Raw genomic sequence first — 57,671 nt, 5'->3', positions numbered from 1 at the left:
TAAAGCGGTAGCTCTCCCACTGCTCCGGCAGGACAGGGGCAAAACTCAGCTCCCCCTGAGCCAGCCGCATGCCCCCAAAACCATTCACAATCGACATCCAGGACCCGGCCATCGCTGCCATATGCAGCCCGTCCTTGGCATTGTGGTTGATATCGTCCAGATCCATCCGCACCGTGCGGCCGAAATAACGGTATGCCCCGGCCAAATCTCCGATCTCCGCAGACATAATACTGTGGATACAAGGAGACAGCGAGGAGTCATGCGTCGTTAACGGCTCATAATAATGATAGTTGCGGAGCTTATCCGCCAGGCTGAACTTATCCCCGAGCAGGAACAGCGCCATAATCAGGTCGGCCTGCTTCAGCACCTGATGCCGGTAGATTACAAGTGGATGATAGTGGAGCAACAGCGGATATTTATCCGCAGGCGTATGCTCGAAATCCCATTTTTGCTTACTCAGGAAGGTGTCATCCTGGGCATAAATGCCGAGCCCCTCGTCAAAAGGAATGAACATGCCTGCGGCGGCATCCCTCCAGCCCTCTGCCTCTTCCACGGATAGCCCTATCGCCTGCCGCAGCCGTTCGTAATCCGCCGGATAATCCCGCTGAAGCAGCAAAGCTGTCTCATAGGCATACTGGAGCTGATCCTGCACCATGAGATTGGTATAAGCATTGTTATTCACAATCGCTGTATATTCATCCGGCCCTGTTACTGCATCGATGCAGAAGGCCCCTCCTCGCGCGGGGTTATAGTGGCCCAGATCGGCCCAGAACCTTGAGGTCTCGAACAGTATCTCCGCACCCCGGCTAACCAGAAAATCTATATCACCGGTCGCCTGGACATATTGCTTCAGGCCGTAGGCAATGTCGGCGTTAATATGCGCTTGGGCAGTGCCTGCGGGGAAGTAGGCAGAGTTCTCCTCGCCGTCAATGGTCCGCCACGGGTACAGCGCCCCCTTCTGCGACATGACTGCTGCCCGTTCCCGCGCCTTACCGAGCGTTGCATACCGGAAGTCCAGCAGCGCCCGTGCGATCCCCGGCTGCGTGAAGGTGAAGAACGGCAGCATGTACATCTCCGTGTCCCAGAAATAATGCCCCTCATAGCCTTCGCCGGTTAAGCCCTTGGCTCCGATATTCGTTGCTCCGTCCCGGCCCACGGATTGCAGCAGCTGATAAGCATTGAAGCGGATGCCCTGCTGGAGTGCAGGATCACCGCTAATCTCCACATCAGTCTGAGCCCAGAATCTGTCCAGATACGCCTGCTGCTCCCCGGCCAGACCGGTGAAGCCCAGCTCCTTGGCCAGCGCCAAGGCTGCAGCACTCCGGCCGGGCAGCTCCTCCTCCCCATAGTCCCTGGAGGTGTGATACGTTATATATTTGGTAAGCGTCACAGTCTCTCCGCTGCGCACAGCAGCGGCATAACAGACGGAGATGCGCTGAGCGGTCAGCTGGTGGCCCATCCCGCGCCCGGACTTCGCCTGCAGCGCATGGCTGACAGCGGTCAGCAGCGCGAAGCGTGTATGCCGGGTCCGCTGCTTCATCCACAGGTCCCCGGATACTTCGTCATAACCGGTGTCCTCCAGCAGCAGGCTGGGTAAAGCGCTGCCCGCTCCCAGCCTAGGATCATCCGTTGCCTCCGGCCGCCGGATCTCGCCGTCCACCACAGAATCGAACTTCAGTGTCCCGGAGAAGTTCAACGCCGTCACGGCATAGTCGATAGCGGCCAGATGCTTGTGCGTCAAGGCAACCATCCGGCGGATCACCAACAGCACCCGGTGCCCGGCGGGAGATTCCCACTCCAGCTCGCGGTGCAGCATGCCGCTCCGCATATCCAGCCGGCGCTTATACCGGTGTAGCTTCCCCTGATCCAGCCGGAATTCATGGCCTTCGATGCTGAGCCGGATGATACGGGCATCGCTCACATTCAGCATCGCCTGGTTGCGGGAGGGATACCCGAAGGCTCCCTCAGGATAGACAACCGGCTCAGAATCAAAGAAGCCGTTCAGATAGTTTCCGGCTACCGAAGTCCCCGCGTTGCCGTGATAGCCTTCCTCGAAATTCCCGCGCATGCCGATATAACCGTTGCCGAGTGCGAAGACACTCTCGCTCCGCTGATTGTATTCATCCTCGTAGTGTTCCTCTTCAATACTCCACTCCCTGTAAGGATATAAGGCGGCAGGATGCTCACAGGACTTCATCTTTATTTTCGTCCCCGTGCGTATATCCGTGCCTATCTCCGTACTTTTCTCCGTTCTTGTCTCCGGTCTCATCTTCGTATTCTCCTCCCGATTGCCGACTTCTCTTGTCCCAGCCGCAGATCAGCCCTTGACTGAGCCGCCCATCAGCCCCCGGACGAAATACTTTTGCAGCAGGAAGAAGATCGCCAGCGGCATCAGCATCGAGATAAAGGCGGCTGAGGTCAGCAGATGCCAGTCATTGCCGCGGGAGCCGACCAGATCGGCGATCTTCATCGACATGACCTGCACCGACGGCTGGTTGCCGATGAAGATCAGCGACACCAGATAATCATTCCATACCCAGAGGAACTGGAAGATCCCGATGGAAGCGAGTGCAGGTACGGAGAGCGGCAGAATCAGTCTGCTGAAAATAGTAAAGTGGCTCGCGCCGTCAATAAAAGCTGATTCAAACAGATCCTTCGGCAGCTGGCTGATGAAGTTATACATAAAGTACGTAACCAGCGGCAGTCCGAAGGCCGTATGTGCCAGCCAGATTCCAAGATAACTGCCGTTCAGCCCAAGCGCCGTGTAATCCTTGAGTACCGGAATTAGTGCAACCTGAATCGGAATGACCAGCATCGCAATAATGATGACGAACAGTGTCTTCCGTCCCGGAAAGCGCAGCCAGGCGAAGGCATATGCGGCAAAAGAGGCGATCAGCACCGGAATCACCGTCGCCGGAACAGCAATCGTCAGTGTATTCCAGAACGCCTGCGACAATCCGCTCCCCTTCTGTACCGTTTCACTGCCGTCTGCTTCCTTGAGTGTGTACTCCTTGCCGGATAGCACATTCTTGTAGTTGTCGAGCGTGAGGTCAGGCAATGCCTGCCAGCCCTGCTCCTGCATATTAACCGTGCGTGCCCGGCGGTTCTCCCACATCAGCCGGCTGCCATCCGCCTTCACACCTGCCTTGAGCTGTTCATCCGTATAGGTCTTGCCGTTCACCTCAATCGGCCCCCGCAGATCCACCTCCTTGGAGAGCTGCACCGTCCCGCCCGCTTTCCATTCCTGATGGGGGAACACCTTCCACCAGCCCGTCTGCAAAATATCCGCTGCGGGACGGAAGGAGGAGGCGAAGAGTCCGAATGTCGGCAGAATCCAGAGGAAGCAGATGACGCCCAGAATCAGATTGACGGCTGTTTTGCTGCCCTTTTTTTTCTTGGTGCCAACCATTAGAATCCCCCCTGCTTGCGGAATTGCCGCAGATTAATAAGGATAACAGGCAATACCGCGATCAGGAGCACGATAGCCAGCGTAGAGCCGTAGCCGAAGTTGCGGTACATGAAGAACTGCCGGTAGAACTGCGTCGCTACAACTTCTGTATCGTATTGACCTCCTGTCATCACCATGACAACGTCAAATATTTTCAGCGTAAAGACAATAATCGTGGTGGTTACCGTCAGAATTGTTGTGGAGATGTAAGGAATCATGATGCCAAAAAAGATCTTCACCTCACCCGCCCCATCCACCCGTGCAGCCTCCAGAATATCTTCTGGCACTCCTTTGATGGCCGCTGAGAAAATAACCATCGCAAACCCCGTCTGCATCCAGATCAGAATGATAATAAGGAAGAAATTATTCCACGGCTGCAGCATACTCGTCCAGGCCTGCGGTTCACCGCCGAAATAGGTCACAATCGCATTCAATAGTCCAATCTGCTCATCGCCCGGCTGATAATAATAGACGAACTTCCAGATGACCCCGGCGGCAACAAAGGAAATAGCCATCGGCATGAAAATAATAGATTTGGCGATCCGCTCATAGCTGCTCCGGTCGGCAAGAATGGCAATCAGCAGCCCGAAGCAGACACAGGCCAGCGTGCCCACGAATACCCAGAGCAGGTTGTTGCGAAGTGCCGTAGCCATCAGACGGTCGCTGAAAATCGCGGCGTAATTGCTGAGTCCGACGAACTTCTCGGAGGACGCGTTGAAGAAGCTTAAGTACAGCGTCCGCAGGGCAGGCAGAATCAGCAGCCACCCGAGAATAAGGACTGCCGGTCCGACAAAAACATAAGGCAGCACCTTCCTGCGGACATGGTCCGGGTACTGCTCCACTGCCCAAGTCAAGGTATAATAGATCAGATATACGCCCAGCACGCCCCACAACACTGCAAGCACCGCAGTCAGCAGCGGATGAAGCGTTGAATCGCGGAAAAACAGGAAAATCAGCCCGTTGACCACAATATTCGCAAGCAAGACGCCAAGCGACAGCAGCACTGCCCTGCCGCTGATTCTCTGACTGGCCTGCGCTCCGGCGGCACCCGGCTCCGGCCTTATTTGTGCATCCATATCGGTTCCTCCTATAGGCTCTGTTGGAGCAGAGCCTTCTTCATAAGCACCCGTTAACACCAGTTAAGGGGCAGGCCTGATTGTTCAAGACCGCCCCTTCAACCTCTTGGCGTCTAATTCCGCGCTTGGCTGGTCCTTAGTTCTTCCAGCCTGACTGAATCTGCTCCAGGGCCTGATCCAGCGTAGCAGTTCCGCTCACATAGTCAGTCATGCCTTTCCAGAAGGTACCTGCACCCACCTTACCCGGCATCAGGTCCGAGCCATCGAAGCGCAGAGTCGAGGCATCCTGTACCAGCTTCGCCATCCGGCGGTCGGATTCGGACTGGTACCAGTCCAGAGAAGCATCATTCATTGGGGCAATGACGCCGCCGGATTGCACCCAGCTTTTGATCGATTCGCCAGTGGTGAAGAATTCCATTACCGCGCGTACCTCCGGTCGGTCATTGAACATGGCGTAGATGTCGCCTGCCACCAGAACCGGCTTGCCGTACTGCTCATCAATCGGCGGGAGATAGAACCAGTCATAGTCTGTATCCACCTTGGCCGTTTCCGGGAAGAAGCTGGTAATGAAGTTCCCCATCAGGTTAAACCAGGCTTTGGGCGGGTTCTCGAACATCGGCTTCGGAGCATCACCGAAGGCAGTAGTGACAATGGATTTAGCACCGCCGTAGACATAATCCTTGTTCAGCCAGATCTTGGACATTACTTCCACCGCGTTCTTCACTTCAGGCGAAGTGAACGGCAGCTCCCCGCTTACCCACTTGTCATAATTCTCAGGCGTCGTAGTCCGCAGCATGATGTTCTCTACCCAGTCGGTTGCCGCCCAGCCAGTTGCCGCGCCGCTCTCGATACCGATTGCCCAGGCCGGATCACCGTCTTTGGCGATTTGCTCCGTCAGAGCCATCATTTCATCCCAAGTCTGCGGAACCGTATATCCCGCTTCGTCAAATTGCTTCTTCGGATACCAGACCAGGCTCTTCACATTGCTGCGGTTCCAGATCCCGGCCATAATCTTGCCATCCTTGCCGTCCATGGTGGACATATCCAGCCAGCTCTTATTGTAATTGGCCGTCAGCTTCGCCTGATCCAGCACCCCGGTCAGATCGATAACCTTGCCGGTCTTAGCAATAGAGGCCAGCAGGCCCGGCTGCGGGAAGTCCGCGATATCCGGCGCATTGCCGCCATCGACCCGGATATTAATCGTGGCTTCGAATTCCTTGGAGCCTTCGTATTGAATATCAATGCCGGTTTTCTCTTCGAATTCCTTAATACTGCTCTCGAACTTCACCTGGTCCGCATCGACAAACGGTCCGAACATCGTGACCTTCGTGCCTTTGTATTCACCCTTCATCGCCAAGTCCAACGGGCTGCCTGCCGCAGCGGGATCTGGGCTATCTGTTGATGCTGCGTTGTTATCTGCCGAAGGTGCTGCTGTCGGCGCTTCTGTAGCCGCCGGGGCCTGCGTTGGTGCAGCGTTATTGTTGCCGCCGCAGCCGCTGAGCATCATGGTGAAGGATAGACACAGCACCATCGCAAGTGACAGTTTACGTGCTGGAGCTTTCTTCATTGTTTCATACATCCCCTTTAATTGTTTTTAGAGACTGCATCAAGCCAGCTTCATTACCGGAACCCCTTCCGGCAGCGCAGCAACTCACCCCCTTATCGAAATTCACGGACACCAGGCACCCACACTCATTAACACCGCTAATTCAAACGTACATTCTCCATATCCCACTACAATGTATGCGCTTCCAATATTGCGTTAGTACCTTCTGCTGCGGGTTCGTTTCCTGAAACAATTCCTGAACCAGCTCCGAAACGATTCGCTCGCATTCCTGTAACCCGCCACTCTGAAAAGCTTTTCAGAATGGCCCAAAGAAACCGTGCTGCCCTATCCCAGGCAGCCGCGCTTCAGCCCGCCGGAACTATCTTTCACTTCTCGCGCGAGGATTCTCTTACGATTAGCTTATGTTCCATCTTCTCTTTCATGACAGCCACCTTGCCCGTGGTCAACAATTCATGCAGCTTCTCGGCCGCCCGGTATCCCAGCTGATAGATAGGCTGTGCAATTGTTGTCAGCTTCGGAATGAACATCCCCGACATCCGCAGATTATCGAAGCCGATGACCGACACCTGACCGGGAACCAGAATATTGCGGTCCTTTAAGTAAGAGATCGTTCCCATAGCGAACTCGTCCGCTACACAGAATACTGCGGTTAGCTCCGGATATTCAGTGAACAGCTCGTGCGTTGCCTGATAAGCCTGCTCAAAGCGGTGGTTGGCGTACTTGATTTTCCCGATATTACGCTCCAGCCCCGATTCGCTCAAGGCTCTCACGAACCCCGCCATCCGCGGTGGCCCAGACACCGAATTATCATGATTGAAGCCGATCATCCCGATCTCCCGGTGCCCCAGCTCAATCAGGAATTTCACAGCATCATACGCCGCCTTCTCATCATCCACCTCCACCGACGCTACCTCGTACTCATCGGAATGGGAGGAGACCAGCACGAATGGAATTCTGCAGTCCACCAGCTTCTCATAATACTCAGGGTGTAGAATATCACTGGCGAACACAACACCATCCACCTGCTTCTCATGAAAAGTATCCATATAGGACAGTGTCCGCTCCTTGTCACGGTCTGTATTGCAGATCATCAGACTGTATCCGAGCTTAATGCAGGCATCTTGCATTCCCCGGATCACCCCTGCGAAATACAGGTTCTCAATATCGGGAATGAGCAGCCCGAGGGTGAATGACTTCCTGTAAATTAGCCCCCGTGCAAATGCATTAGGCTGATACTTGAGCGCTTCTATCGCTTCAATGACCCGGCTTCGCTTGCTCTCCACTACCGTATCCGGCGCATTCATTACACGGGACACGGTGCTGATGGATACTCCGGCCATCTTGGCGACATCTCTGATTGTTGGCTTCATCATCTGACTTCCTTCTTATTCTTTTAACCCGAAACGTATGCCCTCCTTATCAGGATTGGCCTGGCCGCTTAAGTTAGAAAAGCTTTTCAAAGCGATTATAGCAAGGCTTCCTAAAATTGGCAAGCAAATTGTTATGCGCTTACATCTTGTACTTTGCTCCTCTCATAATCCCTTCATAGTCCCCTCATAATCCCCGCTCCGCCATGCCGCTTACTTAAAGTGTGTAAATTATATTATTTCATGTTATAATTGGCGGGTATATTGATTCATGGCTGCAAATAAGGCTACTGATGCTGTAGGCATCTACTATAGGAGGGATTCATGTGAAGCAATTGCACGACATACCATTCTCCGTACTGGATTTAGCCCCTATCCGGGAGGGCGGAACGGCGGCGGATTCTTTTCATAACACCCTTGATTTGGCCCGTCATGCTGAGAAATGGGGGTATAACCGTTACTGGCTGGCAGAGCATCATAATATGACCGGCATTGCCAGCTCCGCTACCTCCGTTGTTATCGGACATGTGGCGGCCGGAACTAATACCATCCGCGTAGGTTCAGGAGGCATCATGCTCTCCAACCATGCACCACTGGTGATTGCCGAGCAATTCGGCACACTGGAGTCCCTGTATCCGGGACGGATTGATCTGGGTCTGGGCAGAGCCCCCGGCTCCGACCAGGCAGCCGCCAGAGCACTGCGCCGCAGCCTCGGCAGCGATGGCAGTGAATTCCCTGAGCAGCTAAGTGAGCTGCGGGCTTATTTCGACCCCGAAGGATCAGGCTCCCGGCCAGCCGGTGTCCGCGCCGTGCCCGGTGAAGGACTGAACATCCCGATCTGGCTGCTGGGCTCCAGCGGCTTCAGCGCCCAGCTTGCGGGCCAGCTGGGTCTGCCTTTTTCTTTTGCCAGCCACTTTGCACCGGATTATCTGCTGCCGGCCCTGCATCTGTACCGCACCAGCTTCAAGCCTTCAGCTGTACTCGACAAGCCTTATGTTATGGTGGGCTTGGGAATTACGGCTGCGGATACGGTAGAGGAAGCGCGCAGACTTGCCACTTCCCAGCAGCAGCAATTCCTTAACATTATCCGTGGCCGCACCGGCAAGCTCCAGCCGCCTGTAGACAGTCTGGACGGAATCTGGACCTCCCAGGAGAAGGCGCTGCTTATGAGCAAACAGCAATACTCCATTGCGGGCGACCAGGCCCTGATTAAGGAACGACTGCTGCAGATTCAGGAAGAGACGGATGCGGATGAGTGGATTATCGCCTCACAGATCTATGACCACTCTGCACGCTTGCACTCATATGAGCTTGTGGCCGACTTGTTGAAGAAGTAATAAGGCTGTAGTAACTCATCCGAGTTTAAAGTGTGGATAAGCTTGTAAAACTCAGGGGTTCGTGTAATGAAACCCTATCATCCCAAAAAATCTAACGGACCGAAGAGACCCTATTCCCACGAGAATGCCACCTTTTGCAGCGTAACGGACTCAGGCGACCTTATCGTCTTTCTGCGAGACATTTGGAGCTGAATTGCAGGGGATAAGGTCCTCGCAGTCCGTTAATCGCCCAAGTGACGACTTTCTCCCCGGATAAGAGCACCTCAGTCCGTTACGCTAAGCCAAACGCCCCTAAAGAACAACCCCCGCTTGGAAAAGATGTAATTGATGGGGAATTGCTTCTGCTCCACTATTTTAAATCTGATGGGGTAGTGAACTCATTCGATTTTAAAGTGTGAGAATTACTTCAACTAATGGCTTGCTGAGTTTCATTCTGATGGCCTACTAATCTGATTACTGGCCAGTCTTTATATTTAGCCCATTTAACTACCTGTGGAGTACTCCATTGGGGTAGCTAAGTGGGCTATTTTAGTATGCAGCAAAAAACAAAAGTGTTCGGTGCGGAAATTACTGAGCCGAACCCTCCCAGCCTTAATCGTTCTTTATAAAATACAAAAATAATTAATATACGTAGAAATAACGAGTTAAATGCAGTAAACGTTAAATAATCGTCGTTAATTTATAGTAAACAGCCGAATTTATTTACTTACAGGATCTTTTCCTGTTTTTCTTTATGCCCATTTAAGATTATACTGTAATCAGTATTCGTTATAACGAACAATAATGCATTCTTACCATTCAGGCTCGTTCACGCCCGTTCAGGTCCACTCAGACCCGTTCAAGTTCGTTCTAACTTTATACTATCGCCATGATATTTAGTAGTTCTTCAAGAAACCACTTTATTCGACAAACTATGATTTAGAAGCGCGAACCGGGGCGGATTGTGGCTGGTGGCTGCCGGAGGTCCGCACAGGAAGGGGCGGGGAGAGTGAAGAAGAGACATACATCCATAATCGGCGCGTATATTTTGGCTGTTCTGGCAGGTGTGATCTGGCATGCCGGAGGGGTCAGCGCTGAGGATACGATCAAGCTCACCGTCAACTCGCATACGACCAGTACGGCAACCATGAACAACATGCAGCCGGGAGATACGATGGCTTCGGATTATAAGATTATCAATGACGGAAATGCCCCGTTCGATTATGCAGTTGCCTTCCAGTTCCGCTCCGGTGACGCAGATCTGTACAATATCCTGCAAATGACTCTGCAAAAAGAGGGAGTAATCCTCTATTCAGGGGTAATGAGCGAGGCCCCGGGTGTGGTGACCATCGGCTCGCTTGCCGGAGGGGAAGAGGAAGCTATCGAAATGAAGGTGTTGTTCCCGCCGGAGGCAGGCAACGAGTTCCAGGAGAAGACGGTGAGCGTCGCCTTTGAATTCACAGCTACAGCGGATCCTGCGCCTACAACCGTGCCAACCTCCTCACCGCAACCGACGGCTGAGCCAGCGGCTTCAGCTACACCTTTACCCGGGTCAACACCGGACACCACGGTCAGTCCCGGCAGTACGCCAGCAGCAACAAGTGCCCCTACGGATTCAACAGCAGGCACAGTCTCTCCTAGCGTTACACCATCGCCATCACCAGCAGCGACAGCAACACCGTCTGCGGGTGGAGTAACTGTAAGTGAAGAGCCTGTTCCGCTAGGCGGAGGGGAAGAGGATGGCGGCAACCGCCCGTCCGCAACCCCGGATTCCGGAGCCGCTGCACTTGGCAGCACACCTGCCCCTTCACCAGGGAAAGAGGTCAACCTCACAGACGACACGCTTCCGCTGGGAGGGCCGGAGGAAGACGGCAGACTGCCGGACACAGCCAGCCCTTGGTACAATCTGATTGCGGCCAGCCTGGTTGTCGCCATGATCAGTGTGCTTGTGCTCCGCAGGCTGGGCCAGAAGAAGTAACTGTATGTAGATGTAAGGAGGAGAGAGAGCATGAAGATGCGCAGCGGATTCACTTTAGCCGTCAAGCTGATCTTCCTGCTCTCCTTGTGCGTTATGGTGTATTCCGCCTTCCAGATCCTCAAAGCGCCCGCCGAAGCCCGCGAAGCCCTGAGAATCTGGGACAAAAAGAGGGAGGAAGCCCAGCTTCCCGTAACTTCCGAAGAAGAAATGCCGCTTCCTGAAGGTATGGTTAGCAGCGCAGAATCACCAAAAGGCGACAAACCTGCTTATATAGCGGGCGAAGTAATTGGAGAGATCTATTTCCCTAAGCTGGATAAGCGGGTTGCGATTCTGGAGGGAACCGGCCGGGCGGAGCTGAAGCGGGGCGCCGGACATGATGAAGCAAGCGCCGCCCCCGGTGCCTCCGGGAACAGCGTGCTGGCCGGACACCGTGACACCGTCTTCCGCAGCCTCGGCGAGCTGGAGACTGGAGACACGCTTGAGCTTGCTACAGCGGATGGAACTTTTACCTATGAAGTAACCGGCAGCCGGATTGTTGACAGAAATACACGGGGAGCAATTAAGCCCAGCAGAGCTCCCATACTCACCTTGATTACCTGTTACCCGTTCTCTTATGTAGGCTCAGCGCCTGACCGCTACCTGCTTTCGGCCAAGCTTGTCTCCAACCAGTCTCCAGTGCAGCAGCCATAACCTGCGTTCCCGCTCCTTCCCTCTCTTCCGCTTTCCCGCTGCCTTCCTCACTCCAACTTGCCCCTCGCCTCCCGCCAGCCTCCATCCCCCTTCACTCCACACCATCCGCCTAAAGTATGAGACCCGGGCCGTATCGTGATAATATAGACATACGAAGCTGAAGAGGAGATGACCTGCATTGAAGGAAGAGTTAATTAGACGTTTTGTATCGTATGCTGAAATGGATACCCAATCCAGCGAGGACAGCGAGACCTGCCCGTCCACTCCAGGCCAAATGGTACTGGCGCATAAGCTGGCAGAGGAGCTGCAGGAGCTGGGACTGACGGAGATTACGGTGGACGAGCATGCATATGTCATGGCCTCGCTGCCCGCTAACACAGATAAAGAGGTTCCGGTGATCGGCTTCCTGGCCCATCTGGATACCGCCACGGATTTTACCGGTACGAATGTGAAGCCGCAGATTGTAGAGAATTATGACGGGCAGGATCTGGTGCTGAATCAAGCCCAGAATATTATCCTGTCCACGAAGAGCTTCCCGGAGCTGAGCGGCTACAAGGGGCATACGCTGATTACAACCGACGGCACCACCCTGCTGGGGGCGGACAACAAGGCGGGCATCGCTGAGATCATGACGGCTATGGCCCATCTGCTGGCGCATCCGGAGATTAAGCATGGCAAAATCCGGGTCGCTTTTACCCCCGATGAAGAAATCGGACGCGGCCCGCATAAGTTCGACGTTGCCGCCTTCGGCGCTTCCTATGCCTACACCGTGGACGGAGGCCCGCTCGGGGAGCTGGAATATGAGAGCTTTAATGCCGCCGCGGCCAAAATCAGCTTCCACGGAGTCAACGTCCATCCCGGTACAGCCAAGGGCAAGATGATCCATTCGTCCAAAATCGCCATGGCTTTCCATCTCCGTCTGCCCGCCGGTGAAGCTCCTGAATTCACAGACGGCTACGAGGGATTCTACCACCTGATCTCCATGCAAGGCAGTGCCGAGCACAGCAAGCTTCATTACATCATCCGTGACTTTGACCGCGACAGCTTCGAGAACCGCAAATCGAATATCGCTGCAATTGTGGAGGAATTCAAATCTACATACGGGGCGGACAACATCGTGCTGGAGATGAATGACCAATACTATAATATGCGCGAGAAAATCGAGCCCGTCCGGCATATCGTCGATATCGCCCGGGAAGCGATGGAGGGCCTCGGCATCACGCCGGTTATCCGTCCAATCCGCGGAGGGACTGACGGTTCACAGCTCTCTTATATGGGGCTGCCTACACCGAATATTTTCACCGGAGGCGAGAATTTCCACGGCAAATTTGAGTACGCCTCTGTAGACGTCATGCTGCAGGCTGTACAGGTGATCGTTGAGATTGCCCGGCTGGCGGAGCAGAAAGCGTAAGCAAGGTTATAGGATGCAGCACAAAAATCCCCGGTCAAGCGTACTCCGCTCAATCGGGGATTTTCGTGCTGCGCGGGGCTTCGTCCCCGCTTTCCTTGCTGTCCTGTCCGTCCTCAGCCAGGGCTCCATCATCACCTCTTGCGAGTACCTCCCGGTATCCCTCACCCCAATGCTTGATGCTGAGAATCGCGGTCTCCAGTCCCTGCGCCCATTCGGTCAAGGAGTACTCTACCTTCTGCGGCACCTGAGGGTACACCTTCCGGTGGACCAGACCGTCACGCTCCAGATCCCGCAGCTGCATCACCAGCATCCGCTGTGTAATGCCGGGGCATAGTCTGCGCAGCTCGTTGAACCGCTTCGGCCCGCTGATCAGATGATAGAGCAGAACACCCTTCCACTTCCCGCCAATAACTTCAAGGGTCCGCTGCATTGAGCTGTTCTCCGCCCCGTAATCCACGCCCTCTGCCTCATCGGAGCCTCCGTCTCTTCCTTGTACGTTCATCTCTGCCGCACCCCATTTCCGGTCGTCCCTGATTTAGTACAATTGTATCATAGATGCTGATACGGCAAAAACCCCGTGCCGCCCTGGAACAACAGGCGTACGGGGTTCTTAACATGCTATGGTCACAGACCGTTATCCGTCTGTTTATTTCTTCACCGGCAGCCAGCCCGGCGTATGGATCAGCGCTCTCCAGAGCGGGTCCGGAATCACAAGCTCTGCTTGGGCATTCGGATCAAGCTCAGTCTTAATCTCATCGGCCCGGCCCCCGGCCAGCTTCTGCACCCAGTCCGGTTCAATCAGCAGCGGACGGCCCAGGGCCACCAGGCTGATGCCGCTGTCCAGACTCTTCAGGGCGTCGGCGGCAGAGTAGAGCGAGCCTACGCCAATTACCGGAGCCTTGCCCCCTGCACGTTCCACAATCTGTTCGATCCGCGGACGGCTGTCTTCTGTCCCCCGGCGCGGCAGCGACCACAGCTCCATGAGGGACGCATGCAGGTAATCCAGCCCCTCCGCTGTCAGCGCATCGATTAGGGCAAACGTGTCAGCCATCGTAATCCCCGGTGTCTCCGGCTCTTCAGGCGAGAAGCGGTAGCCTACAAGGAATGCACCCTGTGCATGCTGCTTCACCGCAGCCTTGACACTGCGCAGAACGGCCAGCGGGAAGGTGAGCCGCTTCTGCAGATCTCCGCCCCAGCGGTCTTCGCGTCTGTTGGAGTGCGGCGAGAAGAATTGCTGCAGCAGATACCCGTTCGCACCGTGAATCTCAACGCCATCGAAGCCGGCCTCAATCGCCCGGCGTGTCGCTTCTCCGAAATCGGCGATAATACCGGTAATCTCTTCGTCTGTCAGCGGGCGCGGAACTGTACCCTGTCCGCCGCCCGGCAGCTCAGCCGGCACATCGCTTGCACTGACAGGCTGCCCGTCAACCAGCTGCTCCGGCGGGCATTGGCGTCCGCCGTGGAAGATCTGGAGCACAGCCTTCGCTCCTTCGCCCTTGATGGCCTCGGCCAGCTCACGCAGGCTCGGAATCAGGCCGTCATGGTCAGCTCCGAATTCGCCAGGGAAGCCCTTCCCGCCGCGCGACACATAGACACAGGCAGTAATGACCATCCCCGCTCCGCCCGAACGGCGGATATAATAGTCCAGCTCCGGCCGGGAGACGGTTCCATCCTCATTCGAGGAGAAGTTAGTCATCGGCGCCATGACCACACGGTTCTTCAGTTCAGTCCCGCTCTTGAATTTGAACGTCTCCAGCAGCGGGCTATATTCTGTCTTTAGCATAACTACCATTCCCTCCAATAAATCAAATATACACATACAATAGTGTACAACTTAATTTTACACAATACAAATGGTAAATCTGCATTTACAGAACCTATCTATCAGAGGGAGTTCCATCTTTCCAGATTACCTTCTCCCCGTAATTCTTGCCCCAGTCATACATCATACGCAGCACCGGCATCAGCGTGTGTCCATACTCTGTCAGGGAGTATTCGACGCGCGGAGGAACCTCCGCATATACCTGTCTGAATACCAGCTGATCTTCCTCCAGCTCACGGAGCTGGTTGGTCAGCATTTTCTGGGTAATATGGGGAATCAGCTTCTTCAATTCACTGAAGCGTTTGGTCCCTTCCAGACCCAGGTGCCACAGTATAATCAGCTTCCACTTGCCGCCGATCACAGCGAGTGTGAGCTCCTTCTCGCAGTTGATCTCCTTCAGATTGATGCGGTCTTTAATTTCAGTCGCCAATATTCAGCCCCCTTCCGGCTATAAACATATTACAAATCCATCAGCCACTCCGCATAGGCAACAAAGGATGCCCTCCCGTCAAGGAAAGCATCCGTGTGATAGCTTTATTGTACTCCAAGCTCTATTCTATTCCAAATCGTATACTATTCCAAATTGGCATGCTTGCCGAACATCCGGCCGGAGGTCTGCCCCGTCTGCTCCATGATCCGCAGAATGACTGCATCATAGAATACAAGCAGCGTCTGTTCAAACAAGGAGGCCATCGGCTGCAGCGTCGTATAGCTGCCGTCCGGCCGTTCCTTGGGAGCGCCGGGCAGCTTGACTGTATGATCTGCGAGACGTCCGAGCGCCGAGTCCGGCTGAATGGTTACGAGGACTACAGCTGCTCCGATTGCCTTGGCTTTCTCAGCCATGGAGACCAGTCCCTTCGTCTCGCCTGAGCCGGAACCCAGTACAAGCACATCGCCGGGGCTGATGCCCGGCGTTACTGTCTCTCCGACCACATAAGCTGTCCGCCCGGCCTGCATCAGCCGCATGGCGAAGGCCCGGCCCATCAGGCCGGAACGCCCGGCACCGGCCACGAAGACCTGACCTGCGCGCAGCAGCAGCTCCGTCAGCACCTCGCCCTCTCCGGCATCCAGCCCGGAGACGGTGCCTTCCAGCTCCTTCACAATTTCATGTGCGTAATACTGCGTGTCCATGGCTGCTTAAGCCTGGCTTACAAGGCGCTTCATTTCCGCCGCAGTTGCTTTCATGTCAGCTTCGCCGGTAATGCCGCCGCCCACGATTACCAGATCGGGCTGCGCAGCAATCACTTCAGGCAGCGTACTCAGCTTGATGCCGCCGGCAATTGCCGTTTTGGCCCGGGTCACCACGCTCTTAATATCTCTCAGATCCGCGAAGGAATTCTTACCTTCAGCCTGATGGTCATAGCCGGAATGCACGCAGACATAATCCACACCCAGCGCATCCACTTCAGCGGCTCTGGCCTTGAGATCCTTCACGTTAATCAGATCGACCAGGATTTCAGCACCCGTCTTCTTCGCTTCCTCCACCGCGCCGCGGATCGTTGAATCATCGGATACACCCAGCACAGTCACGATACCCGCGCCCGCTTCCACTGCCTTCATTACCTCGTATCCGCCGGCATCCATAATTTTGAGATCGGCCAGCACCGTAAGCGCCGGGAAAGCTTCCTTGATCGCTTTTACCGCATGCAGCCCCTCATTGATAACGACAGGTGTTCCAATCTCAACGATATCTATAGATTCGGCAACCTCTGCAACTACCGCCTTGGCTCCAGCAATATCCACCAGATCGAGTGCTAACTGTAATTTCATATGTGTAAGTTCTCCTTATCCGTAATGTATTTTTGGAAGTGCTGTTTCTCAGTTTAGGGATATACTGCCGATAAGGGAAGTAGGCACTTTTTTGTGAGGTAGTCACCTGGAGGATACTATTGGGCGAAGCCGGAGGATTTTATGGCAACATGCCCGAAAATCCTACTGCATTTTCACAACAGCTGTGCTACCATACATTTGATTCGAAGATTCACAGCCGCAAGGAATCCTAATAAGAAGGTGTATGATGGAAACAAGCAAGCCCAAGACATTCAACCTAATGAAGCTGACCTGGCCGATCTTCCTGGAGCTGTTCCTGTTCATGCTTATGGGCAGTATGGATACCTTCATGATCAGCTCTGTGTCTGATGATGCGGTCTCCGGTGTCGGAGCGGCCAATCAGATTATTGCCATAGCTATTCTGGCGCTCAGTGTCATCGGGAACGGCGCGGCGATCGTCGTGTCGCAATACCTCGGCTCCAAGCAGCCCAAGGAAGCCGCCAGAGTGATCGGTAACGCAGTTACCCTGAATCTTGCGGTAGGGATCGTACTTAGTACAGTGATGCTGCTATTCGGAGGTCATCTGCTGCAAGCACTGAACGTGAAGGGCGACATTCTCGCCTACGCCCGCTCGTATATCAACATTGTCGGAGGCGCGATCTTCCTGCAGGCCCTTATCAACGCGCTGGCTGCAACTATCCGCACCCACGGCTTCACCAAGCAGACGATGGCGGTATCGCTGCTTATGAACGTCATTCATGTTGGCGGTAACTATCTGCTGATCTTCGGTCATTTCGGACTGCCTGCGCTCGGTGTAGAGGGGGCTGCCGTATCAACCGTAATCAGCCGCTCCATCGCTCTCCTGATTTTCTTCCTGCTGCTTTACCGCATTATGGAGATACGTGTGAAATGGAGCTATTACGTTCACCTCTCCAAGAAATATGTGCTGCAGATTCTCAAAATCGGTATTCCATCCGCCTTCGAATCCGTAATGTACCAGTGCTGCCAGCTCGTCTTCACCCTATACATCACCTATTTGGGGGCCGAGGCCATGGCTACCCGCCAGTATGCGGTCAATATCTCGAACTACATCTTCCTGTTCAGCGTAGCGGTGGCCATGGGGACCTCAATTATTGTGGGCCATCTTGTAGGTGCAAAACGGACGCAGGAGGCTTACTCACGGGTGTTCACCAGTGTGAAGTGGGCACTTCTGGTCACAGTCATCATGGACCTGATCGTCATTCTGTTCCGCAAGCCGCTGCTGGGACTGTTCACGGATAATGAGCTGATTATCACCATGGGCGCCCAGGTTATCCTGCTCAGCTTCTTCCTGGAGACCGGGCGGACCTGCAATCTGGTTATTATCAACTCGCTGCGCGCGTCGGGCGATGCCAAGTTCCCAGTCTACATGGGCATGATTTCTATGGTGTGCATGAGTCTGCCGCTGGGCTACTTCCTGGTATTCACGCTTGATCTGGGTCTGGCCGGGGTATGGCTGGCCACAGCGTTCGACGAATGGGTACGGGCCGTCATTATGTACTTCCGCTGGAAAAGCAGAGCCTGGGAGAAGCATGGCCTGATCCAGCATGAACCGCCGGAAGCCGCTCCGGCAGCCCCGGCGCACTAATTCTGCGGCAGCGCCTCACACAAGCGGAAACGGCCTTGCCGTCCTTCAATAGGACGGCATTCGTTTCAGCGAGAAATAGAAGGATAAATAAGGGATGCTAATCAGCCACCGGAAATACGGCTGATTAGCATCCCTTTGTCGTAAGCTCGTCCCATACTCAGTTCCCTTTGGCTACTGCAATTTTATGTCTGGCTGCGAACTGCTCCGGCGTGACCGCTTTGCCGAACAGCGCCTGGATCATATCCAGATGGACCTGGGCAGCATTCGGCTTCATCTGCACATCCGCGAACAAGGTAATACTGCTGGCATTGTTCAGTTCATTCAACAGATCCACGTATAGCTGCGGCAGCTTCTCATTCGTGGTATCGACCTTAGTCGCCGGAATCACTCCCGCACTCGTCACTGAAGCCTCGCCCCATTTGAAGACGAAATATTCGACAAAAGCCTTAGCCTCCTCCTTCACCCTGGACGATTCCGCTACGAAAAGTCCGACACCCGGACCGCCTACCCAGTCGCCCGAACTCCCCTTCCCGCCTTCCACCGTAGGGAATTTGAAAAAGCCGACCTTATCCTTGAAGGCCTGCGGAGTCTCCGGGTTGGTCGTGAAGTTGGGCAGCTCCCAGGTACCGGTCAGGTACATGGCCGCCTTTTCCTCCATAAATTCCGATTTGCCCTCATCATATGACAAGCCGTTGAAGCCGTTGTTGAAGGCGTTCATATCGACGAGGTTCTGTACTTCCGCCGCAGCCTGCACCAGTCCGGGATCATCGAAATAACCCGTCCCCTTCGTCGCCCGCTTCAGCGTCTCACTTCCGGCCAAGCGGTCCGCCAGATACATATACCACAGCGAGCCTGTCCACCGGTCCTTATTACCCAGCGCCACCGGAGGCACACCATGACCGGAGAGCACTCTCACAACTGCCTTGAACTCCTCATACGTTGAAGGCACCTGAAGATTATATTGGGCGAAGATTTCTTTATTATAAAAGATCGGTGAGATGTTCATCTCCAGAGGGAGCGCATAGGTCTTGTTATCAACAGCATAAGACTCTGTAGTGCTCTTCACGAATTTATCCTTAAGCTGCCCGCCGTTCAGGATGTCATCCAGCGGAGCGAATAATCCGCCTTTTACATAAGGCTCCATGAAGCCTGCCGCCCAGGTTATGCCCACATCGGGAAGGTCATTGGAGGCGGAGAGCACCTTGAGCTTGCTTTTATACTGCTCATTCTCCAGCACATCCTGCCTGATGAGGATACCCGGATGCTCCTTCTCGTATTGTGCGATAATCTGGCTGACCAGCTTATACTGCTGCGCAGAGAGTCCGGCGGGCCAGATGTGCATCATATGAATGGTTATTTTGGGGGAAGAGGCGCCGTTAGCTGCCAGCGTACTATTATTGTCTCCCGCAGAGCCGCAACCCGTCAGAACAAGCACCCAGATACAGGCCAGGAGCAGCCCCTTGGTCATGTGATTCCTTCGCATTGCATTGCCTCCCCATCTTACATTGCAAAAGGCCGAACTCACCCATGTAATCGCTATCATTAAAATTCTAGCATCGTACCCTAAGGCAGATAAGGGCACACTTATTGGCTAAAATACCACATTTATTGGATCTCCTGAGCTCCGCCCTTCATCTGCTGACGGTAACGGCTAGGGCTTATGGCCTCCAAGGACTTGAATACCTTAATGAAATATTTATCCGTCCGGTACCCTACACGCTCTCCGATCTCCCCGACGGGCAGTGCGGTCTGGAGTAGTAACTCCTTCGCCCGCTGAATCCGCAGACGGGACAGATATTCAGTGAAGGACACCCCGGCCTGCTCCTTGAACAGCACACTGAAATAGCTGGCATTCAGGTGAATCAGCCCCGCTACCTCAGCCATCGTCAGCTGTTCGTGCAGATGCTGCTCCACGTAGGCAATTGCCTCCTTAACTGGCTGCCCCATCCCAGCCTGCTCCGGGTCAATCTCCAGCAGCTTGTGATCCACCAGCTTCTCCAGCTTCACATGGCGCTGCTGCTCCTCCTCCCGCTTCAGCGCATCCTCAACCACTGTCAGCAGCTCTGACTTGTCCAGCGGCTTCAGCAGATAATTGACCGCCCCCAGCCGCATTGCCTGCTGCACATAATCGAACTCGGCATAGCCGGAGATGACAATGATCACCGGCTTCCGGGGAGATTCCTGCAGCGAATGGATCAGATCCAGCCCGCTCACCTCCGGCATGCGCACATCTGTAATCAGCAGGTGGACCCGCTCCTGCCGCAGCCGCTCGCGCGCTTCCACCCCATTGTCGCAGGTCTCCACGATATACCGGCCTGCCGCCCATAATTCCAGCGTCTGCTTAATCCCCTGACGCGTTCTTGGTTCATCATCTACGATTAGAATCGTCTTATTGCCCAGACTCATAGGTATCTCCTCCATTGCTTGGAATCTCAAACCTTATTACGGTCCCCTCAGACCGCCGGCTCTCCACGATCAGGCCTTCCGTCTGCATGTCCGCTTCCGCGTAGTACAGCTTCAGCCGCCGCTGCACATTCACCAGCCCCACTCCGCTGCCCTTGGCAGAGACCGGAGGCCCGCCATCCAGCGCATCGCGCAGCGCCAGCAGCGTAGCCTCATCCATACCCGGCCCGTTGTCAGACACTTCAACGGAGGTCCACCCCTTGCGGGAGGAGGGGCTGATTATGACTGCAATCACGCCCTTGCCGACGCGGCTCTCCACTCCATGGAGAATCGCGTTCTCAACAATCGGTTGAATCAGCAGCTTGGGCACCGGCACAGCAGCCTCATGCGGATCAAGCCTGATATCCCAGGACAGGCGCTCCCCCATCCGCATCTCCATAATCCGCAAATACCGCCTGATCTGTTCCACCTCATCGCTCAGTGTTACCCATTCATCCTTGTTATGAGGGCTGCCCATAATGTAGCGGAACAGCCTGGACATCATGACCACTAATCCGGCCAGCTCCTCCTCCCCCTTCTCCTCCAGGGACCAGTTGAAGGCCTCCAGTGTATTGAACAGGAAATGGGGATTGATCTGCGCCTGCAAGGCTTTGAGCTCAGTCCGGCTCTGCAGGACCTCCTTCTCATAGACCACCCTGATCAAATCATTAATATTAGCCACCATACCGTTATAGGTATTATTCAGCTCCCGCAGCTCCATGGTAGATACCTTCTGCGAATTGGGAGTCAGCACCCCCATGCGGGATTTGCGCATCGCCCGGATCAGGTGAATGATCGGACGGGTAATCATTGTCGACAGCAGGAAGGATATAATCAGGAACAGCAGGGTTCCGATTCCGCCTGACACCAGCAGCACCGTCCGCAGCACAGACAGCCCCTTGGTCACATAGCTGACAGGCGTCAGCACCAGCAGCGTCCAGGAGGTCTTGTCCGAGCGCAGCTTGACCTGCACATACTCCTTGCCCCGGAAGCTGACCGTCTGATCGACGCTCTCCAGCAGCGGCAGCAGATCCTCCTGCGGTGTTCCGCTGCTCCCGAGGAGCTGGCCTTCATCATTCACAAGCAGCACAGACTCCCCGCTGTCGCTGCCGGAGAACGGATCGTCGAGCTGGAAGTAGCTGCGCTGGATGCGGGCCATCAGGTAGCCTCCCCGCGAGAACCAGCGGTCCATCAGGCTGACCTGGCGGATCGCCAGCAGGCTCTGGTCATCATGCGGATCAACGCCGATCCAGACCAGCCGCCCCTTTTGCGCATTAGCCTCACTGATATGCTGCTCGTTAATTCTGCTCTCCAGGCTGCCTTCCTTAATCGGGAACAGCAGCCTGTAATCAGCGGTATATAGCTCCAGCGAGCCCACGCTCGGCATGTACGCCTGATAGCTGGAGACAATCTGCAGCAGCGACTGGCGCTGATTGAAGGACACCTCATTGCCGTCCAGCTCCTCCAGCAGCAGCTGCTGAACGGTAGGATGATTGGCCACCTGCTCCATCAGACCGTCAATCTGACCGGTCAGCGCGTCCAGCCTTCCGTTAGCCTGAACCGCCGTCTGCTGGATATGCCGCTCGGCATTATTTTTGAGCAGAATAGAGACACGGTCATACACAAATATCCCGGACACCAGAATAATAATGAGCATCACCAGCAAAAAACCGATGAATATCTGATTGCGCAGTGTATTGAGCTCTCTGAACCTCTGAAGCATCAGAATTCCCTCTTTCGTTGGCAGCGTTTCCAACTCTATTCTCCAAACCCCGGGGGTTTTGTCAAGATAAATCAATGCCCACAGGCGACATACGGCGTTAACCATGAGTAGCACAGCTACCCTTTCTTCAATTGTGTTCGGTTTTTTGCATACATTCAGCCTTTGACCGGTATACCAACAACAAATAACCCTTAGTACAGTTCTCCCGCTTCAAGGAGCTGCCCTAAGGGCTTACACACAAGACTACTTAGATGAACATCAACGGAGTAATCCATTCGAAATGCAGGGCAGCCCACAGCAGAGCCAGCAATACCGCGCCGATGCAGTAACTCATGACTTTGCGGCGGGTCGGCTCCAGATATATATCAAACGGAATCAAGATCAGAATCATACCAATCGCAATGATGTTAAGCAGAGGCTTATGATAGAAAATCCCCACTGCATTCAGGGCCACCGCAAGGAGCGTCAGAAGCAAAAAATATTTTCTCATAGCTCCATCATCCCTGTATTTTCCATCATTGTCAAACAAAAAAAATAGCCCATTACGGGCAAGGAACAGACAGCCAGGTAAGGGGCTATCCTCTTATTCAGTATGCAACCTAGCGGATAGTCACACTCTTCTTGATAGCCTTCGCATCCAAATTCTTATTAACGAGCGTAGGCAGCATCTTCATGCTCCGGGTCATAGGCGAATTGCATTGCCAGCAGGTCGGCACATGTTGGAAGGCAAAGTTGTCGCGTATCCATCCGGTGCATTCTTCCTTGGTGCAGGACCAGATGGCCGTCTCTTCCTGTGGAAGATCTACTACCGCTTTTTTACGAAAATACATAATTACCCCTCCTAATAGCTTGGTTAGTGTCCTACGGACTGTCATGGCAGAACGGAAGCTACTCCTCTACTACCTGGTCACAAATACCTGGTCATAAAAAAAACTACCCTCAACTGATGTTAAGGGCAGCTTATTTGTGATATTACAGTTTTACAACGTTTTCAGCCTGTGGTCCACGAGCGCCTTGAGTTACGTTGAACTCAACGCGTTGGCCTTCGTCCAAAGACTTGAAGCCTTCGCCAGTGATTGCGGAGAAGTGTACGAATACGTCGCTTCCGCCTTCAACCTCGATAAAACCGAAACCTTTGTCTGCGTTGAACCATTTTACTGTACCTGTTTGCATGATATTACCTCCAAAGTTTATTTAACACATGTCCTTTTATTCCTACGTATTGTACGAACAAATAAAAATTCACACATTGGAAAAGGATTCATACACAAATGATAACCTTTTACAATATGTGAATTAAGGGTTAAATTTATGATTAACTTCATTGTAGCACACTAATTTCCCAAATGCAAAGCATTATTGCCAAATATCCAAAATAAATTTTAAATTTTAGAGAAGCCTTGCCGGGCGCACGGGTTCTTGGCATCAGCCATGCGCCTCCGGCTACAGGATTCAGTCGATATATCCGGCCAGTCCCTTGTCCATCAGGTAATCCATTTCCGCATCCAGAATGGTCTCCACCGTTAGCTCGTCCAGCTTCACATCGCGCTGCGCAGTCACATAGTCGACCAGATCATCATTATCGATATCAATTTCGCCTTTGGCGTTGGCCTTAGCCTTATTGATGAACGTCTGCTCATGCTTCAGCACCAGCCGGATGACGGCCGGGTCCACCTTCGTTTGTGCAGATAATACCTCCACCAGTTCCTGCTCGTTCACTTCATTACTCATCTTCGTTCGTCAACTCCTTGGGTTCTATGAACCCTGATTGTACCACAAGTCCCCTTCGGGCACGCAGCCTCATCTCCACCAGGGAACACCCGGATATCCGGCAGCCCCTGCGGTTACAGTCTCCCCGATTCTCGGCGTGGCCAGCCGTACCCCTCTCAGTGCCGCAGCAGCCGAGATCCGTTCTGCCGGATCGGTCCAGTCATGCATCGACAGGGTGAATGCACCCCAATGGATGGGGATCAGCAGACCTCCCTGCACATCGATGTGCGCCTCGACCGTCTGCTCCGGCAGCATATGGATATCCGCCCAGCGCGGATCGTATTGGCCGCATTCCATCAGCGTGAGATCGAAGGGGCCATGGGTGCGCCCGATCTCGGCAAAATGCGGACCATACCCGCTGTCTCCGCTGAAGAAGACCTTGGTCTTCTCTCCTTGAATAATCCAGGAACACCATAGTGTGGTGTTGCGGTCCAGCAGACTCCGCCCCGAGAAATGCCGCGCCGGAGCGCAGGTGAAGGTGATCCCTTCATAGGTAAGCGTATCGCCCCAGTCCTGCTCGCGGATCTTCTCTGCGGCCACCCCCCAGCGGCGCAGATGGGCGCCAACGCCCAGCGGTACAATGAACAGGCCTACCTTATCCTTCAGCTGGCGGATGGTTCCATAATCCAGATGATCATAATGATCATGGGAGAGCAGAACCACATCCAGCTGCGGCAGAAGAGCCGCCGCCAGCGGAAGCTGCTTGCTGTAGCGGCGGCCGCCGATGAACGGAAACGGTGATGGTGCATGGCCCAGCATAGGGTCAAGGAACAGGGTCAGGCTATCCATCTCCAGCAGCACCGCTGAATGCCCGAACCAGGTAACCCGGGTGTCGCGGCCCTGCCCAATAGAGGACGGCAACAGCGGCTGCGGCTGAAGAGGCCCAGCGGGTCTGGAGTTAGGGTTGCCCTTAATGAAGTCCCTCAGAATGGAGAATCCGCTGCCTCCGGCCTTCTCGCCGCTCAGGCCTGCAGTCTGCGGATAAGCAAATTTACCCTTGCTGTATTGGGCGGAACGGAGGTTACGGGCCTTCTCCTGCGTCCCGGCCCTCCGCCCGAACGCCGGATAGACGGTCATGATAAGGTACGCAGCGGCAACAACAGCAAGCAGAATGGAGCCAATAATAATCAGGGTCATGCGGTAATCCTTCTTTCTGCGGGTTCGTGCCAAATCTCCTATTTCGCCTGTCCCAGCTTGCGGGCAACGATGAGAATAAGCAGCAGCGAGACTGCAATAATAATGGCATTGAAGCCCCAGCGGCCCTGAAGCCACCAGCTTGTGCCGGGCGGATCTGCTGCTCTTACCGGTACCGGGGTCTCTGCACCCAGCGCGGCCTGCACAAGCTTCTCTCCGCTGATCCGGTCTTTGAAATTAATAATATCATACTGCGGAGCAGTTGCCAGCATGTTGCCATAGAGCAGGGAATACGGCGTCTTCTCCCCGCCCGCGAATACAAGCCGGTCTACCAGATATTCGATCTTAAGATCCGTGATGGAGATGGGGGCATCGTCCAGATTGTAGATGACCACGCGCAGGGAATCAGAAGAGGCCGGAACCACCGGCTGAATCTCCGTCCGGGAGATCCGGGTATCCTTGAAGTCCAGCCGGTACAGCTCTCCGCTTCCGGTGACCGGTATCTTAATCCCGGCACTGTCATACAGCTCATAGCGCCGCAGGAAATTCCCGGTGCTGCCGAGCATCACCTTCCCAATCTTCAGCCGGTCCGTGTTGCTTATCATGATCTCGGTACGGTTCTCCACCTGCTTAATCTCTGTCTGCGGCGTCTTCTGCCGCATGAATGCAGCCGTACTCCACTCCCGGCTGCTGTCTACCAGGGTCAATCCGGGGAACTCCAGCCCTTCCGGGTTGTTCTTCACTACAAGCCGGTAATAGCCGAACTTGTAGCTGCGCTCCAGCGTAATGCTGTCCGCACTTAACCCGCTTGTGGCATACAGATCCCCTGTGCCGAGCTGCTCCCAGGCCTGCCCGTCATAGCCTCCCCATACCTCCACATGCTTCAGGAAGGATTCTGCGGGCAACTCGAACACCAGGCGGTTCCCCTGAATATCGACATCCTCGGCAAGCGGCTTAATCTGATAATCCAGCAGGGTATCCGTTCCTTTCACTGCCTTGTGAATCAATTCTGAGGTATAGACCGCGCTATGCTCCTCCACCGTCTCCGCTCCGCTCTCCATATAATAGGGAACCGGAGCGCCGGTGCTGTCCTGTATACGCAGATCACGCAAGTCCTCTGCCGCCGAACGGTACACCGCTTCATCAAGATACAATTCATAGTACGGAGCCGCCTCCGGCACGGAGATTTCGCGAGAGAACTTCCATTGCCCGCCGTCCGTCTTCTCCGCTCCGCCGGATGCCGCTGCCGCACTGTGCGCCGGGAAGGTGCCGGAACCCAGCACGAGTCCGCCCAATACAGCGAGCAGCACAGCCGCCCTAGCTCTCCTGCCTGTCTTGCTCAGCAAGCGCATAAGCTTCCTCCATTCTGACTGTTATCCGCTGATAGAGGTAGGATATCCCCAGCAGGCAGAGTCCGAAGCTGAAATACGCGATGATCTTGCTGCCGGTATTCAGCAGAGTCAAGTCATAGAGCAACAGCTTGCCGGTTGCCAGCAGGGACAGCGCCAGTCCGAAGCGGCGGATATACAGATATCTTTTCCAGAAGCCGTACATAATGAACAGCACGGCCAGCAGCAGATAGAGTAGACTGAAGGCCAGCCCGCCGTCACGTACCTGCATCTGCACTCCCAGGAACGCCGTAACCATCACCAGCAGATAGATACCCATCGCTACCGGATACAGCTCTATATTCTTATAATCGCGCAGCAGCGTTGTCCGCAGCAGCCTTGCACTGCTGAACCATACGAACACATTGAACAGAATAAGCAGACCCAGCGCCGCTACATCGGCAGCAGTGCTGCCCGACCACCCTTCCGGAAGACTGGGCAGACCCAGCGTAATGCCGATACAGACCGCATAGGCAATCCCGTGCAGCACCAGAACTATGATGCCGACCACCTTGTCATACAGAACGTTCACCTTCGGCAGCGCATAAGCCAGTCCAGAGGTAAGCAGACCTGCCAGCAGCAGCTTGTAAAAGGCATTGTGCGCCATATCCTCCGGCACCATCCAGTCGTACAGGCGTAACGCTTCATACACCACATACCCGTAGAAATTGACGATAGCCGCATATTTGAACCAGACGGTAGCCTGCACCTCCGCAGGCGTACTGCGAAGCAGCGTCTCCTGATTCGAATAACGGATGGCATATAATAAGGCTACAATCACCATTCCCGCCGTAATGAATGTATACTTCAGATCGAAATAGGAGTTCGTGTAGTAGATGACCGCATTATAATCCGAGAGCTGCAGCAGAACGTCGAATCCGAAGAAGGTCAGCAGACAGAGGGAAAGGATGCCCCAGCCTGCGCGTTCCACCATTTTGAAGCGGTACAGATGTCCGTAGACCGTGAGCGCCACACCTTCCACCAGCCAGCCGATCGACCACCACGCCGCTCCCAGCTGGAACGGAATCATCAGGATGGCGAAGGTCAGTGAGGTAACATAGAAGAGCAGACGGCTCTCGCGTTCCTGCGGCATCTGCTTCTCCAGCAGCACGCCAAGCCCCAGATACATGAGGCAGAAGGCCAGCGCCAGCGCGCCTTTGAATTCATCCAGCCCGGCATTCAGGAACAGAAGATACAGCGTTATGCAGCTAACGAGCGTGTTACAGCCCAGCAGGCCGAAGTCCAGCCAGTTAAGCTTCGTCTTGAACCTGAACGGATACCACAGTGTAATCCCCAGATACATGGCGAAGGTCAACACAACGCAGAGAATGCCCACAGTGTAGCTGTCTGCCAGATAAATCAGCACCAGGATAGACGGTGCATTGAACAGGAAGCTGATGTAATTGACGACCACCCAGCGCTTGCGCAGAGAGATCAGCAGAATCAGCAGGTTCAGCACGAACAGATAACCTATCGCCGCATACACTGCACTGCCCTCCAGCCCGAAGGCTCCCATATAAGAGAAGAGCGGCAGATAGCCCCCCACAAGCCCCATGGAACAGATCGTCCGTGACTCATAGCGCAGCGACAGCAGCACAGCGGACAGCGTGACCAGCACCGACAGGCCGATCCCGGCCCATAACCCGATAATCTCCAGCAGAAAATAACTGTAAAATATCGAGCCGTACAGCACCGATATCCCGCCGCCAATCAGCCCCAGAGCGAAGGCTCCCCGCCCCTTGCGGAACAGCCACTCCCCGCCCGCCAGCATGACTGCGCCCAGCAGGAAGAAGGCGCTGCCCTTCATATAATCATTGAACCAGGTGGAGTAGGTGTATCTGAACCCGGCGCCCACTGCCAGGATCAGCAGCAGAATCCCCAGGCGGTTGATCCAGTTCAGGCCGATCTTCATTTCGATCCGGTTCTGCTTGCGGCGGCGCAGCAGGGTCTCCTCGTCAACCCCTTCAGCAGCCAAATCATCCAGTCCGCTGTCCATTGTCCCCCTGAGCGAACGCTCTGCTTCCTGCTGCCATTGTCTGCGCAGCAGAATACTCTCATTCAGCTTCGCCTGCACCTCATCCAATATATAAGTGATCTGGGTCTTCTCCTGGCCCAGCTCGCGGGCCCCGATATTGTACATCTCCTCTATACGCCGCTTGGCGTCCTGCTCGAAGGATGTCAGCCGGTCAAGATACGCATGATCCCGTGAGGCAAAATAAGTCTGCAGCTTCTGCCGCGATACCCGGAGAATACCCAGCTTCTCATCCAGAATCTGCTCCGCCAGCGCAGTCCGCAGCTCCGAGTTGTCGCGCTCAAGCCCCGCAGCCTGAGCCTTCAGCTCCGCCAGGCTCTGCCTGTTCGCCCCATTTTCCCGTCTTAATACTTCGTTCTCGCGGACAAGATCACTGCTCTCATATTCTTCAATTAAAGACTGGTATTCCTTCAAAAGCCCGTCCTGCTGCTGCTGCACAGCCCTCATCCGATCTCTGAAATCCTCCATAGCTTCCCCCCAGTATCTGCTAATCGGCAAATTGTTAATCTATTGATATTACTATATTTCTAATTACCACCACAGACCTTACAGAAATCACACCGCTTAGTTAAGATCCTGTCACATTTTTGTCTTGGCAGACGTTATAGGTTTATTATTGTTGTATATTCGGGAGATGGGGAGAATCGGACATTGAAGCTAAACCTGCACAAACCGCAAACACGTTATATCCTCATCCTGCTGCTGCTGGTGGTGGTCTTCCTGCCTGTGCCTTTTAGACATAAAGCCCTGACCAAGCTTAGCATTACCGGCCTTGACGGAGTCGAATTCAAGACAGATGCCTATGCACTGACCGCAGACCATAAGCTGATGATGGATAAAGACCTCGCTGAACGGATTCTTAATGCGCGTATCGGCTGGGAGAAGGAGGCTCCGCTTCCCAAGGGTGTGTACTACAAGGATCATGTGGCGGTACTCATGTATCACCATCTGGCGGAAACGCCGTTAACGCTCTATCCAGGCGTATTACCCGCCGCACAGTTTGATGAGCAGATGCAGCTCCTGAAGCAGGAGGGCTTCCAGGTCATTACGATGAAGCAGTACCGGGAATTCATGCTGGACCGCGCGCCGGTTCCCGATAATGCGGTTCTATTGACCTTCGATGACGGCTATGAGAGCTTTTATAAGCTGGCGTTCCCCATTCTGCAAAAGTACGGCTACACCGCAGTGAACTTTGTCATTGTCTCCGATGTCGATCACCCCGGTAAGCACCAGGTGCCCAAGCTGACCTGGGAGCAGATGCGGGAGATGAAGCGCGCTGGAATGGACTTTTATAATCATACGTATAACTTGCATTATTATGCAGTTGTTGATGCAGAGGGCGGCACCCGCCCGGCGGCGAGCTCCTTGCTGTACATTCATGACGAGAACCGGAATGAGCTGAATGAAGAATACTACAGAAGAGTAACCGGGGACCTGGCTCATGCTGAGCGCAGGCTGAAAGAAGAATTGGGCAATACGGATTCGGCTATCGCTTTCCCTTACGGCTCCTATAACGAAAAGCTGCTGGAAATCTGCGATTCCCTCGGCATCCATCTGAAATTCAATATCGGGCTGGGCCTCGGCTCCAGAACCACGCTGAACGCTCCACGAATCAACGAAGGGAACCGGACACTCACCCCAGAGCTGTCCATCCAGCAGCTGAAGCAATTCGAGCCGCCGATGATTCTGACCGTGAACGGGAGGAAGGTTCTCCTTACCGGAACTCCGCCGGTGCTGCGGCACGGGAAAGTTATGATCCCGCTGGATGCGCTATGCTCCGAGCTGGGCGTAGCGATTCATTACGACCGCAGCAGCGCGGTCCTGAAGCTGACGCCTACCCCTTAGCCGCCTGACGTACCATAGGCTCGCGGCCTAAGGTTACCCGGTTCTTCCCCATGGCCTTGGACAGGTAGAGCGCCTCGTCCGCCTCGCGGTACAGATCCTCGAAGGTCACATCTGTGCGATCCGTAAAAGCAATGCCGATGCTCACCGTGAGCTGGATGTGATGCCCTCCATCCAGCTCAACGATGTGCTCGCCCATTGCGGTGCGGAAGCTCTCCGCCTCCAGCAAGGCCGCAGCTTCGCTGCCGGCGAAGAAACAGACGGCGAACTCTTCGCCGCCTACCCGCCCGGCAATCCCTTGGTTATGGTATACCTGCATAATCTTGCCCGACAAATCCACCAGCGCCTGGTCACCGGCCATATGCCCATATGTATCATTGATTAATTTGAAATCATCGATGTCGAACAGCAGCAAGGCCATTCCTGCACCGATCTCCGCGGAATAATTCTGCACCAGCCTCATGAAGTGCCTGCGGTTGTACAGCCCGGTGAGATCATCCACCGTGGCCTGATGCAGCAGCTCCCGCTCATACCTTTTCTTCTCGCTAAGATCACTGAAGACCAGCAGCATCCCCGCGCCCTTCCCCCGGACCTGCTGCTCCGTAGCAATGAGCGCCACTCCATAACAAGACCCGCTCCGGCCGGGAGGCTCGATTTCAAACTGCCCCTCCCGCCGCTCCGCATAGCAGGCTGACAGCTGCCCGTGCTGCCTGAGCAGCGGCTGAATGCTAGTACCCATCCAGGTCTCCGGTTTCTCCTCCAGCAGCTCGGAGAGCATGGCGTCCGCCGCCTCATTCACATCCATGATGTAATCGTAGCGGTCCGTCAGGACGATGCCGTCCTTCATATTCTCGAAGATTTTATTCTTAGCCAGCGGATATAAGGACAATCTGGGATCGCGGAACAAGGTGAGGTAAGCGGCCACGATGGGCGGCAGGTAGGTGAAGGCTGTGAAGCCTGTAATCGTAATCTGCAGCAGCGGCAGCAGGAACACCGACAGGACCGGCACCAGCAGACTGAATAACAGCAGCGCATTATGGCGGAAATAATACTTAGGCCCGTTAAGCAGGGAGATGGCTAGCAGATATACAGCATACAGTCCGAATAACTGATCGTACGCGATGAGGATCATGCTGAGTACCGTGGGCTCCACTACAATTCCGGTAACCCCCGCCACCGTAGCCAGTCCGACCCCGCTGCGCATCAGATGATGGTAGGAGTCAGTGAAGATCAGCAGTACATCAACCGCCACCGGGATACAAAAGTAAATAAGCCTCTTGGACAAACCCTCAGAGGAACGGGATACATACTCTTTAATCACCGCATAGGTGAAGATCGCACTCAAAAAAAGCGGGCCCTGCTGCACATTCTTCCACCATAGCTTCGCTTCGAAGGAACCGGATAGAATCTCTCCGGCCGTAGCTGCGAAGATCATGCTGACCAGCAGCATCAATATCCATAAATAGCATCTTCCTGGTGTATGGCGGTGCTTGTAAGAACCGATGCCCATGTAGAGACTTAGAACGCTGCCCATTACCAAGTAAAACGGATAACCCTGCATCCACGGCATGTCATATTTCTCCTATTTTTGAGATTGCTTTGCCTTATTATATCCTACTCTTTCGCACAAATGAATCATTCTGACAAAAGTAAGCAAAACAAAGAGGATACTCCTTCACCATCTGCATGGATGCGGGAATATCCTCTATAGGAATACCATTATTTCTTCTGAGCGAGACGTTGTTTGAACTTGTCAACGCGGCCGCCAGTTTCAGTATCTCTTTGTTTACCTGTGTAGAACGGGTGGGATGCAGAGCTGGAGTCTACACGGATCACCGGGTAAGAGTTGCCGTCTTCCCATTCCATAGTTTCACCGGATGATTTGGTGGATGAGCTAAGGAATTTGTAGCCTACGCTAGCATCGAAGAAAATAACCTGGTTGAACTTAGGGTGTATGCCTTGTTTCATTGTAGTAACCTCCTTTCCGTACTAATACAACTAATGAAGAAGTATTAAAGCCATCTCTTGGTCTATTTAAAAAATCCGGTTAGACAAAGGGAGATGCGTAAATCTTCCGATTTTTACACGCCATACTATCATACGTGAAATGAGCCGCTGAGTCAAGAGCCTGTCCTAGAGCGATTTCACCATTCCGCCGTCGATCAGCAGGGACTGTCCGGTAATATACGTATTGGCAAAAGAACCGAGGAATACTGCCGCCTTGCCGAACTCCTCCGGCGTGCCGGTTCTTCCCAGCGGAATCGCCTTCAGCGCTTCCTCCTGAATCTGTGCAAGCGGGATGCCCTGCGCGTCCGCCCGCTTGCCGTCAAGCTGGAGGATCCGGTCTGTGCCGATCCGTCCGGGGGCCAGGCTGTTGATCAGGATGCCCTCCGGGGCAAGCTCTGTAGCCAGGCTCTTGTTCAGCGCGCTCACGCCTGCGCGGAACACATTCGAGAGAATCAGCCCCGCGATGGGCTGCTTGATCGAGACCGAGCTGATGCTGACGATCCGCCCTCCCCCTGCGCTGCGCATATACGGCAGCGCCTCGCGGATCAGGCGGACCGCGCTCATCAGCGTAAGCTCGAAGCCGCCGCTCCAGTCAGCGTCGGCCATATCCCCGAAGCTGCCGCCCGGAGGCCCGCCGGCGTTCGTGACCAGCACCTCCAGGCCGCCGCCGAATTCGGCGGCTATCCGCACCGCCCGGACAATCTCCTCCGGGCGGGTCACATCCAGCTCGGCTACGGCGATCCTCTGCCCCGTAGCCTCACGGATCGCCTGCCGCGCCTTCTCCAGCTGCGGCAGGCTCCGGCTCGCAATCGTCACCCGCGCCCCTTCACGGGCATACTCCAGGGCGGTCGCCAGACCCAGCCCCTTGCTTGCAGCCGCAACGAGCACCGATTTCCCCTCAAGACCCAAATCCATCGTCCAGTCCTCCTGTCAGATTGGTTACAGGATTTCCTGCTCCCACTCATTATACATCGTATTCCAGTTCCTTTTTGGCCTGGACAATGAAATCCAGCGGATTCTCGATGGTGTCCGCCGCATATTCCACTGCACCGATCTTCAGCCCCAGGGTAACCTTGTACTTGCCGGAGAACTCCGAGTCATTTAATTCCTGCAGCCGCTGTTTAATCCGCTCAATGACAATCTTGGCCCCTTCCAGGTCCGTGAAGAGCAAGAGGCCCCAGGTTGCATCCTCCTTGTCCAGCAGATACAGCGCGTCATTGGTACGGATGCTCGACTGGCTGAGCTGGGAGACATCGTAGATCGCCTCAGACAGCTGCTCCTCCGGGATCAGGCGGCGGATCTCATTCCAGTACTTCACCTTCACCACAAGCAGCGTCAGCGGGATTTTATAACGGACTGAGATTCCAGTGAACAGGCTGGCATCCTTCTGAAAAGAAATGCTGTTGCGCAGATCCGTATTCTCGTCCACCGCAGCCAGATTATTCGTGCGCTTCAGCAGCCGTTCATTCTCCGCCTGCAGCTCACGGGTGCTTGAGGTGAAGACCCACAGCACCACCGTAAGCAACGGAGTCATAATCAGCCAGAAATACGTCTCTACACCGATCGATGCGCCTTGGGAGACCGTCTGATAGACCACGAAGAAGCCGTAGCCGAAGACAAACGCCAGATTCAGCGTCAGGCCCGCCGTGACCGTGGTGAAATACGTGACCAGCGCCAGGATGAACGATACATTTAGAATAATAATGTTCTGAACGTAGTTATCCGGTGAGCCCGCAATATATACGATGCAGGCGAAGATCAGGACCAGAAAGGCCAGGAAGCCTAAGTCCGAGGTTAGACTGCTGCGGTTACGTCTCACGCTTGATCACCACGTTTCTTCTTATGTTTGCGCAGCATCAGAATCAGCGCCACGACCACCAGCGTCACGATCATCACCGCTGCGGTCACGAAGTCCAGCACATCACTGCGCTCCATCACCCGCGAGACCAGAGAGTCCGGCGCAGCGCCGGAGACTGTCTTGAAGCGGTAGGCATTTACTGTGCCGTCCTTATCCGCTACAACGCCGTCACCGTACACCCTCCACCTGTCCTTCTCGCTCCCGATCAGCTTGGAGACTACGAAGTAGCTCTCGGAGCTGACCGCAGTCACCGCAAGCAGGCCCCGTCCGCTCTCGTAAGGGGATTCCAGGAGCTGGAGCGTGCCGATGGCGGCTCCGTACTGCTCATCCAGGGCCATTTTCTCATTGGAGAGGAAGGCCAGACCCTCTTTGTTATACTTGAAGAAGAGCTTGCCGTTGTTGTCACGGATTACCTTATTATTCTTATAGCTCCCGATCGCAATAATATTGTTGTCCTTCAGGTTATCCGCTGCGGCATTATCGCTGTAAAAGTGGACATCACCGGTATTTCCTCCGGCAAACTGCCCAAGCATATTGAAGACATTCCCGAGGCTCCGGTAGGTGTAATCATCCTTCTCCTTCGGCAGCACCACCGCCACACGGTTGAAGATGCCGTCCCGCAGGAACGGATAAGGGTAATTGCTCAGCAAAAGGTCAGTGCGGTCCTTCGTGTTCAGGCGCATCAGTGATTCCTTGCTGATATAGGCCCAAGGCATCTCCTCTTTATTCGGTGTACAGAGCATGCTCGCAAGCTCCAGATCGAAGGCCACCGTCACAGTGAAATTGCCGGAGATATTCAGGCTCTGGGGCACACTCAGATTCAGCACATCGCCGTTCGCCAGCTCCTTCGTCAGCTTCTTGCTGCCGATGGGCGTATTATTGATGCTCACCGTCACCAGGGAACGGTTGAAGTCCAGATTCGCCGCATACCGGAAATCCAGGCTGATTCTGCCGTCATCCGCAATGGAGCGGTTGGACGGGAGAGAGACGAAATATGTCTGCTCCTGATGATTCGGCCCGGTGAGCTTGTCCCCCGTCTCCGTGAACGTAATGTTCGAGCTGATGGCCGGCGCAGGGTTGACTACATCGGTAGCATTAGTAACAACCTTCTGATCCTTGCGGAGCTGGCTCATCAGCTCCCGGCTTGCCATCAGCCGTCCGGCCTTGATCAGCAGGCTCTCGTCCTTGGAGGTCACGACCAGCGTAGGCAGGGAATCCTTATTGACCAGCTGAATGACCGCATGGGTGCCGAGATCGTCCGCCGTACTTACCAGCTTCTTCACTCGTTCCGGCAGATGATCATATGTAGCTACCAGCACTACTGCACTCTTGTCCTTGACGGTATCCTCGCGGTAAGGCAGCAGCGGAATGGTTCTGTCGTTCAATGTGTTGCCTTTGGCGAATCCCGAGAGGGCGTAGGCAGCGCTCTCCAGCTCTGCCCCGCTGGCGTTCTGCGGCACGGCGAGCAGGCTTTGCTCATTTTTCACCGTATCCATTCCTGAGAATCTGGCACTGAAATCCTGAATGCCTCCAGTAATGGGCTTCGGCGTATAATTCACAGCAATGTTCGAGGTGTTGAACAGATGCAGCCAGCTGTCCTGCATATCATCGATATTACACAGCTCATAGCCGCCCGTCGTGGTTCTTAAGCTCCCCTGTATCCGCAGCGTATTGCTGCCCTTCGTCAGGAACCCTTTGGGCGCTTCCACGCTAAGGCTCTGCTGCCCGTTATTGTCCAGGGACGGCCGGAAGGAATAGAACGGAATACCGTTCAGCGACAGTGTTACGCTCGACAGCTTATCCTCACTGATCTGTGAGGTCTGGAATTGCAGATTGATCATCACCTTATCTACATTCCAGTAATCCATGACTGTGAAGAACTGCTGCTGGGAGCTTGAGCCCCTCAGCGAGACATCGCTGGTGAACAGCGTCTCATACGTTGCTCCGGCTTCACCGGGAAGCACCGCCGCCTGCGCCGCAGGGATTTGAACCAGGAAGAGGGAGAGGCAGAGCAGCACTGTTAGGATCTGTTTTTTCATCATGTTCCGTATCTCCTGTATATCTTATTTCTGGACCTCCGGCGCACTAGTAACGCTCGGTTTTGTACCACTTGGCTTCCCGTTTGAAAATAACGTCTTTGAAATAGTTGTACAGCCCGTAAGCGGCCACTACCATCCAGAGCTGGCAATACGAGACGTACATCAGCAGAATGATCCACAGGTTCGACAGGCTCATCTCGCCCTTCTCTGTGGTCAGGGTAACGAAGATCCCCACCACGAAGAGCACAATGGCGAGCAGCCACAGGAAGCTGCTGAGTCCGGCGATAGTCGTATGTACATACCCCATGGCATGCAGCACAAGCAGAATATCCGAGGTGACCAGCGAGATCAGCAGCAGGAAGTAGATGGAGACATAATACAGAATATCGAAGCGGATCTTCGCCGCCTTCCGGTCGATGAGGAGCGGAAGGTTCTTCACAATGACATAGATGTTACCCTTCGCCCAGCGTGTCCGCTGCTTGAACCATACCTTCACCGTCTGCGGCTCCTGCTCCCAGGTGACCGACTTCGGCTGGAATTTGATCCGGTAGCCCATCATATAGATGCGGAAGCTGATCTCCGTATCCTCGGCAATCGCCTTCACATCCCAGCCGCCGATGCTCTCGACAATGCTCCGGCGCATAATGAAGTTCGTTCCCGGAATCGTGCAGAGCTTGAACAGCTTCCAGCGCCCCGCCTGCGCCATCCACTGGAAGGACAGCGTCTCAATATTAATGAACCGGGTCAGCAGGCTGGCATCCCGGTTGCGGGTTCTGAACTTGCCGATGACCGCCCCCAGGGAGGCATCATTCATAATCTCTGCCACCAGATATTTCAGCGCCGTGCGCTCCGGCGTATTGTCGGCATCATAGATCGCGATCAGCTCCCCGCTGCTGCGGGTGAAGCCGATGTTCAGCGCATTGGATTTCCCTTTGCCGCCTGTGACGGCGTCCGTATTGATAATGATCAGCTTGCGCTGCGGATTCCGCTCCTGGATAGCGGCCAGCAGCTCGGCGCTGTTGTCTGACGAATTATCGTTGATGACGATAATCTCATAGCGGTCATGCGGGTAATCCAGTGCCAGCAGGGATTCCACGGTTTTACTGATGACAACCCCCTCATTGTGAGCAGGAACCATAATCGTCACCATGGGATGCTCCCCGGTAATCTCCGGCACCGGTTCGTTTTCCGTTTGAATGTAGTACAGATAGCCCGCTATAATCAGCATCACATTCACCAGCAGCAGGGACCAGATACAGATGACCGCGATCACCATCAATACGTCTGAGATCGTCATAGTATTCTCCTAAACTCGCTATATTTTTCCGGGATTACTTGTTCAAATATTTCCTGCGGTACAGCCTGTAGCCGATAGTGAGCAGGCCGCCGAACAAGAGCAGTGCAGCCAGGATCACGATGATGAAGAATTGATTCTGCACGCTGAACAGCCGGTTGAAGCTCGTCGCCTGCTTCTCCTTGTACTGGAAATCAACGGCGACCTTCTGCGGGGTATAATCGACATCCAGTATGTTGCCATCCATGCGGATCACCCCGTCAGCAGACTCAAGGCTGTGCTTATCGGTGCGGACCGTATGGGCCTCCTGCTTATAGTCTGCGAAGGTATACCATTCCGCATTCATATTCTGCAGAAGTTCCTCCAGTCCGTGCTCATCCTCCGGCAGATCCAGCGTTACCGCCGTATTCAGCGGAAGCTCCGGCATCGCCTTGCCTGTTCTGCCAATCCCCTGCAGCAGCTCCGGAGGCAGACTGTACAGAGAGGAAGAGAAGGCCACTGAAGTGTCAGTCTGTTCCATATAGTGAGTCTCTCCATCCGGGAAAAGCACCGCCGAATTGAAGAACCCCATGCCTGCGGCAGAATACTCCTTGTCATACGTCCAGTAGCTCTCGGCAGCAACGCCGAGCGGTGCCACGCCCCCCTCCGCCAGCACATTAATGAACTGATTCATCTTCCCGCGCAGCGACCGGTCATTCGAATTGATCGGCGGTCTGACCGCAGGGGCATTGACAATGATGCTGCCGTTGCGGGACTGGACGGCTCTGAGCGCCTCCAGATACCGCTTCATGGCGGGGAAATCGGTATTTGCGAATACCGGACGGACACTCGCGATGAAGGGAATACCGCTTGTATAGAGGCGGTCAGCCAGCTGCTCCAGCAGATTCAGATCCGAGAAGGGATAGATCTCCTTGATGACCAGATACATTTGCGGCTGCGCGGTATAGTGCAGCCAATCCTTTAGCACATAGGCCGCTGCTATGGCTGTGAAATCGCCCTGCTTCAGATAAGGCAGGTAGGCGGAGCGGCCGCTGCTTATCGCAAACGGCACTTGTGCCCCCCCGTCTGATGAGGACCACGTTCCATAAGAACGCCCTGCGGCCGAAGCGGTTATATAGGGCATCCCTTCGGCCTCCAGCGGAATGCCGGTGAAGCCGCCGATGGAGAGGCTTGCGCCCGCTCTATGCCATACCCCGGTCTTCAGCCGCAGCGTCTGCTGCATCCGGGAAGGCGGTCTATATCCAACATGCAGCATAGCCCCCTTATACCCGGCTGCCTCCTGAAGGTAGGCTTGATTCGTAACCTCAAGCTCATCATTGTTAATTACAGTGATCACGCCAGAATAGCCCTTCATGCCGCCAGGCGCATAAGAGGAAATAGGCTTCAGCGTGACCTGTGCGCTGTAAGCGGCAAGCAGCCGCTGCAGCTCGGCCACATTCCCCTCCTGGCCTGTATTCTTCGCCAGGCTGTCGAACAGCAGCAGAATCCGCTGCGCCGGAGCCGGAGAAGCGGCAGCGGATGCCGGCCCGGCAGAGGGCAGCAGCTCAGCCGTCAATACAAGGAACAGCAGAATGACGATCCCTCTGCGTCTCACATGCCCACCCCTTTATTCAGTGCCGGATATTCCTTGAGCGGCCGTGCAGACGGTGCAGACGGCACCGATCGGCGTGAAGAGATTCCACGGCCGATTACGCTGGCAGCCGTCTGGAAGATAATCAGATCGAAGGCTAGAGTGAACAGGAATTCATGCTTGGCAATATCCGCGTCACCCGCACCGATAATGGAGACTACAATACCTGACAGTCCGACCAGCATCGTAGCCAGAATCACCAGCAGACGCTGCATGCCCCGGAAATCCCGGGTGCGGACAGACCGGGCGAACGATGGCATATAGACCCCTATTGTTACGGCCATCCAGAGAAGAATGAAGGCGAAGGGACGGGGGGCCAGCTTCTCCTTAAGCGTGCTGTACAAGCTGAAGAAATGGCTCTGCGCCCGGAACTCCTTACCTGCGGACTGTTCATAGTTCCCCATAGCCGCCGGCTTAATTTTATAAGCACTCTCAGCAGCCGTGTCCAGAATCGAGCCCAGCTCATTCGGGTGCGAAGCATAATAGGTCAGAATGGAGACAAAGCCGTAACGGCTGTAGAAATTTTTATCCAGCAGCTCGGATTTCACATCCACCGTCCCGTATTGGTCATAGTACGTATTCTCTTTGAGAATCGCGTACTGTTCATTGATCCCGAAGGAATCAAGGGCGATCTCCGGATTCTTGGATTCCATCAGCACCCCGCGCGTCATCGCATGGTACTGGTTAATATTCACGAACTCTTTGGAGATATTAAGATACGTCGCAATTCCGGCGAACATCATCAGACCGGCCGACAGCAGTGTAACCCAGCGGAACAGCTTGTCCCGGCGGATCAGCACCAGCGGAATCGAGAGCAGGGAAATCACCATCCCCACCGGAGCATTCTGCTGCTTGGAGGTAGTCAGGATCAGGGTGCTGATCAACAGGATCGCCAGCATGGCATAATCGTTATATCTCTTCCGGTACAGCAACAGCCAGGAGGCGAACACCAGAATCATGGTCACCATCACCAGGCTCTCGCCGAAGAAGGAGCTGAAATAGTTGGTATAGCCTGTATCCCCGAAAATGAACACCGCAAGCGCCGCGACTGCCATACCCCGCTTAGGTGACATTTTCACCGTGATCGCTTCAACCAGCAAGTAGACTGCGGCAACATACAGCACGGTGTAGATTGCAGCCTGGAAGCGGATATCGAAGACCTCGCGGCTGAAAAACAGCTTGTTGACGAAGATTGCCAGCTTGATGAACAGGGACTGGGAGGAGACCACCATCGTGCTGTTCTCGTTGAAATATTGAAAGATTCCGAACTGCTTCACGAAATAGCCGAAGTACTGGCTGTCATAGTCCGGAGCGTTGAAATACAGGCCGTTGCTATATATAATCCGGTAAAAGTCTCCGTTATCCGCCATGCCGATATAAGGGGAGGTAAACAGCGAAATAGCCGTCACCAGCAGCACGCAGAACGCGGCGGCAAATGCCGGAGTAATCCGAAAGCCAGCTAACGTGATACCGGGCCGGGTCGATGTAAGCTCTAGGTTGTCTATCATTCCGATTCCCCTTTTGGTTATATTATGGAGCCTTATAGGAGTAAGCCAGCAGTGCCATCAGGTTATCAAAAGAATATGCCTGCCCGGAGGCAGGATCACCAAAGCCGCCGTATAGCGGACTTGAAGGATCTGTCACTCTGAATTCATTCATCCGTTCTATACTGGACCGATAGAGCTCACCATCCTCCAGCACGGCTCCAATCATGGCTGTGAGTGCATAGACCGCTGTTGAACGGATATCATTAGCCGGCTTGCCCTCACGTGTATATTGTCCGAATAAGGTTCCCGCTGCGACCTGAGCTTTGATGAAGCTGATGCTTGCCGGCTTTTGGCGGCCGGTCTCTGCCAGATGAAGAATAGTCAGCAGAGATTCTACCGAGTTGATGCCTTCGGAGCTGTACTGTCCACTCTGGTAATCGAAGCGGGTCTCATAGAATGGAAAAGAATCGGACAAATATCCCTCCTCCAAAATACCGCTCATATTCTTCAACAAATTCTTTTGTAATTCGCTAGATATCGACAATTTCTGCAATACACTCAGATCAATATAACACAAAGTTACGAATCCGTTGACCACTTTCAAATAATTGTCATAGATGTCATAAATGTAACCTTTTTTAGCATTGTTTTTATAGAACCGTTCTCCATATTTATCGGCTTCTCTGGTATATTCCGGCTGGTTAAATGCCTGCCCCGCCTCATATAAAGCTCCGATCATGCGCAGGTCATCCACCGCTGCATTCACGGGATAACGCTTCTGCTGCTTGGGACTGTAGCGGTAGCTGAAACCGCCCTCCATATCGAAGGTTCTGCGGGCCGTCTCCCACTGCCGGTCAAACAGCTCCTGATTGCGGGTCCGGACTGCCGTCTCCATCAGGAGAGAAGCGGACTCGCTCAGAATCTCATGGCCGGTAGCTACCTCTGCCGCTTCAGAGGTCTCCTTCAGATTCGTATATACCCCGTCGGGGCCTGTAAGCTGCGTATTTATGAAATGGAATAATTCCTGCTGTTCCCGTGTAGGCTCAAGCTGAGGCGCTTCATCCGGCCGGGTAGTCCCTGCGGGAGAGACCGCCGGAGTATAGACGGGAGAAGATGGCGCCGGGCCGGCCTGATTGCCGCCGCAGGAGGTTAGCAGGAGCAGCGACATCCCCAGAACAGCAGCCTTCTTATATCTGCTTTCCAATCGATCACATCCTTAAATGACAACTACCAATTGATCCATACTAATATAACGGTAATTATTGTCACATTATTTACTGTTTCTTCGAACATTATGTGTCAGCATCACATATTTCTCCTTTTTCTCCAAAAAAAAGAGCCACTCCTAGTCTTAACGACCGGAACAGCTCTTATGAATGCTTAGGTATTATCTCTAGCTCTCTTTAATTCTCCGGTACGTGGCCTCATCGGCGACGATGTAGAGTCTGGCATCTGCCGGAATCGGCTGGTCCAGCTTACGGTTAATGCCCAGATCACCGCGGTCGGACAGCAGGGTCGCCCCCTCGCGCAGCAGGTCCTGAAAGGCCTCACCATAGGTTGTCCAGCCGCGGCGGCGGGGAATTTCATAGATATCATCCCCGTGCTCACGGCTGAGAAGCTGGGTGATCACCTCAGAATTGCCCTCCTGCAGGGCAGAGCGGACGGCCAGTCTGGAGATCGCATCATGGGAGAGCACGAACTCGTTCACCTGCACATGCTTGAAGTTCTGAATGTTCTTTTCCTGCATAATCTCTACGGTTGTATGTACCTGCGGGGCAATCCGCTCAATGCTGGAAGCAATCAGCAGCGACTTGCCGTCGCTCAAGGAAGCTTCGTCGATACGGGTGTCGCTGAACACAATCGCTGCTCTGGCGCTCCCGATATTTGCCTTCAGCAGAATGTCATCGCTTGCAGCATCGCCGCTGATGAAGTGGACCTGCTCCATGGCTTCCAGCGGATGCCGTCCGTTCTCATCGATAATGACCACTTTGCATTCCCTGTCGTAACACAGAATCTCATCTACTGCCGCCTGTGTCTTGCGGTTCCAGTTAATCAGCACCACATGATGTTGTCCGTGAAAGGTCAACGTTCCGGCTCCTCTCCTGCGCTGCATCTCGCCCATGGCATCGATAATCTTGCCGATCACCAGACTGAGCAGACCAATGCCAAAGATATATAAGAAAATCGTAAATACTTTGCCGGTAACGGTAGCGGCGAAGTAATCGCCATACCCTACAGTAGCCATGGTGGTCATCACCCAATAAAAGGCGTTGAACCAGCTATGAAACGTGTCCGGCTCCAGCAGGAAGGCGATGGTTGCACTTAGAAGAATGAAGGCCAGAATAATAAAAGCAATGGACTTCTTCTTCAGATGAAGCAGCTTGCCGGATAATTGGATTAGAAAATGCAACGCTCATCCCTGCCTCCCGGTTGAATTGAGCCGGCGGGCAGCAGCCTGCGTCTAGTCCCTTGCGGGGCACAACTGCCGGCCGCCTGCCAAAACTAAATAATCAGACTGCTGACTGCGAAGGCCGTCCCGATGAACACCATGCAGAGCATGACGCCGACCGCCACATTCCCCTTCTGCAGCTGCTCTGAAATCCGGAAGCCGGGTGTGAACAGCTCGAAGATCCAGTAAGAAGCGATCAGGCAGACATAGCCCACCGCGAACCAGAGCATCATGAACCAGATGGAGGTATTGGTATAAGCCGCTACTCCAAGAATGACCGCCGTCGCCAGGAACTTGCCGCCGAACGCCAGCGCTACCGCCACATTCCCCTTCTTCAGCTCCTCCATATCCTTGAAGGGAGTCATGAGCGCGAAGATCACCATCCCCAGCACTTGAAGCAGAACAATGGTCAGAATACTGACCACCAGATTAATTACGATCGTCATTTAGCCCACCCCCGAAATTTCGCATAGGCCGAATCATAGTCGGCGAAATCATGTACTTCCTCCAGCACCACAGAAGCTGTCTTCTGCTTCTCCAGCGCGGCATAGCGCTTGTCATCAATCGGCTGCTTGATCCGGTTGCCGGAAGGCAGCTCCAGCACTGCGAAATTTCTGGTCTTGCTCTGGTATTCCGTCTTGTACACGCCAACCAGGTCCACATCCGTAGTGATAGATACCTTGAGATTAGCCAGATCCTCCGTGGCCGCCTTCTGGTCGGCGTAGGATTTAAGCGTCGTCCAGGCGGACAGCTTGATCTCATTCTTCTGGTCGGCATCCGTCACCAGCTCGGCGTCCATGAACTGAAGCGTCCAGACAGTGTCGCCTGTAGCATAATTCCCGTCGTTGGGAAGCAGCTCATTATCCGGCAATATCGTCATATCGCTGCCGACCAGATCGCCAACCTTGCCTTCCACCACCCGGTAATCCCACGGTACACGTGATACGTTATCCGTTGTGTCCGTACCCGTATGAAATACACTGTCGCTATTCGCCGAACATGCACTCAGCACCATAACCGCCAGCAGCAGCAATGCAGTCAGCAGGGCGCTCCGGGATCTGCGCCCGGCAGCATGCCCCTCTCTATCCTTGAACATCTTCAAGCCCCCTCACTCCTAGCGCGATAAAATGACTGGCATTGCCTGTAATCGGCCCGCCGGCCCGGCCAAGCAGCCCGCAGGGCGTTCCGTTAATGACGAACATGCCGGTCAGCAGGTGCAGCTCACCCTCCGCCGTCATGATCCGGGCCATTTCGGCCCTTTTCTGATAGACCACGGGGAATAGCTGGCTGCTGTCGTAGCCCTCCTCGTCCTCGATCTCAAGCACGCCACTGTCATCAAAGATCCGTACAGATCCGCCTTCGCGGCCGAATACCGATTTGGATACAAAGCTCTCTGAGAAGACTGCCTTATTGTAAGTTGGCAGGATGTACCGGGAGATGGCCTCGCGTTCCGGCTCCGTGAACAGCAGGCCAAGCTCATACATTCCCCAGACAGCAGCCATCAGCCCCTTGGACTGGAGGATGATGCTATGCGGTCCGTTGAACAGCTGGAGCTTCCCGCTCTCAATGGCATAGGCCAGAGCCTCGCCGCCTTCATCTACGGCCATCCACTCCTTCGGATACAGCGCGAACATCCGCTCTATGATCCGGTTCTCCCCGTCCTTGACCACGCCCTCATCAATCCACAGATCCAGACAATCCACACAACGGACATCCAGCCCGCTATGCGCAGCGAGCGCCTCAATCGTTCCGCTGTCTTCCTCGTGGCTGCCATAATCCACACAGGCTACCGTGTCGGGCCGTTCTACACTCCAGGCTGCGGCAAGCTGCTGCTTCATGGCCGCATTCGCGCTTCCGACGCCTGCTTCCGCGCAGATCCACGGCGTAGCAATGGAGGCTTCCACATAACCTGTCGGAGTATCCGCATTCAGCTCCAGCAGCTTAATCGTACCATCCCCGGCCACAGCAAAATCGAACCGGGCATACCGGCTGATTAGTCCCGGCTCCGGCAATGGACAGTCATCCAGCATCTGCCACAGCACCGGAGGAATCCCCAGGAGGTCGTACAGGTCATGTCTCAGATGGACATAACGCACGGCCTTATCCAGAATCGCCCATAGCGCTGCGGCGGCTTCCATCAATTCCTGGTAGGTCTCACTGCGCATCACAGCCACAGCGTCCAGCCAGTATTCCTCATCCTCCAGGTCGGCCCAGGTGAAGCCCAGCTCATGCAGCCGCTCTACCCGGGGAGCACGTTCCAGACCGGACTGGTCTATATATTCGAATGCCTGCTCCGCCTGGATCATCCGCCGAACCCGCTCTTGCCGGAGCGCACCGAGCTTTTGCCGGAGCTTTTACTGGAGCCGGATTTGGATTTGCTCGAACCCAATCCGCTGGAGGTGCCGCCGATACCGCCCGATTTGGAAGAGGTATTCCTTCTGGTAATGGAACCGGTGGATGAAGTTGAGGTCTTCGGCTTCACCACCGAGCCGGCCACCGGCTTGTTCTGGAATCGTCCGCTATTATAGGAGGGCGGTTTATAGGTATTGCGTGTACCTCCATAATAAGTAGGCCGGTCATTGTACCAGCCTCTGGAAGAATAGAACGAACCGCTATTGAAGAGCATGTGGTACAGAAGCACATCATCCCAGCCGAACCCCGAGTTGTAGCCGCCGTAGTTGTTGATTACCGTCGTACCGCCGGAGGTTACTGCCCCCTGCCCTTCCTGAACCTTCTCTTCCTGGTCTTCCGGGTATGGAATATTCCAGTCTACATTCTTATCGAAATATTGCTTAACCTCCTCGGTAGACCAGGAGACCAGCTTAGGCTCCTCGCCTCCGGTGCCGCTTGCGCCTGCGCCGCCGGGAATGAATAATGCGTTCGCCAGCAGCGCAATCCCGAGGGAGGTGGATAATACGCGGACGGGTTTGCCGTCCGGCGTGAACAGCCTGCTGATTGCGGGCTCTTTAGCACTTTCGTCTTTTTCCAACTTGGGACCTCCTTTCCTGGTATTCATTCTTAACCTTCCGTACGCATGGGAACCAGCAGAAGCTCCAGCTTCCCTTCATCCACATTCAGCCTTCCCTCAACCGCCTCGAACTCGCGGCCGCCAACGACAATATAATTGACATGTTCAAGCGCCGTGACCATATTCATGCTCCAGACACGCTCTTCAATCATTTGCAGGTCGCCTTCAGGCAGCTTCTCGAACAGGATGACCTTCAACCCGTTATCCATTCCCACTCCATCTCCTCTTGAATATTCGTATGCTTCTGATACGCTGTCATGACGCTTTCGTTTCAACTCCCGCAGCCTTGAATATGTATACCACAGCATATAAATAATAATGACAACAAGCAGTTTTGCAGTGGCCGGCTACGGGCTTACAATACCTTCTGGACCCAACTGTCCATAACCTGGTCGGGGCGGATACCCAGCTCATTCTCCAGGAGCTCCTTGTACTTATCGTAGTGTGTCCTGAACCCGATGAAATCCCCCAGGTCGGCGTAACTTCGCAGAATCAGCCTGCAGAGCTGGTCGGAATAAGGATCTGCTGCCTGCAGATCCAGCAGCCGCTCCAGCGCCAGCCGGGGACGGCCGGAGGACAGCTCATATTCGGCGGAATGCAGCGCCATGCGGATATACCGGACCTGCAGCTCCTTGCGCCGGATTTCTGCCCAGTCGTAATGATGCTCCTGCAGATAGTCTCCACGGTACAGCTTCAATATTTTTTCCCGGCGCAGCCATTCCTCCTCTGACTCCACTGGCGTACCGGCGTAGCCCAGCTCGAACTCCTCCACATCCAGCAGAACCTGCTCCTTGGTCAGCCTGTACCGCTCCTGCGAGAATTCGACGAGCACCTCCATATCCCAGGCCTTCAGCAGCTTGCGGATATGGTATACCGTGGTATGCAGGTTAGTGACGGCCTTCTCAGGCTTGAAATCGGGCCAGACGAGATCCACAATGGTGTCCTTGAGTATCCACTGGCCGCGGTTATGCAGCAGCAGGGCGAAGACCTCCTGCGCCTTGCTTGTTCTCCACTGCATTTTGCGCCCCGGCTCCGTGCTGTCTGTGAATTCAAGGCGGTGGAAGCAGAGGATGGACAGCTCCTTAACGGGCGCCGCAGACGCCTGGGCAGGCAGCATCTTCAGTTCAGCGCTCTCCTTGCCGACCTCCAGACGCTCAAGGGTTTTGCTTAACCGCTGGGAGGTCACCGGCTTCAGTAAATAATCCGCAGCATTGAGCTCAAAGGCTTCGATGGCATACTCACTGTACGCGGTGATATAGACAATCCGGATACTCCGGTCCATCCCGGCAATGTATTCACCGGCTTCCAGTCCGTTCATCTCCGGCATCCCGATATCCAGGAATACAATATCCGCCTTCTCCCGTTCTAGATGCGCAAGCCCCAGGCGTGCCGAGGTGAATTTCCCGGTAATCGTAAGACGCCCATCCTTCTGGAGCATCCGCTCCAGATGCTGCAGCGCTGGTTTCTCATCATCAATCAATATGGCCTTCATCGTCCGGACTCACCTCCTCTTCGTCGTTCTCAGCTGCCTTTAGGTGGGGATGGTATATGATATAGCAGTTCCCCTTCCCGGTGCACTGTCGATATTCAGGCCTGCTCCGTACATCTTCAGCAGACGGTTCTGAATATTGCGCAGTCCGATGCCCCCCTCTGTCCGCTCTTCCGAGAGGATCTCTGCAATCTTCTCCGGGGTCATGCCTACACCGTCATCCGTGACTGCTACCTTGAGCCTGCCCGGCAGCAGCTCAACGGTCAGCCTTACGGTCCCTCCGCTCTCCTTCTGCATCAGGCCATGATTCACAGCATTCTCCACAATCGGCTGAATGCTCAGCGGCGGAACCATCGCCATTACATCCTCCGGCACATCGAACTCGATATTCAGCCGTTCATCGAACCGTGCCTGCTCCAGCGCCAGATATGATTTGACCAGTCCCAGCTCCTTCTCCATAGAAACCGTCTGTCCCCGGTTCTGGAAGTCGAAGCTGCTCCGCAGATATTGGCTGAGGTCCAGCAGCAGCTCTGTGGCCTTATCCGGGTCCTCCGGACAGACCGAGATAATCGCGTTCAGCGCATTATATAAGAAATGCGGTTTGATCTGCGCCTGCAGGAAAGCAATCTCTGACTGGACGGATACACGGATCGACTTGCGCATATCCAGCAGGGTCTGCATCCGCGCCTTGAATTCGCGCACCTCCACCGGCTTGCTCAGATAATCATTCGCTCCAGCCTCGAAGGCTGCAAGAATGTCATCAGGCCGGCTGCTCGCCATGAGCACCAGAATCGGCAGCTCAGACAAGGTGAACCGTTCACGGATGGCCTTACAGAGCAGAAGCCCGGGCATCTCCGGCATGACCCAGTCGGCAATTACCAGATCAAGCTCAGGATGCTGCTGAATGATCTGAATCGCTTCAGCCCCGCTGCTGGCGGTAATCACTGAATGGTTCTCCAGCTGTAGTACACCAACCAGCACGCGAAGATTAACAGGATCATTATCCACCACAAGGATGGAGCAACAGTCCTCAGACGGCGGCGGCACAGGCTCTTCCCCGGGAAACGTGTACGAAGGCGCTGTCTCCCAGCCTTGAAGTTCCCCGAATTCCTCCAGCAGCGCATTGCTTCGCTGCAATACCGGCTGGGTGAAGCTGAAGACCGAGCCGTGCCCCAGCTCGGAACGCACCGTAATCTCCCCGCCTGTCAGCTCTACAAGTCTCTGGGTAATACTGAGGCCAAGCCCGTTCTCCCGGTAGACCTTACTCGCGGCAGGACCGCTTGGATCATTTGCATCGAAGATCGTACGCAGACGCTCAGGCGGGATGCCCTGACCGGTATCCGTTATGATAATAGCAACATACTCTTCTTTAACCTCAGCAGACAGCGTTATCACGCCTCTGGGCGTATAATTCACTGCATTTGCCAATAAATTATGCAGGATCTGGGCAAGCCGCTGCTCATCCGTCTCCAGCAGCGGAAGCTGCCCGGGCAGATTCAGCCGGAATTCCAGCTGGCTGTTGCCATACACTTGACGGGTGACAGCCATAATGGAGGAAGCTGCCATGCGGAGATCGACGGCCTGCCGGCGGAGGAAGAGCGCGCCGTGATTCAGCTTGGCGAAGTCCGACATATCATGGATCAAGGCTGTAAGCCGCTTGCCGGTGGAGACAATCGTGAGCAGCTGATCCTGCTGGGCAGTGCTGATGGAGCCGGCCGTACCCTGCGCCAGCACCTTGGCCATGTTGACAATCCCCTGCAGCGGTCTCCGCAGCTCCTGCGAGGTGTCAGAGATGAAATCATCCTTCAATCCGTCAAGCGACAAAAGGCGGCGTGAGAGCTGTTCCACCTCTTGGAAGGAGGCTGCGTATTGCCGGGTCATCAGAATTGCCTGTACAAATCCGAACAGGAGAATCTCGTAGGAGATGATGAAATAGCTGAAGCCCAGGCCCATGAAGCTGACCAGATAATAGATAATAACCACGCTCAGGCTCTCGATGCTGACCATCATCAGGAACATATTCTTCGGATTTCGCCGGGTGCCCTGCACCATGGAGTAGAGCACGAAGCCCAGGCTTACCGAGCCCCAGGTCAGCAGCAGCACCTCCAGATAGCTGAACAGATAGGCCGGGACGAAGGCAGCAATCAGCAGCAGGAATGCCGTAACCAGCCTGGAGGCCTTAATTACCCCGATAGACATCGGGTAATTCACTGAATTGGCGACATAGTGAAGCAGATAATAATACACCAGGGTAGAGGACGCGAGCTGCAGCTTGAGTATAATCTCGTAAGGGAAGCCGGGCAGCGCCGTCAGGATGAGCTTTTCGCCATGCGTGAAAATGTAGACAAAGGCCGCTATGCAGAACAATCCCAGGTATAATGTGACCCCCCGGCTCTCCCTTACCTTGGAGAACATCAGCAGAAAGAGGGATAGCACGAAGAATCCTATTAGCGCAGCCCCGTCTACAAACAGGGAGAATTCCCTATGTTTCATAATAGCGGACTGATTACCTATCACTATCGGCTGGACGATCCCGCCTGAGGAGTAGCTATAGTTAGCCACCTGCACAATAATCTCCAGGGTATCCCCGGTTACAGAGGCGAATCCCATAAAAGGCATGTTATTCTGTCTGCCCTCAGAGACTGAGGCTGCCGGAGTCCCGCTGCTCCCAATCTCCTGCCCGTTCAGATAGACTTTGCTTGCACTGCGGATGTTGCTGGTGCGCAGGCCGTAGACCATGGGTTCCCCTGGGGTAATCTTCGCCTGAAGGCGGTAGGTAGCATAGCCTTTGGCTCTGCGCTCGCCCTGTTCAGCGATATCATCGTTCCACTTCCCCGGAACCTGAATCATCGTAGAGGCGGCGGGAACCTCCTTACCTGCGTTTACCGGATGGAAATCCTCAGGCGAGAGCAGCACATCGCGGTACAGCTCCCACTCTCCATCCAGCTTCATAATTCCGTCGTGGCGGGAGTCCCAAGAGCGAAGGTCAATCACTCCCTGCACGGCCTGCGGCCTGTCTCCCTTGATCTGATGTGTCTGGAGGACCGAGAGCAGCGGAACGATCAGCACCAGCACCAGACTGCCGAGAATACTCAGCCAATACTTTCTCATACCCTCTGCCAGTCCCTTCTAGTTGTCATTGTATAAATTATACAACAGGCTCCGTTCATCTGAAGCAAAAAAAAAGCCGAGTTCCATTTATTTCGGAATCGGCTGTTCATCTGATTAGAGTTACGTGTATGGAATATTTTACTTCGTTTCCGGAGCGGCGGCTGCAGGAACCGCACTCTCCTGGGTCTTCGACAAGAAGATATTGAGAATGATCGCTGTCAGCGATCCGGATACGATTCCGTTCTGCAATAACATTCTGGCGAATTCGGGAAGCTGGTCGAACATGGACGGAAGCACCGCAGAGCCGAGGCCCACCGCGATGCTGCAGGCGGCGATCAGCAGATTGCCGTCCTTGCGCAGATCCACATCGGACAGAATCGACATGCCGGAAGCAGCAACCGAGCCGAACATAACGATCATCGCCCCGCCCAGCACTGCATTCGGCACAACTGTAGTCAATGCCGCCAGCTTCGGCAGCAGCCCAAGTACGACCATAATTCCGCCTGCCGCAAAAATAACATTCCGCGTCTTCACCCGCGTCAGCGACAGCAAGCCGACATTCTGGGAGAATGCGGTGTACGGGAAGGCGTTGAACAGGCCGCCCAGCATGATGGCCAGTCCCTCAGAACGCAGGCCGTTCACGATCTGCTTCTGCTCCACCTGCTGGTCCGTCGCCTTACCAACGGCAAAGTAGACCCCTGTCGATTCGACCATAGACACGATATTCACGATAATCATTGTGAAGATTGCGGTGATGCTAAACTGCGGCCAGCCGAAGTAGAACGGCTGTGCGACGCTAACCCACGAAGCTGTGGTCACGGTAGAGAAATGCACGATGCCCATGGCATAGCCGATTACAGTACCCACTACAAGTCCTACCAGCACGGATACGGAGCGAAGGAACCCTGTAGTCAGCCGGTTCACGGCCAGAATAACGAGCAGAGTAATCAGAGCCAGCAGCAGATTGCGGGGCTGCCCGAAGTCGGCGCTTCCCTGTCCGCCGGCCACATTATTCATTGCGACGGGAATCAGCGACAGTCCGATGATTGTGACTACCGAGCCGGTGACCACGGTCGGGAAGAACTTCAGCAGCTTCCCGTACACCGGGGCTGCCAGCACCACGAACAACCCGGAGATAATGATTGCACCATAAGCGGTCGCCAGATTGGAGCCTGAAGCGATAGCGATAATCGGGCTGACGGCCGTGAAGGTACAGCCGAGAACCACCGGCAGCCCGCTTCCGAAATATTTGCTGCCCATAATCTGCAGCAGAGTTGCCAGTCCGCAGGTGAACAGATCCGCTGCAATCAGATACGCCATCTGCGTACCGTTCAAATTGAGCGCTCCCCCGACAACCAGCGGTACTATGACCGCTCCTGCGTACATCGCCAGCACATGCTGAAGCCCTAAGGCGAATATCTTCTGTTTGCTTAACATCCTGCACGCTCCTTGATTAATCCTTCATTATCTATGAAATGAATCTCACCCGGCGACATGGAAGCAATCCGCGCCAGGGAATACACCGGAACTCCGCGCTGCTCCAGCAGACCGCGTCCCTCCTGGAAGCTCTTCTCGATGACACAACCGACCCCGGCCAGCTGCGCCCCGGACTCTGCTACGATATCGCATAACCCTACAAGTGCCGCACCGGTAGCGAGGAAATCATCGACAATCAATACGGTATCGTCCGGCCCGAGATATTTCTGCGAAATGCTGATCTGGTAGTCCTCCTGACGGGTGAAGGAGTGAACCGGTGCCGAATATACCGCTTCGGACAAGGTGACTGCCTTCTTCTTCTTGGCATAGATGAACGGCACGCCCAGCGCAATGCCCGCCGCCATGGCGAACTGGATGCCGCTGGCTTCCACAGTCAGCACCTTGGTGATCTGCCGGTCCCCGAAGACCGCTGCGAATTCCTTCCCGATCGCAAGCGCAAGCGCCGTGTCTACCTGGTGGTTCAGAAATGAGTCTACTTTCAGTACAGTCTCCGATAGAATTAAGCCTTCTTGTCTAATACGTTCTTCCAATACTTTCATTACGGCGGATCTTCCTCCTTAGAAATAAAAAAGGACAGATTCCCTGAGTGCTTCTCTCAAGTGAATCTGTCCTTCTGGGTTTTTGTCCCTTGGTGGTGTAACACATATACGTGTCCGCATCGCTTGGACCAGCCTTCCCCGTGCCGCAGCATAAGAAACGGAACCCTAGATGCGCTATTTCACTCATAGTCGGATAATTACAGTGGCTATCCGGTAGAAACTTATGGGCCATATTCCCAAGATTATATGAGTTATATGAATCTGTTATATGAAATCTATTCATGAAGCATGTCTGTTATCTTACACGCTCTCCCCGCTGCTTACAAGCAAAATTTTAAGTAAATTGCGGTGATTTCAAAGTTTTCATGAAACCCCAGGCAAAAGTGGGGCTGCCTCCGGAAAGCCTTGTAAATTTTAGGTTTCCGGTGTTTTCTTCATGTCTTCTATATCACTGAAGCTCCATAAAAGCTATAATTATATAGCTTAACATTCTAACTGAACAAAGGCGGCGAACAATGAGAATAAAACAACAGGTTTGGTTAGCAACTTCAGCTACTATACTGCTGCTAGGCAGTATGATTACTATATCAATCCTCTTTATGGAGGGTGGCTCGCGCCTGATTGCAGCAGGGTTAGGTTCGGGCGCCATTCTGGTCAGTATCGGACTTCTTTACAGTATCGGACGGAATGTAGACCGCGGCCTGAAGCGCATTATGGAGATCTCGCAGGATATCGCCGCAGACCGTCTTAACCCTGCGGCGGCGGCTACTGTGCGGACGGATGAATTCGGGCAGCTGGCGGCTTCCTTTTTCGGGCTGGCGTCTGACCTTCATCACAGAACTGCCGAAGAGCGCGAGCTGCGGCTTAGAGCCGAGGAACAAGCCTGGATTAATACGCAGGTGTCAGAGATGGCGCTGCTGCTTCAGGGCTCAGTCCAGCTGAAAACTGCCTCACGTGTGTTCATCGGCAGGCTGGCTACCGCTGTCGGCGGAAGCTACGGGGCTATCTATCTGAAGCAGGGGGGGCAGGTGAACTTCGCAGCCGGCTATGCCTTCGATGATACCGCCGGGCAGCATGAGTCCATACCGCTGGGCAGCGGCCTGGTCGGGCAATGCGCACTGGATGAGCAGATGATCGTTCTGGAGGATCTCCCGGAGAATTATATCAAGGTCCGCTCCGGCCTGGGAGAAGCTGCGCCTTCCTCGCTGGTTATCGTTCCTATTAAGCATGAACAGGAAGTTGTAGCTGTCATGGAGCTGGCTGCCTTAAGCCCGTTCAGCCCCAAGGAGATGCAGCTGATTGAACGAACCGGGCAGAACATGGGCGTGCTGATAAATACGCTGGCGGATGTCGCCAGAATTGAAGAACTGCTGAATGAGACACAGCTGCAGAAGGATGAACTGGAAGCTCAGACCGAGGAACTGCTGGCCCAGACGCAGGAGCTTGAGGCCCAGACCGAAGAGCTGGCGGCTCAGACCGAGGAGCTCCGTATGCAGACCGAGCAATTACATGACCAGAAGACAGAGCTGGAAGTGCAGGCCGAGAGCCTGCTGACCTCCAATGAGCAGCTCCAGACGCAAATGAAGCTCACTGAGGCCCAAAAAGACGAGATTGAAGCCCAGACCGAGGAACTGCGGCAGCAGACAGAGGAGCTGCACGCCTCCAATCTGGAATTACAGAATCAAATGGAGATTTCCCGCCGGCAAACCATGGAGATCAAGGCCCAAGCCGATGAGATCTCTGCAGCGAACCGCGATATGCAGAAGCAGCTGCAAATCACGGAGCTGCAAAAGTCCGAGATTGCAGATCAGGCCGAGGAGCTGCAGGCCCAGACGAGTGAATTACTGGAGCAGAAGGAGCAGCTCCAGGCCCAGACCGAAGAGCTTCAGTCTCAGACGGAGGAGCTTCTGGCCCAGACTGCTACCTTGCAGACTCAGGCCGATGAACTGCTGATTCAGAAGGAGGAGCTGGCTGCCTCCCATGATCAGCTGCTGCTTCAAGTCGAGCTTACCGAGAAGCAGAAGGAGGAGATCCAGGCTCAAGCTCAGGAGATCTTCATGGCCGCACAATACAAATCGGAATTCCTGGCCAATGTCTCCCACGAGCTGCGCACGCCGCTGAACAGCCTGCTGATCCTCTCGCAGATTCTGGCTGAGAACAAGGACGGCAATCTGGAAGCGAAGCAGCTGGAATACGTCCACACGATCTTCTCGGCAGGCAAGGATCTCCTGCAGCTGATCGATGAGATTCTTGATCTGGCGAAGCTGGAGGTCGGCAAAATGACCCCTGTCATCGAGCCGGTCTCCCCGCAGGATCTCAGCAAACATGTCCACCGCCATTTCGAGCAGCAGGCCAAGAAGAAGAACCTGCGGTTCGATGTCCATTCCGACAACCGGCTGCCTGATTATCTGATGACTGACGGTCACAGATTGCAGCAGGTCTTAAATAATCTGTTATCCAACGCTATCAAATTCACACCTGAGCAAGGCTCTATCTCCCTGTCGATCCGCACCAGCGGCGAAGAGGTCGTCTTCGCCGTCAGCGACACCGGTATCGGCATCGCCGCCTCTAAGCTGGAGAGCATCTTCGAGGCCTTCCAGCAGGCGGACGGCACCACCAGCCGCAAATACGGCGGCACTGGCCTTGGCCTCACGATCTGCCGGGAGCTGGCTACACTCCTAGGCGGAAGAATTGAGGTGGATTCCGTGGAGGGCAAGGGCAGCACCTTCTCGCTGATCATTCCCGCTGTGGAACCGGGAGAGGACGCCCAGACCCTTGCTGCCGCAGCCTATTCAGCAGCAGCCTCTCCGGAGATTCCGGCTTCCGAGCCTATCCGCCGCGAGAATCCGGCCTTCCGCGAGTCCTTCGTGCCCGACATTTCCATCTCCAATCCGAAGCTGCTGCAATATGCGGAGATGGATGATGACCGGAGCAATCTGCTAAGCGGGGATATTACCCTGCTGATCATTGAAGAGGACGCCGAATTCGCCGCCCGGCTGCTGGAGCTGGCGCGCAGCCGGGGCTTCAAGGCCATCGTCGCCTTCCAGGGCGATCAGGGACTTGCCCTGGCCCATGCCTACAAGCCTGATGCGATCCTGCTGGATCTGCATCTTCCCGTTCTGGACGGCTGGTCCATTATCAGCCGCCTGAAGAGCCGGCCGGAGCTGCGGCATATCCCTGTGCATGTCATCTCAACAGCTGAAGAGAACCAGCAGAGCCTGTCGATGGGCGCTTTGTCCTTCTGGAAGAAGCCGAATGATTATGCGGAGCTGGAGGCAGCCTTCCTCCAGATTGAGACTTATATCCGCCGTCCGGTGAAGAGCCTGCTGATTGTCGAAGACAATCAGATTCTGCGTAACAGCCTTGTCGAATTCATCGCCCATCCCGATGTGAATATTATTGCCGTCGGCACCGGAAGAGAAGCAATGGAACATCTGGCGAGCCATCATTTTGACTGTATGGTACTGGACCTGGGCCTCTCGGATATTTCCGGCTTCGACCTGCTGGAGCAGGTTAAGACCAACCGCAAGCTGCAGACTCTGCCGGTGATCATCTATACAGGCAAAGATCTCAGCAAGACAGACGAGCAGCGCCTTAAGCACTACGCCGAGAGTATTGTAATCAAGAACGTGCGTTCAATGGAACGTCTCTATGACGATACAGCCCTGTACCTCCACCGCAAGCATGCAGACCTGCCTCTGGATAAGCAGCGTTTAATTGAGAACCTGCATAATCCGGAATCCGCTTTTGCCGGAAAAAGCATTTTGCTTGTGGATGATGATATGCGTAATATTTTTGCGTTATCCAGTGTGCTGGAAGGTTATAATATGGAGATCAGCTTTGCCCAGAATGGCAGAGAAGCCCTGGAGCATCTGGAGACCCACCCGGGCATTGAACTGGTCTTCATGGATATCATGATGCCGGAGATGGACGGTTACGAGACGATGGAGCATATCCGGCGTAACCCGGGCTATGATCAGATTGTCATTATCGCGCTGACCGCCCGCGCCCTGGAGGAAGACCGGGTCAAATGTCTCGAAGCTGGGGCGAGCGATTATATATCCAAACCAATTAATACCACACAGCTGGTGAGAGTGCTCAAATCATGGTTGATTCAATAGGAGGCAGCATGGAGTATCCGATTAATATTTTGGTTGTAGATGACCGGGCAGACGAGTTCCTGTCCGTTCAGGCTTTGCTGGCGGAGTCGCCCTACCGGCTGGTTCATGCCCTCACCGGCATGGATGCTCTGAAATGCCTGCTGGAGCAGGAATTCGCCCTGATCATTATGGATGTGCTCATGCCCGGCATGAACGGGTTTGAAACGGCGAAGCGGATTAAGATGCGTCAGAAATCACGGGATATCCCAATTATTTTCCTAACCTCGCTAACCTCCGAGCTGGAGAACTATATGATGGCCTACTCGGCCGGCGCGATTGACTATCTGACCAAGCCGTTCCATCCGACCGTGTTAAAAAGCAAGATTGACGGCTTCGTCCGTCTCTACCAGACCCGCAAGGAGCTGCAGCTCAAAACGCAGGAGCTGGAGACCGCCAACAGCATCCTGACCGAGCTGAAGGAGACCGCCGAGGTAGCCTTGCGGATTAAGAGCGGCTTCCTCGCCATGATGAGCCACGAGATCCGCACCCCGCTGAACGGGATTATTGCCATGTCGGATGTGCTTCGTTCCTCCGAGCTGTCCGCTGACGACCAGGAGATGGCCGAGATCATTCATACCAGCGGTCACGCGCTCGTCTCTGTCATTACACACATCCTGGACTTCACCAAGATCGAATCCGGTAAAATGGAGCTGGATTACGAGCTCTTCAATCTCCACTCC

At 54.5% G+C, this 57,671-nt stretch carries 47 protein-coding genes and 1 riboswitch (2 of these 48 only partly in view); of the genes, 8 read left to right on the top strand and 39 right to left on the bottom strand.

What is annotated here, in order from left to right:
• The 5 genes from pgmB to NST04_RS05425 all read right to left on the bottom strand — a co-directional run.
• Positions 1–2,269 carry the 5' portion of a beta-phosphoglucomutase gene (gene pgmB, locus NST04_RS05445; protein ID WP_341183468.1) on the bottom strand. Its footprint begins 809 nt before the window's first position, so the window shows 2,269 of its 3,078 coding nt (coding positions 1–2,269); the start codon lies at positions 2,267–2,269; its stop codon lies off the left edge, out of view.
• 48 nt (positions 2,270–2,317) lie between these two features.
• Positions 2,318–3,409 (bottom strand): carbohydrate ABC transporter permease, encoded by a 1,092-nt coding sequence (locus tag NST04_RS05440; RefSeq protein WP_341183467.1) that lies wholly within the window; start codon positions 3,407–3,409, stop codon positions 2,318–2,320.
• Entirely contained in the window at positions 3,409–4,524 is a 1,116-nt protein-coding gene (locus NST04_RS05435; protein WP_341183466.1) for a carbohydrate ABC transporter permease, read from the bottom strand. Before NST04_RS05435 ends, NST04_RS05440 begins: the two co-directional genes overlap by 1 nt.
• A 136-nt stretch (positions 4,525–4,660) precedes the next feature.
• A complete protein-coding gene (locus tag NST04_RS05430; RefSeq protein WP_340751058.1) occupies positions 4,661–6,091 on the bottom strand; it encodes an ABC transporter substrate-binding protein in 1,431 nt (476 codons plus the stop codon).
• Between the two features lie 365 nt (positions 6,092–6,456).
• A complete protein-coding gene (locus NST04_RS05425) occupies positions 6,457–7,464 on the bottom strand; it encodes a LacI family DNA-binding transcriptional regulator (RefSeq protein WP_341183465.1) in 1,008 nt (335 codons plus the stop codon).
• A gap of 320 nt (positions 7,465–7,784) precedes the next feature.
• On the opposite strand from NST04_RS05425, the gene NST04_RS05420 reads away from it, so the two are divergent.
• From NST04_RS05420 to pepT, 4 genes are all read left to right on the top strand, one after another.
• Positions 7,785–8,795 (top strand): LLM class flavin-dependent oxidoreductase, encoded by a 1,011-nt coding sequence (locus NST04_RS05420; protein ID WP_341183464.1) that lies wholly within the window; start codon positions 7,785–7,787, stop codon positions 8,793–8,795.
• Positions 8,796–9,783: 988 nt separating this feature from the next.
• Entirely contained in the window at positions 9,784–10,752 is a 969-nt protein-coding gene (locus NST04_RS05415; RefSeq protein WP_341183463.1) for a hypothetical protein, read from the top strand.
• 30 nt (positions 10,753–10,782) lie between these two features.
• Positions 10,783–11,442 carry a sortase gene (locus NST04_RS05410; protein WP_341183462.1) on the top strand — a complete coding sequence of 220 codons (660 nt, stop codon included), beginning with the start codon at positions 10,783–10,785 and terminating at the stop codon, positions 11,440–11,442.
• Between the two features lie 178 nt (positions 11,443–11,620).
• The gene (gene pepT, locus NST04_RS05405) at positions 11,621–12,853 is read left to right on the top strand and encodes a peptidase T (RefSeq protein WP_341183461.1); all 1,233 of its coding nucleotides are present in this window, start codon (positions 11,621–11,623) and stop codon (positions 12,851–12,853) included.
• Between the two features lie 49 nt (positions 12,854–12,902).
• On the opposite strand, the gene NST04_RS05400 is transcribed toward pepT, so the two are convergent.
• The 5 genes from NST04_RS05400 to hxlA form a co-directional block, all read right to left on the bottom strand.
• Positions 12,903–13,355, bottom strand: coding sequence for a winged helix-turn-helix transcriptional regulator (locus tag NST04_RS05400; RefSeq protein ID WP_445667870.1), 453 nt, complete (start codon positions 13,353–13,355; stop codon positions 12,903–12,905).
• Positions 13,356–13,499: 144 nt separating this feature from the next.
• Positions 13,500–14,636 (bottom strand): NADH-dependent flavin oxidoreductase, encoded by a 1,137-nt coding sequence (locus NST04_RS05395; protein ID WP_341183460.1) that lies wholly within the window; start codon positions 14,634–14,636, stop codon positions 13,500–13,502.
• A gap of 94 nt (positions 14,637–14,730) precedes the next feature.
• Entirely contained in the window at positions 14,731–15,105 is a 375-nt protein-coding gene (locus NST04_RS05390) for a winged helix-turn-helix transcriptional regulator (protein ID WP_341183459.1), read from the bottom strand.
• Positions 15,106–15,248: 143 nt separating this feature from the next.
• Positions 15,249–15,806, bottom strand: a complete 558-nt coding sequence (hxlB, locus tag NST04_RS05385) for a 6-phospho-3-hexuloisomerase (RefSeq protein WP_341183458.1) — start codon at positions 15,804–15,806, stop codon at positions 15,249–15,251.
• A 6-nt stretch (positions 15,807–15,812) separates the two neighbouring features.
• Complete coding sequence (hxlA, locus tag NST04_RS05380; RefSeq protein ID WP_036691992.1) at positions 15,813–16,445, bottom strand: 3-hexulose-6-phosphate synthase; 633 nt, start codon at positions 16,443–16,445, stop codon at positions 15,813–15,815.
• A 247-nt stretch (positions 16,446–16,692) separates the two neighbouring features.
• On the opposite strand from hxlA, the gene NST04_RS05375 reads away from it, so the two are divergent.
• Positions 16,693–18,072, top strand: coding sequence for an MATE family efflux transporter (locus tag NST04_RS05375; RefSeq protein WP_341183457.1), 1,380 nt, complete (start codon positions 16,693–16,695; stop codon positions 18,070–18,072).
• Positions 18,073–18,229: 157 nt separating this feature from the next.
• Here NST04_RS05375 and NST04_RS05370 read toward each other — a convergent pair whose 3' ends face one another.
• The 10 genes from NST04_RS05370 to NST04_RS05325 all read right to left on the bottom strand — a co-directional run bounded on the left by NST04_RS05370 (position 18,230) and on the right by NST04_RS05325 (position 29,029).
• Positions 18,230–19,555 (bottom strand): extracellular solute-binding protein, encoded by a 1,326-nt coding sequence (locus tag NST04_RS05370; RefSeq protein ID WP_341183456.1) that lies wholly within the window; start codon positions 19,553–19,555, stop codon positions 18,230–18,232.
• Between the two features lie 122 nt (positions 19,556–19,677).
• Positions 19,678–20,478, bottom strand: coding sequence for a response regulator transcription factor (locus tag NST04_RS05365; RefSeq protein ID WP_341183455.1), 801 nt, complete (start codon positions 20,476–20,478; stop codon positions 19,678–19,680).
• The gene (locus NST04_RS05360) at positions 20,462–22,237 is read right to left on the bottom strand and encodes a cache domain-containing sensor histidine kinase (RefSeq protein ID WP_341183454.1); all 1,776 of its coding nucleotides are present in this window, start codon (positions 22,235–22,237) and stop codon (positions 20,462–20,464) included. Before NST04_RS05360 ends, NST04_RS05365 begins: the two co-directional genes overlap by 17 nt.
• Positions 22,238–22,484: 247 nt before the next feature.
• Positions 22,485–22,727: a hypothetical protein gene (locus NST04_RS05355; protein WP_341183453.1), complete on the bottom strand. Its 243-nt coding sequence runs from the start codon at positions 22,725–22,727 to the stop codon at positions 22,485–22,487.
• 109 nt (positions 22,728–22,836) lie between these two features.
• Complete coding sequence (locus tag NST04_RS05350) at positions 22,837–23,067, bottom strand: cold-shock protein (RefSeq protein ID WP_341183452.1); 231 nt, start codon at positions 23,065–23,067, stop codon at positions 22,837–22,839.
• 142 nt (positions 23,068–23,209) lie between these two features.
• On the bottom strand, positions 23,210–23,410 hold the full coding sequence (locus NST04_RS05345) for a cold-shock protein (RefSeq protein WP_036722718.1): 201 nt from the start codon (positions 23,408–23,410) through the stop codon (positions 23,210–23,212).
• A gap of 279 nt (positions 23,411–23,689) precedes the next feature.
• On the bottom strand, positions 23,690–23,968 hold the full coding sequence (locus tag NST04_RS05340) for a hypothetical protein (RefSeq protein WP_340751030.1): 279 nt from the start codon (positions 23,966–23,968) through the stop codon (positions 23,690–23,692).
• A gap of 69 nt (positions 23,969–24,037) precedes the next feature.
• Complete coding sequence (locus NST04_RS05335; RefSeq protein ID WP_341183451.1) at positions 24,038–25,144, bottom strand: MBL fold metallo-hydrolase; 1,107 nt, start codon at positions 25,142–25,144, stop codon at positions 24,038–24,040.
• Between the two features lie 38 nt (positions 25,145–25,182).
• Positions 25,183–26,493, bottom strand: a complete 1,311-nt coding sequence (locus tag NST04_RS05330; protein ID WP_341183450.1) for a DUF3999 family protein — start codon at positions 26,491–26,493, stop codon at positions 25,183–25,185.
• On the bottom strand, positions 26,459–29,029 hold the full coding sequence (locus tag NST04_RS05325; RefSeq protein ID WP_341183449.1) for a DUF2339 domain-containing protein: 2,571 nt from the start codon (positions 29,027–29,029) through the stop codon (positions 26,459–26,461). The genes NST04_RS05330 and NST04_RS05325 overlap by 35 nt, the downstream gene beginning before the upstream one ends.
• Before the next feature lie 183 nt (positions 29,030–29,212).
• Here NST04_RS05325 and NST04_RS05320 point away from each other — a divergent pair, with 183 nt between their 5' ends.
• Positions 29,213–30,406 carry a polysaccharide deacetylase family protein gene (locus NST04_RS05320; RefSeq protein ID WP_341015930.1) on the top strand — a complete coding sequence of 398 codons (1,194 nt, stop codon included), beginning with the start codon at positions 29,213–29,215 and terminating at the stop codon, positions 30,404–30,406.
• Here NST04_RS05320 and NST04_RS05315 read toward each other — a convergent pair.
• The 19 genes from NST04_RS05315 to NST04_RS05225 all read right to left on the bottom strand — a co-directional run bounded on the left by NST04_RS05315 (position 30,396) and on the right by NST04_RS05225 (position 52,831).
• Complete coding sequence (locus NST04_RS05315) at positions 30,396–31,973, bottom strand: sensor domain-containing diguanylate cyclase (RefSeq protein WP_341183448.1); 1,578 nt, start codon at positions 31,971–31,973, stop codon at positions 30,396–30,398. The two genes, NST04_RS05320 and NST04_RS05315, sit on opposite strands and share 11 nt — an antisense overlap.
• Before the next feature lie 149 nt (positions 31,974–32,122).
• Positions 32,123–32,371, bottom strand: coding sequence for a type B 50S ribosomal protein L31 (locus NST04_RS05310; RefSeq protein ID WP_036722727.1), 249 nt, complete (start codon positions 32,369–32,371; stop codon positions 32,123–32,125).
• Positions 32,372–32,536: 165 nt separating this feature from the next.
• On the bottom strand, positions 32,537–33,325 hold the full coding sequence (locus NST04_RS05305; protein WP_341183447.1) for an SDR family oxidoreductase: 789 nt from the start codon (positions 33,323–33,325) through the stop codon (positions 32,537–32,539).
• A gap of 49 nt (positions 33,326–33,374) precedes the next feature.
• Positions 33,375–34,229 carry a diguanylate cyclase domain-containing protein gene (locus NST04_RS05300; RefSeq protein WP_341183446.1) on the bottom strand — a complete coding sequence of 285 codons (855 nt, stop codon included), beginning with the start codon at positions 34,227–34,229 and terminating at the stop codon, positions 33,375–33,377.
• Positions 34,226–36,310: a cellulose biosynthesis cyclic di-GMP-binding regulatory protein BcsB gene (locus NST04_RS05295; protein ID WP_341183445.1), complete on the bottom strand. Its 2,085-nt coding sequence runs from the start codon at positions 36,308–36,310 to the stop codon at positions 34,226–34,228. Before NST04_RS05295 ends, NST04_RS05300 begins: the two co-directional genes overlap by 4 nt.
• Positions 36,311–36,353: 43 nt before the next feature.
• Positions 36,354–37,604: a glycosyltransferase family 2 protein gene (locus NST04_RS05290; protein WP_341015925.1), complete on the bottom strand. Its 1,251-nt coding sequence runs from the start codon at positions 37,602–37,604 to the stop codon at positions 36,354–36,356.
• Between the two features lie 34 nt (positions 37,605–37,638).
• Entirely contained in the window at positions 37,639–39,195 is a 1,557-nt protein-coding gene (locus tag NST04_RS05285; RefSeq protein WP_341183444.1) for a hypothetical protein, read from the bottom strand.
• Complete coding sequence (gene wsfD / locus NST04_RS05280) at positions 39,192–40,739, bottom strand: glycan biosynthesis hexose transferase WsfD (protein WP_341015922.1); 1,548 nt, start codon at positions 40,737–40,739, stop codon at positions 39,192–39,194. The genes NST04_RS05285 and wsfD overlap by 4 nt, the downstream gene beginning before the upstream one ends.
• Positions 40,740–40,761: 22 nt before the next feature.
• A complete protein-coding gene (locus NST04_RS05275; protein WP_341183443.1) occupies positions 40,762–41,922 on the bottom strand; it encodes a hypothetical protein in 1,161 nt (386 codons plus the stop codon).
• A gap of 189 nt (positions 41,923–42,111) precedes the next feature.
• Complete coding sequence (locus NST04_RS05270; protein WP_341015920.1) at positions 42,112–43,128, bottom strand: potassium channel protein; 1,017 nt, start codon at positions 43,126–43,128, stop codon at positions 42,112–42,114.
• Between the two features lie 92 nt (positions 43,129–43,220).
• Positions 43,221–43,613, bottom strand: coding sequence for a DUF350 domain-containing protein (locus NST04_RS05265; protein ID WP_341015919.1), 393 nt, complete (start codon positions 43,611–43,613; stop codon positions 43,221–43,223).
• Entirely contained in the window at positions 43,610–44,263 is a 654-nt protein-coding gene (locus NST04_RS05260; protein ID WP_341015918.1) for a signal peptide protein, read from the bottom strand. Before NST04_RS05260 ends, NST04_RS05265 begins: the two co-directional genes overlap by 4 nt.
• Complete coding sequence (locus NST04_RS05255; protein WP_341183442.1) at positions 44,250–45,473, bottom strand: glutathionylspermidine synthase family protein; 1,224 nt, start codon at positions 45,471–45,473, stop codon at positions 44,250–44,252. The genes NST04_RS05260 and NST04_RS05255 overlap by 14 nt, the downstream gene beginning before the upstream one ends.
• Positions 45,470–46,156 carry a hypothetical protein gene (locus tag NST04_RS05250; protein WP_341015915.1) on the bottom strand — a complete coding sequence of 229 codons (687 nt, stop codon included), beginning with the start codon at positions 46,154–46,156 and terminating at the stop codon, positions 45,470–45,472. Before NST04_RS05250 ends, NST04_RS05255 begins: the two co-directional genes overlap by 4 nt.
• A gap of 29 nt (positions 46,157–46,185) precedes the next feature.
• On the bottom strand, positions 46,186–46,404 hold the full coding sequence (locus tag NST04_RS05245) for a hypothetical protein (RefSeq protein ID WP_036691939.1): 219 nt from the start codon (positions 46,402–46,404) through the stop codon (positions 46,186–46,188).
• A gap of 146 nt (positions 46,405–46,550) precedes the next feature.
• The gene (locus tag NST04_RS05240; protein ID WP_341015914.1) at positions 46,551–47,687 is read right to left on the bottom strand and encodes a response regulator; all 1,137 of its coding nucleotides are present in this window, start codon (positions 47,685–47,687) and stop codon (positions 46,551–46,553) included.
• 39 nt (positions 47,688–47,726) lie between these two features.
• Positions 47,727–50,795 (bottom strand): ATP-binding protein, encoded by a 3,069-nt coding sequence (locus tag NST04_RS05235; protein WP_341015913.1) that lies wholly within the window; start codon positions 50,793–50,795, stop codon positions 47,727–47,729.
• A 138-nt stretch (positions 50,796–50,933) separates the two neighbouring features.
• A complete protein-coding gene (locus NST04_RS05230; RefSeq protein WP_341015911.1) occupies positions 50,934–52,232 on the bottom strand; it encodes a nucleobase:cation symporter-2 family protein in 1,299 nt (432 codons plus the stop codon).
• Entirely contained in the window at positions 52,226–52,831 is a 606-nt protein-coding gene (locus tag NST04_RS05225; RefSeq protein WP_209868713.1) for a xanthine phosphoribosyltransferase, read from the bottom strand. The genes NST04_RS05230 and NST04_RS05225 overlap by 7 nt, the downstream gene beginning before the upstream one ends.
• Before the next feature lie 166 nt (positions 52,832–52,997).
• A riboswitch (purine riboswitch) is annotated at positions 52,998–53,101 on the bottom strand.
• 329 nt (positions 53,102–53,430) lie between these two features.
• Here NST04_RS05225 and NST04_RS05220 point away from each other — a divergent pair.
• Positions 53,431–56,952 (top strand): response regulator, encoded by a 3,522-nt coding sequence (locus NST04_RS05220; protein ID WP_341183441.1) that lies wholly within the window; start codon positions 53,431–53,433, stop codon positions 56,950–56,952.
• Positions 56,937–57,671, top strand: the 5' portion of a protein-coding gene (locus NST04_RS05215; RefSeq protein WP_341183440.1) for an ATP-binding response regulator. 465 nt of this gene lie beyond the right edge of the window; 735 of the gene's 1,200 nt are visible here — the first part of the coding sequence; its start codon is at positions 56,937–56,939; its stop codon lies beyond the right edge, outside the window. The genes NST04_RS05220 and NST04_RS05215 overlap by 16 nt, the downstream gene beginning before the upstream one ends.

Source organism: Paenibacillus sp. FSL H7-0756, assembly GCF_038006765.1.
Lineage (GTDB): Bacteria > Bacillota > Bacilli > Paenibacillales > Paenibacillaceae > Paenibacillus_AQ.
This window is presented reverse-complemented; position numbering and strand designations above follow the sequence as displayed.

Bases quoted from the DNA above. Each gene is read 5' to 3' on its own strand.
- NST04_RS05365 (WP_341183455.1), bottom strand. From the start codon at position 20,478: ATGAGTCTGGGCAATAAGACGATTCTAATCGTAGATGATGAACCAAGA.
- NST04_RS05310 (WP_036722727.1), bottom strand. From the start codon at position 32,371: ATGAAACAAGGCATACACCCTAAGTTCAACCAGGTTATTTTCTTCGAT.
- NST04_RS05335 (WP_341183451.1), bottom strand. From the start codon at position 25,144: ATGACCCTGATTATTATTGGCTCCATTCTGCTTGCTGTTGTTGCCGCT.
- NST04_RS05330 (WP_341183450.1), bottom strand. From the start codon at position 26,493: ATGCGCTTGCTGAGCAAGACAGGCAGGAGAGCTAGGGCGGCTGTGCTG.
- NST04_RS05425 (WP_341183465.1), bottom strand. From the start codon at position 7,464: ATGATGAAGCCAACAATCAGAGATGTCGCCAAGATGGCCGGAGTATCC.
- NST04_RS05290 (WP_341015925.1), bottom strand. From the start codon at position 37,604: ATGACGATCTCAGACGTATTGATGGTGATCGCGGTCATCTGTATCTGG.
- NST04_RS05225 (WP_209868713.1), bottom strand. From the start codon at position 52,831: ATGAAAGTATTGGAAGAACGTATTAGACAAGAAGGCTTAATTCTATCG.
- NST04_RS05410 (WP_341183462.1), top strand. From the start codon at position 10,783: ATGAAGATGCGCAGCGGATTCACTTTAGCCGTCAAGCTGATCTTCCTG.
- wsfD (WP_341015922.1), bottom strand. From the start codon at position 40,739: ATGATAGACAACCTAGAGCTTACATCGACCCGGCCCGGTATCACGTTA.
- NST04_RS05305 (WP_341183447.1), bottom strand. From the start codon at position 33,325: ATGGATTTGGGTCTTGAGGGGAAATCGGTGCTCGTTGCGGCTGCAAGC.
- NST04_RS05370 (WP_341183456.1), bottom strand. From the start codon at position 19,555: ATGCGAAGGAATCACATGACCAAGGGGCTGCTCCTGGCCTGTATCTGG.
- NST04_RS05350 (WP_341183452.1), bottom strand. From the start codon at position 23,067: ATGTATTTTCGTAAAAAAGCGGTAGTAGATCTTCCACAGGAAGAGACG.
- NST04_RS05375 (WP_341183457.1), top strand. From the start codon at position 16,693: ATGGAAACAAGCAAGCCCAAGACATTCAACCTAATGAAGCTGACCTGG.
- hxlB (WP_341183458.1), bottom strand. From the start codon at position 15,806: ATGGACACGCAGTATTACGCACATGAAATTGTGAAGGAGCTGGAAGGC.
- NST04_RS05315 (WP_341183448.1), bottom strand. From the start codon at position 31,973: ATGCCGTGGATGCAGGGTTATCCGTTTTACTTGGTAATGGGCAGCGTT.
- NST04_RS05295 (WP_341183445.1), bottom strand. From the start codon at position 36,310: ATGATGAAAAAACAGATCCTAACAGTGCTGCTCTGCCTCTCCCTCTTC.
- NST04_RS05255 (WP_341183442.1), bottom strand. From the start codon at position 45,473: ATGATCCAGGCGGAGCAGGCATTCGAATATATAGACCAGTCCGGTCTG.
- NST04_RS05240 (WP_341015914.1), bottom strand. From the start codon at position 47,687: ATGAAGGCCATATTGATTGATGATGAGAAACCAGCGCTGCAGCATCTG.
- NST04_RS05265 (WP_341015919.1), bottom strand. From the start codon at position 43,613: ATGACGATCGTAATTAATCTGGTGGTCAGTATTCTGACCATTGTTCTG.
- NST04_RS05430 (WP_340751058.1), bottom strand. From the start codon at position 6,091: ATGAAGAAAGCTCCAGCACGTAAACTGTCACTTGCGATGGTGCTGTGT.
- NST04_RS05400 (WP_445667870.1), bottom strand. From the start codon at position 13,355: ATGAACGTACAAGGAAGAGACGGAGGCTCCGATGAGGCAGAGGGCGTG.
- NST04_RS05395 (WP_341183460.1), bottom strand. From the start codon at position 14,636: ATGCTAAAGACAGAATATAGCCCGCTGCTGGAGACGTTCAAATTCAAG.
- NST04_RS05360 (WP_341183454.1), bottom strand. From the start codon at position 22,237: ATGCTTCAGAGGTTCAGAGAGCTCAATACACTGCGCAATCAGATATTC.
- NST04_RS05235 (WP_341015913.1), bottom strand. From the start codon at position 50,795: ATGAGAAAGTATTGGCTGAGTATTCTCGGCAGTCTGGTGCTGGTGCTG.
- NST04_RS05440 (WP_341183467.1), bottom strand. From the start codon at position 3,409: ATGGTTGGCACCAAGAAAAAAAAGGGCAGCAAAACAGCCGTCAATCTG.
- NST04_RS05220 (WP_341183441.1), top strand. From the start codon at position 53,431: ATGGAGGGTGGCTCGCGCCTGATTGCAGCAGGGTTAGGTTCGGGCGCC.
- NST04_RS05260 (WP_341015918.1), bottom strand. From the start codon at position 44,263: ATGTTCAAGGATAGAGAGGGGCATGCTGCCGGGCGCAGATCCCGGAGC.
- NST04_RS05340 (WP_340751030.1), bottom strand. From the start codon at position 23,968: ATGAGTAATGAAGTGAACGAGCAGGAACTGGTGGAGGTATTATCTGCA.
- NST04_RS05435 (WP_341183466.1), bottom strand. From the start codon at position 4,524: ATGGATGCACAAATAAGGCCGGAGCCGGGTGCCGCCGGAGCGCAGGCC.
- NST04_RS05245 (WP_036691939.1), bottom strand. From the start codon at position 46,404: ATGGATAACGGGTTGAAGGTCATCCTGTTCGAGAAGCTGCCTGAAGGC.
- NST04_RS05230 (WP_341015911.1), bottom strand. From the start codon at position 52,232: ATGTTAAGCAAACAGAAGATATTCGCCTTAGGGCTTCAGCATGTGCTG.
- NST04_RS05325 (WP_341183449.1), bottom strand. From the start codon at position 29,029: ATGGAGGATTTCAGAGATCGGATGAGGGCTGTGCAGCAGCAGCAGGAC.
- hxlA (WP_036691992.1), bottom strand. From the start codon at position 16,445: ATGAAATTACAGTTAGCACTCGATCTGGTGGATATTGCTGGAGCCAAG.
- NST04_RS05355 (WP_341183453.1), bottom strand. From the start codon at position 22,727: ATGAGAAAATATTTTTTGCTTCTGACGCTCCTTGCGGTGGCCCTGAAT.
- NST04_RS05345 (WP_036722718.1), bottom strand. From the start codon at position 23,410: ATGCAAACAGGTACAGTAAAATGGTTCAACGCAGACAAAGGTTTCGGT.